The organism is Microvirga mediterraneensis (assembly GCF_013520865.1).
GTDB classification, from domain to species: Bacteria; Pseudomonadota; Alphaproteobacteria; order Rhizobiales; family Beijerinckiaceae; genus Microvirga; species Microvirga mediterraneensis.
On record NZ_JACDXJ010000001.1, the window covers coordinates 955,211 to 1,012,881 of the forward strand.

Sequence of the window (57,671 nt, forward strand, 5' to 3'; positions counted from 1 at the left end):
AGGGCGATCAGCTCGGCCTTCGCCCCGTCGGCACGGGTCCGTTCACGCTTCAGGCCTTCCAGCAGGGACAACAGCTCAATCTGTCGCGCAATGCCTCTTACTGGGGTCACAAGCCCGGGATCGATCAGATCATCATCCGTCCGGTCACCGATCCGACCGCGATGGCGATCGGGATGCAGACGGGACAGATCGACATCATTCCGAGTGCGAGTTCGCAGCAGGTCGCTCAGCTGAAAGTCGATCCGAGCTTGCAGGTTCAATATCCCGAGCCCGCCAACCAATATTTCGTGCGCCTCAACACCCGGTCGGAACTGACGAAGAACCCGCTGTTCCGCCAAGCGCTCAATCATGCGGTCAACCGCGACAGCCTGGCAGCGCTGCTCGATGGCCAGGTCACCCCTGCGATGGGGCCCGTACCCCTCGGCAACGAGTTGCCACGCGACCGGGCGGCCAATCCGTACCGTTACGATCCGACGAAAGCGAAGGAGCTCCTGGGCGCAGCCGGAGTCACGACTCCGGTCGTCCTCAAGCTCCTGGCGCCGAACAGCGGACCGGGCTTCGGACAGGCGGCCCAGATCATCGCGTTGCTGCAGCAGGACCTGAAAGCCGTCGGCATCGACCTGCAGCCGCAGTTCCTGGAATTCGCAACCCTCGTAACCACCGAGGGCCCGGGCTACAAGGACGATGTGCAGGGTTCCTTCAACGGATGGACTACTGGCGCCGATAGCACCTATTGGCTGGAGCGCATGTTCAGTGGCTCGCAACAACCACCGAGCGGCGTGAATCGCGGGTGGTACAGCAACCCCGACGTCGACAATCTCTTCGCATCGGCACGGGCGGAAACCGACGAGTCCAAGCGGAACGATCTCTACCGCCAGGCCGCGGATCTGATTGCGAAGGATGCTCCCTGGATCTTCCTCTATCAGGACAAGCTTCCGCGCATTCTTCGTGCCCGTGTCACGGGTGTCGTTCCGGCCCGCTCCGTCTTCTTCGATTACTCGAGGATCGGGGTGCGCTGACATCCCGACTGTCCAACGTTCTTTCCGTAATTCAAGAGAGGAGACTGTCACATGATGCTGGGTTGGCGCGCACGGATCGGCCAGATGAGGCCTGCCACCGCAATCGAAGGTGCCGAGGAGTGGCGTAGCGTTGCGCCTGTGGGAGTCGCGTTCGCCGATGCGCGGACGATCGTGCCGCGCGTGGACGACGAAGGCCTGAAGGTCATGATGAGCCAGGTGCTCGAAGCCGCACGCCAGCTCGCGACCGCCAAGGTCGATCTGATCGTTCAATGCGGCGCGCCGGGAACCTTCCTGCGCGGACCCGGCCACGACGAAGAGGTATGCGCTCAAATCCGGGATACCACCGGCATCCCCGCCATCACCATGATGGGCGCCCAGATGGACGCCCTGAAGGCGCTCGGCGCCAAGACCGTGGCCGTCGCGACCATCTATTCCGATGAGGTCAACCGGAAGATGGCGAACTACATGGAGGCCTATGGTTTCTCCGTGAAATCGATGATCGGACTCCAGATCACGGATCCGTTCGAAGCCAGCGTTCACGATGCCGACAGTGCCTACAGGCTCGGCAAGCAGGCGCTCAAGGAGGCAGGCCAAGCCGACGCGATTCTCATCTCCTGCGGCACCTATCGCACCTTCGCGACGCTGCCTTACCTGGAGATGGATACGCGCACCCCGGTGGTGTCGAGCAACCAGGCGACGCTCTGGCGCGCCTTGCGGGCCTGCGGGCTGCCCGACCAAATTCCCAATCTCGGGAAGCTTTGGACCGTAGCCTGACTTCGGCTCATCTGAGGGAACGAGCGATGACCGCGATCACGCAAGCAACTCCAGTCCCGAACCGCGCCGCCAGCGCGCTCTTGAAGCGCGTGTTGTCGAATGCCGCCCTGACTGTCGGTCTCGCCATCATTGCCATCATCATCGTTCTCGCCCTCTTTGCCAATTGGATCGCGCCATTCGATCCCCTCCATGTGGATCCGTTGGCGCGATACCAGCGTCCCTTCTCCGGGTGGCATATCCTGGGGACGGACGAGCTTGGTCGGGATATTCTCAGCCGCCTGATCTACGGCGCGCGCTTCGCGCTGCTTGTCGCTATCCTTCCAACCGTGATCGCTCTTCTGATCGGCGGCGCGATCGGGCTTTCCGCCGGTTATATCGGCGGAGCCTGGGATAGCGTGGTCATGCGCGTCTTCGACGTGATGTTTGCCTTTCCCGGCATTCTTCTCGCACTGGGGATCAGCGCTGCTCTCGGCCCTGGCCTCGGCTCGATGATCATTGCAATGGTCGTTGTCACGATTCCCGCCTTTGGGCGCATTGTCCGTGGCGTGGTGCTGGGGCTCAAGGAGGAGCTCTACGTCGAAGCGGCCCGCACACTCGGCTACAGTCATACGCGCATCGCCCTGCGCCACATCCTGCCCAACGTCCTCGGGCCGGCCGTCGTGTATGGAACGCTGCAAACCGGGCGCAACGTGATCCTCTCCGCCAGCTTGAGCTTTCTCGGTCTCGGCCCGCAGCCGCCGACGCCGGAATGGGGACAGATGCTCTCCAGCGGAAGAACCGCGATCGCGACGGCCGCGCATGTGGCGACAATCCCCGGTCTGGCGATCGTCTTCCTCGCCGTTGGCTTCAACCTGATCGGCGACGCGGCGCGGGACATGCTCGATCCCCGATTCAACAAGGATCGGAGCTGACCAATGGTCTCGTTCATCCTCAATCGCGCGCTTCAGATCATCCCTGTGATCATCGGGGTAACCCTGGCGACCTTCCTGCTGGCGCAGATCATTCCCGGCGATCCGGCCGATGTCCTGCTCGGAAGCATGGCATCGGAGGAGGCAAGGCAGCAGCTGCGCCTCGCCCTGGGGCTGAATGAGCCGATCTATGTTCAGTACGCGATCTATCTGAAGAACCTCCTCCAGGGCGATCTGGGGCAGTCCTTCACTTTCGCGCAGCCCGTCACGCAGGTCATCGTCGAACGGCTGTTCAACACTTCTCTGCTGGCGGTCGCGGCCATCCTTCTCGCATCTGTGGCTGGTGTCGCTGCCGGCACCTGGGCCGCACTGAAGCCGGGATCCCTCAGGGACCAGGGATTGTCCGTCGTCGTACTGTTCTTCAACAGCATGCCCTCCTTCTGGCTCGGCCTCGTCCTCATCCTGACCTTCGGCCTCCATCTGCGTCTTCTTCCCGTCGGTGGAATGCAGGACGCGACCGGCAGCAGCGGCCTGGGAAGCCTGATCGCTCACATGGTGCTGCCAACCATCACGCTGGCCGCATGGTCGCTCGCCGTCATCGCCCGCATGACACGGTCGGCCATTCTCGACGTGATCAACAGCGACTACATCCGCACGGCTCGGAGCAGAGGCGTTAGTGAGGCCCGGATCGTACTGCGCCATGCGCTTCCGAACGCCATGCCTTCCGTGATCACGGTCATCGGCATGCAGATGGGCTTTCTCCTGAGCGGCGCAGTTCTGACGGAGACGGTCTTCTCCTGGCCTGGGATCGGCCTTGCCATGTACCAGGCCATATCGACGCGCGACATTCCCCTGATTCAAGGAGGCATCCTCGTTCTCGCCGTCGCCTTCGTCCTGATCAATTTCGCGGTCGACATCCTCTACGCCTACTTCAACCCGAAGGTAAAGCTGGCATGACGATGTTCGCCAAATCACACCTGCCGCAGACGATGCGTCCCGACGACCCGGTTTTCGAGGTCAAGAACCTGGGCATCGCCTATGGTCGCGATGCGGCATCGATCCAGGTCGTCCATGACGTATCCCTGTCCGTCGGGCGCGGCGAGGCTCTGGGAGTCGTCGGCGAGTCGGGATGCGGCAAAAGCCAGACGATGCTTGCGGCTCTCGGTCTCCTGCCCCGCGGCGGACGCATCACCTCCGGCCAGGTCCTGCTGGAAGGGCGTAACCTGGTCGACCTTTCCCCTCGTGAGATGCGGGCGGTTCGCGGAGGCGGCATTGCCCTGATCTCCCAGGATGCCCTCACGTCCCTGAACCCCGCGATGACCATCGGCACGCAAATGGCGGAACCGATGATTCATTATGGCGGAATGTCCCGGACTGCAGCCCGGAGCCGCTGTATCGAGCTCCTGGATCTTGTCGGTATCCCTGGCGCAGCCACCCGGCTTGCGAGCTATCCTCATGAGCTCTCAGGCGGCATGCGGCAGCGTGCGCTCATTGCAATGGCGATCAGCGTCAATCCCAAGGTCCTCATTGCCGACGAGCCGACAACGGCCCTCGACGTAACCACCCAGTCCCAGATCCTGCGCCTGATCGACTCGCTGCGCAAGGAGCTGGGAATGGCGCTCGTCCTGATTACTCACGATCTTGGGGTGGTCGCCGGGGTCGCGGATCGCGTCGCCGTGCTCTATGCCGGCCGCGTCGTCGAGACCGCCTCGACGGAAACGCTCTTCGCAAGCCCTCGACACCCCTACACGAAGGCACTTCTCGACACGATCTCGCAGCTTGAGGATGAAGTCTCGGAACGATTGGGCCCGATCCCAGGTCTCCCGCCCGATCCGCGAAGCCCCGTCCAAGGATGTCCGTTCAATCCACGCTGCGACTATGTTCGCGACCTGTGCCGGACCGATCTGCCAGCTCTCGCGGACGGCATGGAGGGAGTGCTCCACCCAGTGCGGTGTCATGTCGATCCGTTTGCCGGGCCCGCTCTCACGATTGCCAGTGGAGGAGCACGATGAGCGCTCCAGCGATTCAGCTGAAGAACGTTTCCGTTCGCTTTCCGATCCGCAAGGGCATTCTTCGACGCGTTGCGGGCGAGGTCCACGCCGTCGATTCCGTTTCGTTCGACATCCCGCAAGGCGAGACCGTGGGTCTCGTGGGCGAGAGCGGGAGCGGCAAGAGCACGACAGGCCGTGCGCTGATCGGGCTTGCGCCGCTCGTCGATGGAACCGTCGAGTGTTTCGGCCGCGATCTCAGAACGCTGAGGCAGTCGCCAGGCGCTCTGCCTCGCATGTCCCAAATCGTGTTTCAGGACCCTTATGCGAGCCTCAATCCGCGCATGTCCGTCGGCGAGACCCTCAGGGAGGTGCTCGAGGTTCACGGTCTCGCCAAGGGGCGGGATGCCGACCAGAGGGTGGGGCGGCTCCTCGACGATGTGGGACTTCGACGCGATTTGGCCGAACGTTATCCGCACGCGCTTTCGGGCGGGCAGCGTCAGCGGGTCGCCATCGCGCGGGCGCTAGCCATCGAGCCGAAATTCATCGTGCTCGACGAGGTCGTCTCCGCACTTGACGTGAGCATTCAGGGCCAGATCGTCAATCTCCTTCAGGATCTGCAGCAGGAACGGGGCCTGACCTATCTCTTCATCACCCACGATCTGAGCATCGTGCGGCATGTCTCCCACAGCATCGTCGTCCTGTATGGCGGGCAGATCATGGAGAAGGGACCCCGAAAGAGCATCTTCTCCACGCCCCTCCATCCCTATACGTCGGCCCTCCTATCGGCGGTGCCGGTTCCCAACCCGGCAATCGAGCGCAAGCGCCCCCGGATCGATGTGCGCTCGGAACCGCCGGATCCCTCCGCGCCCCTGCCAGGATGCCGCTTTCAGAAATCCTGCCTGTTCGCCACTGGGATCTGCCGGAGCAGCCGACCGCAGCTTCGCTCCGTGGCCGATCGCCACCCTGACCATCTTGCCGCATGCCATCACATGCAAGAACCGCACGTGCGTGAGGCGCTCTCGCGTGCGGCAAAAGGAGCTTTGTCTTGAGTCCTTTCGAATCTCAATGCAACACGGCGTTCACATCCTTCGTCGACGGCCGGAGTCTGCCTGCCCAAGGCCAGTCAATCCCGCTTGTCGATCCCGCGACAGGCAAGATCTGGGCATATTCCCATGTCGATGAGAGTGCCGTCGAGCTTGCTGTCGGGAGCGCATCCGATGCCTATGCGAGCGCTGCATGGGCCGAACTGGCGCCCGCGGAGAGAGCGGCTCTTCTGCGCAAACTCGGCGACTTGATCGCCAGCCACGCGGAGGCCCTCGGGCCGCTCGAAAGTCTGGCCAATGGGAAAAGCCATGCGGCCACCGCCGCGGAAATGCGCGCCACGTCCCAATGGTATCATTTCTACGCCAGCGCGCTGGAAACCCACGACGACATCCTACGAACGGTGTCCCGCACCATGGAGGCGCAGGTCATCCGCGAGCCTCTCGGCGTCGTGGTCGCCATCACTCCGTTCAACGGGGCGCTCTCACTCGGTTCCTGGAAGCTCGCGCCAGCTCTGGCCATGGGAAACGCGGTCATCCTCAAGCCACCGGCCGAGGCGCCGGGATCCAGCATCATGCTTGCGGAGCTCGCGCTTCAAGCGGGATTCCCGAAGGGTATCGTCAATGTCGTCATCGGCGACGCGGTCGTCAGCGAGACGCTTGCGACGCATCCCAAGGTCGCCATGGTGAGCTTCACGGGCAGCACCGCGACGGCTCGCATCCTCGGCGCGAAGGTCGCCGGCGGAATGAAGCGGTTCGTCTGCGAGGCCGGCGGAAAGTCGGCGCATATCGTCTTTGAGGACGCCGACCTCGGTTCCGCCGTGATTGCTGCCACGCAAGGGGCCTTCTCGGCGACGGGACAGACCTGCGTGGCCGGCTCCCGCGTTCTCGTGCACGCCTCGCTGTACGATGCTTTCGTCGAGCGCTACATCGCCTCGGCGCGGCGCATCAGAATCGGACATCCTGCTTCCGCGAGAAGCCATATCGGCCCTGTCGCCTCGCGGCGCCAGTATGACCGGATCAATGCCTATATCGCAGAGGCCGTTGCCGCCGGCGGACGCGTCGTCCTCGGGGGCGCAGGCCCTTCGATGGACCCTGAGCTGGCGGAAGGCTTCTGGATCGAACCGACGATCATCGTGGATGTGACAAGTGATATGCGCGTCTGCCGCGAGGAGATTTTCGGCCCCGTCGTGACCGTGCAGAGCTTCCAGACCGAAGACGAAGCCATCGCCATCGCGAACGGGGTCGAATACGGCCTGGCTGCGGGTTTCTGGACGAAAGACCTTCGTCGCGCGCGCCGAGTCTCCAGGCGCCTCCAGGCCGGCACGGTGTGGGTCAATACGTATCGCGCCATCAACCTGCGCGTGCCGTTCGGTGGATTCAAGCAATCCGGCATCGGTCGCGAGAACGGCCTCGAGGCCCTGGACGAATTCTCCCAGATCAAGGCCGTCGTCACGGATTACGGCCCTGCTGCCGACCCGTTCGCTCATTGAGTTTCCAGGATCAAAGAAAGGAACAAGAATGTCTTATGCACTGGCACGCAAGCCGATCGTCGTCGACGCGCTGCAGTACAACAAGCCCGAGCGCGCCCGGTTCAAGGAATGGAGCGAGGGTGGCATCGGGTGTGTCCATGTCACGCTCGCCATCTGGGAGAATGCCCGCGAGACCCTGACGGCAATCGGCGAATGGAACCGGCTTCTCGAGCAGAACAGCGACCTGATCGCGCTGGCGACGACCGCCGAGGAGATCGAGCGGATTGCCGCCTCCGGCCGGACCGCCGTGGTCTATGGCTTCCAGGACACCTCGCCCTTCGAGGATGATATCGAACTTATCGAGATCTTCTACCAGCTCGGCGTTCGCATCGCTCAGCTGACGTACAACGTTCAGAACAGGGTTGCGTCCGGGTGCTGGGAGCCCGATGAGAACGGAGTGTCGAAGTTCTTCGGCCGTAATGTCATTGCCGAGATGAACCGCCTCGGTATGCTTGTGGATGTGTCGCACTGCACCGAGCGGACGTGTTTCGATGCCATCGAGTATTCATCACGCCCCATTGCGATCACGCATGCCAATCCATCAGAATTCGTCGGTACCGATATCGAGTTGAACCGCAGGAATAAATCGACGCCGCTGATCAAGCGCCTTGCCGAGACCGGCGGCGTCCTTGGCTTGAGCATGTATCCCAAGATCATGCGCGACGGCTCGAACTGCACTCTCGATACCTTTATCGACATGATATCTTGGACAGCCGATCTTGTCGGCGTCGATACGATCGGGTTCGGCACGGATTATTACGACGGATGGCCGGAATCCCAGATCAAGTGGTGGCGCGCCGGACGGTGGTCGCGAGAAAGCGCCATCCCGATCAAGGGCTTCTCCGCTTGGCCGACCTGGTTCAAGTCGTCGGTCGACTTCCCGAATATCCTGGAAGGAATGGAAAAGCGCGGCTTCTCCGGCGAGGAGATCGCAAAGATCGCCGGAGGCAACTGGGTCCGTCTGTTCAGGGACAGCTTCGTGCCGATCCAGATGCCGGCCGCTGCAAGCGCCGCTTGAAACTCTAACCGCTTGTTAATCGGATGTGACCCGTCGAAGATGGGTCACACACGCGATCACGGAGGATTTTATGGGACAGGCCGACAGCACCATTCCGATCTCTGTAACATCGGCACCGACATGGCGCAGGGTGCGGGCTTTCTATCCCGTGATATCACTCTTCGTGCTTCTTGGGGCGTGGCAGGCGGGGGTCATGCTGTTCCAGCCGGCACCCTACCTGCTGCCTCCTCCGATGGCCGTAGCCAATGTCATCGTCAGCCAATTTCCATCGTTGATCTATCACACGGGCATCACGGCGTTCGAAACGACCCTGGCCTTTGTCTTCAGCATCGTCGTGGCGATGCCGGTAGCGTTCCTCATCGCCCGATACCGCTGGTTTGAAGAGACGGTCTATCCACTGCTGGTGGTCAGCCAAGCCGTGCCGAAGGTCGCCCTCGCCCCGCTCATCCTGGTTTGGCTCGGCTTCGGCCTGAGCACCAAGGTGATGATCGGTATCCTTGTTGCATTCTTCCCCGTCATCATCAGCACCGTAGTGGGGCTGAAGAGTGTTCCCAAAGACATGGTTTATCTAGGGCGCTCCATGGGGCTCTCGGCGCAGGACATGTTCCGGAAAATCTATTTTCCTTTCGCGCTTCCGAGCATCTTCGGCGGCTTGAAGGTTTGCATCACCCTGGCGGTCGTGGGTGCCGTCGTCGGAGAATTCGTCGGTGCCGACAAGGGGCTCGGCTACCTGATCCTTCTGGCAAGCGGGCAGATGCAGACTGCCCTGATGTTCGCCGCCCTCATTTTCCTCGTCCTGATCGGCGTCGTGAGCTTCGCCCTCGTACAATGGGCGGAGGCGCGCCTCATGCCGTGGCATAGCTCCGTCCGTCAGGATGCAGGGCATTAAGGATTGGGGAGGAAATGATGGGTAAGCCAATTCGCATCGAGCACGTAACCAAGAGCTATAACGGCCTGGAAGCGCTCTCCTCCACTTCTCTCCATATTGAGGAAGGAGAGTTCGTATCGCTCGTCGGTCCAAGCGGCTGCGGCAAGAGCACGCTTCTGAGGATCGTGGCCGGCTTGGATACGCCGACAAACGGAAGGGTCTCCATCGCGGATCGGACCGTGACGAAGCCCGAAACCGATATCGGCATCGTCTTCCAAAGTCCGGTTCTTCTCGACTGGAGGAGCGTTCTCGACAATGTCCTGTTACAAGCGGAGGCGCGCAGGCTCCCTCATGACGTGTATGCCGCCCGCGCCCAGGACCTGCTAGCAGCCGCAGGTTTAAAAGGCTTCGAGAACGCCTATCCCTATCAGTTGTCGGGCGGCATGAGCCAGCGCGTCAGCGTGTGCCGGGCACTCGTTCACAATCCTTCGCTTCTGTTGATGGATGAACCCTTCGGTGCCCTCGACGCCCTGACCCGCGACCAGATGATGGTCGACCTCCAGAAACTGTGGCTTCGCTCGCGCCCGACGGTCATCTTTGTCACTCACAGCGTTCAGGAAGCGGTCTTTCTCTCCGACCGGATCATCGTGATGGCCCCGCGCCCGGGCCGCGTCGAGGCCGTTCTCGACGTTCCCCTCCCACGCTCCAGAAGGCTGTCCATGAGAGGGACGGCTGAGTTCAACGCAATCGTCGATGAGATCCTGCATCATTTCCAGCGGATGGGGGTGATCCGCGATGATGAGGGCGAAACCCCGGACAACACCACCATGGAGATGGCGCTATGAAGATCACATCGCGAATGGCCCTGATTGCGACGGTCGCGTCGGTTCTCGGCACGGGTGCCGTACAGGCCGCCGACAAGCTGAGCATACGCCTCGACTGGAGCTGGTGGCCGGGGCAGACTCCGATGCTCGTGGCCAAGGAGAAGGGCTTCTACAAGGATGCCGGGATCGATATCGAAATCCAGCAGGGGCAGGGATCGAAGACCACGACCCTCGTCGTCGGCGAGAACCGGGAGCCGATCGGGCATGCGAGCCTTTCGACGGCCGCGCAATCCATATCGGCCGGCGTTCCGATCACCGCTGTGGCAGGGTTTTGGCAGAAGGGTCCGATCTCGCTGATCTGCTCGGGCGAGGACGTGAAGAAGCCCACGGATGTGAAGGGCAAACGCGTCGGCTCCACTCCCACCGGCTCGGACGGACAGGTGCTGCCAGCCTTCCTGAGGGCCAACGGTCTCGATGTTAAGGACATCTCGCTCGTCAACATGCCGGGTGATGCCAAGTTTGCCGCCATCACGTCCGGACAATTGGATTGCATCAGCGGCGACGATTATTATTACGGTCCCCAGCTGATCGCGCAGGGCAAGAAGATCTCGATTCTTCGGTATGCCGACTGGGGCGTCACCAATCTCAGCTTTGGAATCATCGCCAATAATTCTTTCCTCAAGGAGAAGCCCGATGTCGTCCGTCGCTTCCTTGAGGCCACCCGGAAGGGCCTCGACTACACGCTGGCGAACAAGGACGAGGCTATCCAGATCTTTCTGAAGGTGACGGGCAATACGCAGCCTGCGAACTTCCACAAGAGCGTACTTGAAGCTTACGAGAGCTCGCTCCACACCGGTGCGACACAGGGGAAACCCGTCGGATGGATGGCGTCCGAGGACTGGGACGCAATGAACAAGACCCTTGAGCAGTATGGCGGCATGACCAGCCGTAAGGATCCCAGCACGTACTTCTCCAACGACTTCCTTCCCAAGTAGGTCGGATGCCGGGGCCGCCTCGGCAGCCTTCCTCACACAATGAAAGCACCGCGCACCTCCTGAAGGGTGATCGGTGACGCATGCCAGGACAAGAGAGATGCCAAACACGACGAATACGCCGACACACCGCTTCGATGCGATCGTGGTGGGCGGTGGTCATAACGGGCTGATCGCGGCCGCTTATCTCGGCCGGGCCGGGCTCAGGGTGGCTGTCCTCGAGGCCAGGGCCAGCCTCGGAGGCCCCTGCGGAACCTTCGAGTTCATGCCTGGATATCGCACGGCCTTCACCAACTCGCCGGGAAGCTTCGAGCCACGCTTTATTAACGAGCTGAATTTGGAGCAGTTCGGCCTGCGGTTCGTCCGAACCGATCCAACCGTCGTTCATCCTTTCCCCAGCAGATGCTTTCTGGGTTGGCGGGATCGCGAGAAGATCGCAGCACAACTGAATGCCTATGCGCCCGGCGAAGCGGAACGCTACTTCAATCTCCTGAATTCCCTTGAGGAGCTGGCCCGCCATCTGCGAACGACGCTCTTTCAACCCTCGCCCGACCTTCTGTCGATGGCCAGGACGCTGCCGAAGGAGCAGGAGCCCCTGTTCAACAGGGTCTTCTTCGGCAGCGTCCGCCAGCTGCTGGATGAGGAGTTGAGGTCCGAGGAGGCGAAGGCTCTTCTGGGGATGGTCGCGTTGAATGCGACGCTGACGCCTCCATCGGCACCCGGCACGGCTGTCGGATTGATGCTGAGGCCGCTGTCGCTGGCATCTTCCCCGGCCCTCGATCCAGACGATCCTCGCCGGGCTGCCCTGCGAGGATCGACGGGTCTTCCTGTCGGAGGCATGGGCGCGATCATCGACGCTCTCGAGGCCTGTTGTCGATCCTACGGGGCTGTGATCGAAACAGACACGCCCGTCGCGAACATTCTCCATCGGAACGGGCAGGTGGTCGGAGTCGCCGCCATGGACGGCGATGAATATCATGCGCCGGTCGTTATCTCGGCGATCAATCCGCGCAGCCTCTTCACCCGTCTTCTGGACGACGATGCTGTGGGAGCAGACCTTCGCAAGGCGGTTTCCGCCGTCCCGATGCGTGGATCGGCTTTCAAACTGGTCCTCGCCTTGGATGGCGTTCCCGATTATGCGGGGCTTCCCTCCGGCATGGATCCCAAGCAGCTTGCCGGGGTCCAGTTCCGCATCGCGCCTTCTCTTGCCTATATCGAACGCGCGGTTGCCGAGGGGCTGGCCGGCATCTCGGCCCGCGAGCCCATCATGTGGGGGCTCATGCCGACGGTGACCTCGCCTGACCTCGCCCCACCGGGGCGGCATCTCCTGAGCGTCAACGTCTGGCATGCGCCCTATGAGCTGCGTGACGGGACCTGGGAGACGGAAAAGGACGTGTTCGGCAATCGCTGCATCGACGTTCTGTCGGACCTCATGCCGGATCTTCGCAACCGCATCGTGGATCATCGCTTCATCGATCCCGTCGAAATGGAAGGCGAGCTCGGCCTCGTGCAATCGCATATCACGCACGGCGATATGCTCCCCGGCGCTCTGTTCGGCGCAAGGCCTCACCATTCCGTTCACAACTACCGAACCCCGCTGAAGGGCCTTTACCTGTCAGGAGCAGGCACGTGGCCAGGCGGATACGTCACGGGCATTCCCGGCTTCAATGCCAGCAATGCCGTACTCGAGGATCGCGCGCAGCTGCGTGCGAGTGCATAAGGAGACAACCATGGAATTCCTCGTCAACATCAAGCTTCGCTGGTCGGAGAACATGGATCCGAACCTGAAGGAAAGGGTCATCAGGGAAGAGCGTGCCCACGCTGCCGATCTGATCAAGCAGGGGCATCTGGTTCGGATGTGGCGCGTTCCATGCCGCTTCGAGAATTGGGGGATCTGGCGCGCGAAGGATGCAACCGAACTGCACGATATCATCACCGGGCTGCCTGCCAATCCATGGATGCACGATATCGTCGTTCACCCCCTGGCCAGGCACGCGGTCGATCCGGCCCCCTATCATGGGTGATCGCTCGGATCGAGAGCGCCGGCATTAGAGCGAGTGCGCGCCATGGACGGGTTGCCGCCGCCGCAACGTCGATGGGCCATGACGGCGGTGACAATCGCCATCGTCATGGCCGTGCTCGATGGAGCGCTGATCAATCTGGCCCTCCCGCTGATGGCACGGGATCTCGGCGCGAACCCATCCCTGGTCGTTTGGGTCGTCAGCTCCTATCAGCTCGTCATTACCATTTCCCTGTTTCCGTTCTCGGCTCTTGGGGATCGGATCGGCTATAGCAGGGTCTTCATCGGAGGGATGCTGCTCTTCACAGCCGCATCCCTGGCTTGTGCGCTGGCGTCGTCCGTTTCCTCGCTCATCGGAGCGCGCGTTCTGCAGGGCCTCGGCGCCTCTGCCCTGATGAGCGTGAACATTGCGCTCGTCCGCTACATCTACCCGAAGCACGCGCTCGGGCGTGGGATCGGCTACAACACGCTCATCGTCGCCCTCTCCGCCAGCGCGGGCCCTTCCATCGCGGCGGCAATTCTCGCCGTCGCGCCATGGCCGTGGCTGTTCGGGATCAATGTGCCCTTGGGTCTTGCAGCTTCGGCGATCGGAGTTCTCGCTCTGCCGAAAACGCCTCTTCACAATCAGGGCTTCGACCTGTCGGGCTCGATCCTGAGCGCGGTCACGATTGGGATCCTCGTCATCGCGGCCGATGGACTGGGTTACGACAGCGAAAACCGTTTCCCGGCGTCGGTTCAGGCTTTCGTGATCGTCGCGCTTCTCTTCTGGCTGTATCTCGATCAGCGCCGGAAATCGACCCCCGCCATTCCGCTCGATATCCTCCGCATCCCGAGCGTTGGCCTTTCGGCGCTTACCGCGACGCTCAGTTACGTCGTGCAGAGCCTCAGTTATGTCGGCCTGCCGTTTCTCTTTCATTCCATCATCGGCTTCTCGGTCCTGGAGACCGGTCTGCTGATGTCCGCGTGGCCGTTGGCGCTCGCCCTCGTCTCCCCCGTGGCAGGCCGCCTGTCCGACCGGTCCTCGGCGGGGATCCTCGGCACTCTCGGGTTGGCGCTTCTATGCCTGGGCCTCATCCTGCTCATCCTTGTGCCGGATCGGCCATCCGTCGCCGACGTCTTCTGGCGCATGGGATTGTGCGGGCTCGGCTTCGGACTGTTTCAGGCGCCCAACAGCAAGGCGATCATCGTGGGCAGCCCGCTTCACCGCACCGGGGCTGCAAGTGCGCTCCAATCGGCGGCTCGCCTCCTCGGGCAAACCCTGGGCGCCGCGCTCGTCGCCAATATGCTGAAGCAACCTCTGGAAACGGCCGGTCCCCGGATTCTCCTCGTGGCTCTCGGGTTCTCCATCGCCGGCAGTATCGCCAGCTTCCTGCGAATTGTTGTGAAGGATGAGCCTGCTTGATAAGGTCGATGCTTTAGGAAAAGGACTTATGCGTCTTCCTTCTTTAGCGGCTCTGCGGGCGTTCGAAGCTGTCGGCAGGACAGGAAGCATCCGTGCTGCTGGAGAAGAGCTCGCCATCAGCCCCACCGTTGTCTCGCGGCACATTCAGAACCTGCAGGCCGATCTTGGCGTGACGTTGATGGAGCACAAGGGCAGGGGGGTGATCCTGACCCAGGCGGGCGCGCAGTACCACGGGCAGGTCAGGCAAGCCTTCGATCTGCTGCGCCAGGCCACGCAGGGAACCAAGACGACAGGCCGGAAAAGTTTGACGATATGGTGCATTCCGGGCCTCGCGACGGTCAAACTCCTGGCGCGATTGCCGGAGCTCGAGGCGCAATTGGGGGGAGGAGACATCCCCCTGCAGCCCCCCTTGTCCCGCCCCGACTTTTCGAGAGGCGATGCGGATGCGGAAATCGTCTACCTGGACAATCCGCCTCGTCAGGGCGATCTTCGAGCGGAACGGCTGTCGCATCCTCGGGTCTTCCCCGTCGCGAGCCCGGCTCTGCTGGCCCGCTTCCCCGACATCACGTCGCCGCTCGATCTGCTGAGGCTTCCGCTGATCCACGAGGATTCGACGGACCAGTGGGAGTTCTGGCTCAGGCATGCGGGCGTCACGCATATTCCCATTCTTCAGGGACCGCGCCTCTGGCATGCTCATTTGGCAATCGAGGCGGCGAAGATCGGTCAAGGAATCGCTATCGCCAACGCCCTCCTCGTCGAGGACGACGTGAGGCTCGGGCGTCTGGTCGAGGTCCTGCCGTCCGAAGTCTATCTCGGATCCTATTACCTGGTCGCTCCGCGCAACAGGTGGAGCAGTCGGCCTATTCAGATGCTCTTCGACTGGCTCGTGCAGGTCTTGCAGCCGGGCAGAACCATGATTGCTGCATCCGGTGCAGCAATCATGACCAAAGAAGCTGATTGTTGAACAAGGCTCGAGATCGTTACCTCGTGTCCTGCACGCAAACGAGGCTTCCATGACGACAAATGCCGAACTTCTCACCCGCCGCAATGTCTCGGTCGCCCGCGGCATCGGGCATACGACGCCGGTTTCCGCCGCGCGGGCGCTGAATGCGGAGATCTGGGATGTCGAAGGGCGCCGCTATGTCGATTTTGCAGGCGGCATTGCCGTGCTGAACACCGGCCACCGCCATCCGAAGGTCGTGGCCGCGGTCAAGGAGCAGATGGAGCTGTTCACGCATACCTGTTTCCAGGTGTTGATGTACGAACCCTACATTGCCCTGGCCGAGCGCTTGAATGCCCTTGCTCCGATCGCCGGCCCTCTCAAGTCGGTCTTCTTCACCACGGGAGCCGAAGCCACGGAGAACGCGGTGAAGATCGCCCGAGCCGCGACCGGACGATCGGGGGTGATCGCCTTCACCGGCGGATTCCACGGCCGCACCGTTATGGCCTCGGCCCTGACCGGGAAGGTGGTTCCCTACAAGAAGGGACTTGGGCCGGCACTGCCGGAAGTCTGGCATGTTCCGTTTCCGACCGCGCAGAACGGTGTTAGCACCGACGATGCTCTGAAGTATCTGGATTTCATCTTTAAGGCGGATGTCGACCCCTCTCGGATCGCAGCCGTCATCGTCGAGCCTGTGCAAGGCGAGGGAGGGTTCCATCAGGTTCCTGCGGATCTCATGCGCTCACTGCGTGCCGTGTGCGACCAGCATGGCATCGTCCTCATCGCGGATGAGGTTCAGACGGGCTTCGGTCGCACCGGGAGGATGTTCGCGATGGAGCACTACGACGTGTCTCCGGATCTCATATGCGTGGCGAAGAGCCTGGCCGGCGGTTTTCCGCTCTCAGGTGTGATCGGCAAGGCTCCCATCATGGATGCGGCGGAGCCAGGCGGCCTCGGCGGCACTTATGCCGGCAATCCACTCGCCTGTGCCGCCGCCCTGGCCGTCCTCGATGTCTTTGAGGAGGAAAAGCTGCTGGAGCGCGCAGAAGCCATCGGGCAGCGGCTGCGGTCTTGGCTGGAGCGGGCACGGAGCCGCAATGATCTTCTGCCGATAGCGGACATCCGGGGACCTGGGGCCATGGTCGCCTTCGACATTGTAAAAGACCGCGGCAACCGCGATCCCGACGCCAATGCCACCAAGCGTGTCATCCAGCGGGCCTATGAAAGCGGCTTGATCCTTCTCTCCTGCGGAACGAATGCCAACACGGTCCGTATCCTGGTGCCTCTGACGGCAGAAGACGGGATCGTCGACGAGGGATTGGAAATCCTCGGGCAGGCCCTCGCGGCCTAAATCGGATCGGAGCCTTGGTATGACTGCGTATGCCCAACCTGCCGCCCGCACCATCCCGGACCTGAAGGACCCGTCGCTCTTGGTGGGACAGGCCTATGTGGCGGGGGCGTGGATCGATGCGCCGGACGGCCGGACCATTCCGGTCACCGACCCGTTCGACGGCGCCCTCATCTGCGACGTGCCCGATCTCGGCCCCGAGATGGCCCGGCGCGCCATCGATAAGGCGCACGCGGTCCAGAAGGACTGGGCCCGGCGCACCGCCAAGGAGCGCAGCGCCATCCTGCGCCGCTGGTACGACCTGATCGTCGCCAACGCCGACGACCTCGCCCTCATCCTCACCACCGAGCAGGGCAAGCCGCTGGCCGAAGCCAAGGCCGAGGTGATCTCGAACGCCGCCTATATCGAGTGGTTCGCCGAAGAGGCCAAGCGCATCGACGGCGACGTCATCCCCGGCGCCTCGCCGTCCCAGCGCATCGTGGTGCTCAAGCAGCCGGTGGGCGTGTGCGCGGCGATCACGCCCTGGAACTTCCCCAACGGCATGATCACCCGGAAAGTCGGCCCGGCGCTCGCCGCCGGCTGCACCATGGTGCTCAAGCCCGCCGCCCAGACCCCGCTCTCGGCCCTGGCGCTCGCCGTCCTGGCCGAGCGGGCCGGCGTCCCCAAGGGCGCGTTCTCGGTCGTCACCGGCGAGGCCCGGCCCATCGGCGAGGAGTTCTGCCGCAACCCGAAGGTGGCCAAGATCACCTTCACCGGCTCGACCGGCGTCGGCCGCTGGCTGATGAAGGAGGCCGCCGACGGCATCAAGCGGCTGTCGCTGGAGCTCGGCGGCAATGCGCCGTTCATCGTGTTCGACGATGCCGATCTCGATGCGGCGGTCGAGGGCGCGATGGCCTCGAAGTTCCGCAATGCCGGCCAGACCTGCGTGTGCGCCAATCGGATCTACGTGCAGGCGGGCGTGGCCGAGGCCTTTGCCGAGAAGCTCGCCGCCAGGGCGAAGGGGCTCAAGCTCGGCCGGGGCACGGAAGCCGGCGTGACCATGGGGCCGCTGATCGACGAGCGCGCCGTGGCCAAGATGGAGGAGCATGTCCGGGACGTGCTGGATAAGGGCGGCCAGCTCTTGGTGGGCGGTAGGCGCTCGGATCTCGGCGGCACGTTCTTCGAGCCGACGGTGATGACCGGCGTGACGCAGGGCATGAAGGTGACGAAGGAGGCGACGTTTGCGCCGCTGGCGCCGATCATCACGTTCACGGACGAGGCGGAGGTGATCGCGATGGCGAACGACTCGGAGTTCGGGCTGGCGTCGTATTTCTACGCCCGGGACATGGCCCGGGTCTGGCGGGTGGCGGAGGCGCTGGAGAGCGGCATGGTGGGGGTGAACACGCCGGCGCTCGCCAACGAGATGGCGCCGTTCGGCGGCGTGAAGCAGTCGGGGCTCGGCCGCGAGGGCTCCAAATACGGCATCGAGGGCTTCCTCGAAATCAAGTACATCAACATCGCAGGCCTGTAGGAATGAGCGAGGAAGCCTACCGGCAATGAGTCGTGAGCCTCAAACGCCGGCGCTCGCTTCCATCGGATGAAGCATGCACTAGATGAGGGGGGCGTCAGGCTCACGCGCTGACGTCGCGAAGCCCCACGGGATCGGCTGATCGGGGCCGCATCTAGAAAAAGCATTCAAACCTCTCTAGGGTGCGGCCGTCCTCATCCGACTTGGAACCAGCAAGAGACCAATCGATGTCCATCGATGCCGAAGCCATCGCCGACCGCCGCCGTCTGCGCCGCAAGCTCTCCTTCTGGCGCGTCGCGGGATTCCTGGGCCTCATCGCGGCCGTGGCCGCGCTGGGCTATGCGGCCGCCGACCGGGCGGGATACGGGGCCATTCAGAACCAGATCGCCCGCATCTCCGTCGACGGCGTGATCACCGGCAACCAGCGCCTCGCCGACCTGATGCAGCGGGTGGGCGATTCGAGCGCGGTCTCCGGCGTGGTGATCTCCATCAACAGCCCCGGCGGCACGACGACCGGCTCCGAGGAGCTCTACCGGAACATCCGCCGGCTCGCCGACAAGAAGCCCGTCGTCACCTTCGTCGACGGCACGGCCGCGTCGGGCGGCTACATCACGGCCATCGCGACCGATTACATCGTCGCCCGCGAGACCTCCATCGTGGGCTCCATCGGCGTGCTCTTCCAGTATCCCGACCTGTCGGGCCTCATGCGCCAGGTCGGCGTGAAGCTGGAGGAGGTGAAGTCCACGCCGCTCAAGGCGGAGCCCAGCCCCTTCAAGCCCACGTCGCCGGAGGCCCGCGCGGCCATGCAGTCGGTGGTCAACGACACCTATGACTGGTTCAAGACCCTGGTGCGCGAGCGCCGCCGCCTCAGCGAGAGCGAGCTGGCCGCCGCGTCCACCGGTCAGGTGTTCAGCGGCCGCCAGGGCGTGCCCATGAAGCTCGTCGACAGGATCGGCGCGGAGCGCGATGCGGTCGCCTGGCTGGAGCAGAACAAGGGCGTGGCCAAGGACCTGCCGATTCGCGACTGGAAGCCGAAGAGCGACCGTGACCTCTCCCTCTTCGCCATGGGTGCCACGGCGGCCGATCTCCTCGGCTTCGACCGGGTGGCGGACGGCTTGCGCCGCGCCTCGTCCCATGCGGAGATCGCGCAACTTGACGGCCTCCTGGCGGTCTGGCAACCTTCGGAAAAATAAAGCAACGTCAAAGATATAGCTATTCCATGATCAAATCCGAACTGGTGCTCAAGATCGCCGAGCAGAACCCGCATCTCTACCAGCGCGATGTGGAGAAGATCGTGAACGCGATTCTCGATACCATTGCCGATGCCCTCGCCAGGGGCGACCGGGTCGAGCTGCGCGGCTTCGGCGCCTTCTCGGTGAAGAAGCGGGACGCCCGCACGGGTCGCAACCCGCGCACGGGCGAAGCCGTTTCCATCTCCGAAAAGGTCGTTCCCGTCTTCAAGACGGGCAAGGAAATGCGTCAGCGGCTCAATGCTCCGGCTCCCAAGGTGCTCAAGGCCGCGGCCGCTCAGTGATTGCTTGAGAGGTGTTCGTGATTCGCTTTCTGAAGGCGCTCATTCTTCTGCCGGTCGCCATCCTGGTGGTTCTGCTCGCGGTGGCAAACCGCGCCCCGGTGACCCTGTCGCTCGATCCGTTCTCCCAGGACGCGCCGGAATTCGCCACCCGGCTGCCGCTCTTCGCCGTGATCTTCGCGGCCGTCATGCTCGGCGTGGTCATCGGCGGCACGGCGACCTGGCTCGCGCAGGGCAAGAACCGCAAGTCGCGCCGACAGCTGCGGCGCGAGACGCGCCAGCTGCGCTACGAGACCGAGCGCCTCAAGTCGCAGACTCCGGCGTCCACCACCCTGCCGGCCACGGTGTCCGCTTCTCCCAGCCCCAGGTTCTAAAGATTCTCCCATGCGTGTGGTGACATCTGCCGAGATCGACCGGGTCCTCACCTTTCCGGCCCTGATCGATGCCCTGGGCGAGGCCTTTCGCGGCGACATGGTTACGCCGGTGCGCCATCACCATGAGATCGAGCGCGCCGGCGCCCATGGCACGCTCCTGCTCATGCCGTCCTGGACCGGTCCCGCCGCGCGGGACGGCTTCGTGGGCGTCAAGGTCGTGTCCGTCTTCCCGGAGAACGGCGCCAGGGGCCTGCCCAGCGTGATGGGCTCCTACCTGCTGATGGACGGCGCCCCGGGCCAGCCCGTGGCGGTCCTCGACGGTACGCGCCGGACGGTCTGGCGCACGGCCGCCGCATCCGCCCTGGCGGCCCGGTATCTGGCGCGCGAGGATGCGAGCCGCATGGTGATGGTCGGCGCCGGATCCCTCGCGCCCTTCCTCATCCGCGCCCATATGAGCCAGCGGCCGATCCGCGAGGGGGCGCTCTGGAACCACAACGGCGCCAGGGCCGAGGCGCTCGCGGCCGAGCTGCGCCGGGAGGGCCTGCCGGTCACCGCCGTGACGGACCTCGAGGCGGCGGTGCGCGAGGCCGATCTCGTCTCCTGCGCGACCCTTTCGACGGCGCCCATCGTCAAGGGTGCATGGCTGAAGCCGGGTGCGCATCTCGACCTCGTCGGGGCCTTCAATCTCCGGATGCGCGAGGCGGACGACGAAGCTTTGCTGCGGGCCCGGGTCTATATCGACACGCCCGCCGCCAGGACGGAGGGTGGGGACGTGGCCGTGTCGCTCCAGAGCGGCGCGATGGCCGAGAGCCATATCCGAGGCACGCTCGCGGATCTGTGCCGGAGCGCGCCCGGCCGCGATGCGGCCTCCATCACGGTCTTCAAGTCGGTCGGTGCGGCATTGGAGGATTTGGCTGCGGCGATGCTGGTGTGGCGCTCGCTTGCAAAAGCGTAGTAAAGTAGCCCTTATGGATAACCTGATCAAAATCTGCGGGCTCTCGACGCCCGAGACCCTTGAGGTCGCCTTGGATGCAGGCGCGGACATGGTCGGCTTCACACGTATTCCCAGGAGCCCCCGTCACGTCAGTCTCGATCTCGCCCATCGACTCTCCCTGCAGGCCAGGGGGCGCACCCAACGCGTGGTTCTGCTGCTCAATCCGGGCGACGAGGACATCGCGCAGGCCGTCGAGGCGATCAACCCTGACCTGATCCAGTTGCATGGGAGCGAGACGCCCGAGCGCGTGGCCGAAATCCGCGCCATGGTCAAGCGCCCGGTCATGAAGGCACTGGGCATTGCGGAAGCCTCCGATCTGCAGGCACTTACCGCCTATGCTGGAGCCGATCGCATCCTGCTCGACGCCAAGCCGCCCCGCACGGCCGGCGCGCTCCCCGGCGGCAACGGGATCGCCTTCGACTGGCGTCTCCTGAACGGGCTTGACCCCCGCCTTTCCTTCATGCTGTCAGGAGGGCTCAACCCCGACAACGTGGCGGAGGCGATCCGGCTCACGAAGCCGCAGGCCGTCGACGTGTCGTCCGGGGTGGAAAGCGGGCCGGGCCTCAAGGATCCGGCACGGATCGAAGCCTTCATCAGGGCCGCCCGGACAGCATTCGCGGCTGCCCATCACTAAATTCAAGACGCGCGTCCTTCTCCCAGGGCGTGCCTTCAAGATCTTCAAGGCAGGACAGGCCGTGTCAGCTCAAGCTCAACCCAATTCCTTCCGCACCGGCCCCGACGAGCGCGGGCATTTCGGCCAGTTCGGCGGCCGCTTCGTCGCCGAGACCTTGATGCCGAACATTCTCGAGCTGGAAAAGGCCTACGAGGAGGCGAGGAACGATCCGGCCTTCCACGCCGACATGGAGTATTTCTCCAAGCATTATATCGGCCGTCCGAGTCCGCTCTATTTCGCCGAGCGCATGACCGAGCATCTCGGTGGGGCAAAAATCTACTTCAAGCGCGAAGAGCTGAACCATACCGGCGCGCACAAGGTGAACAACGTGCTGGGCCAGATCCTTCTCGCCCGCCGCATGGGCAAGAAGCGCATCATCGCCGAGACCGGCGCGGGCCAGCACGGGGTCGCCACCGCGACCCTCTGCGCGCGCTTCGGCCTCGACTGCGTGGTCTATATGGGCGCGGTCGACGTGGAGCGGCAGAAGCCCAACGTGTTCCGCATGAACATGCTCGGCGCCAAGGTCGTGCCGGTGCAGTCCGGCACGAAGACGCTCAAGGACGCCATGAACGAGGCCCTGCGCGACTGGGTCACCAACGTGTCCGACACCTTCTACTGCATCGGCACGGTCGCCGGTCCGCATCCCTATCCGGCCATGGTGCGCGACTTCCAGTGCGTGATCGGAACCGAGACCCGTGAGCAGATGATGGAGGCGGAAGGCCGCCTGCCGGATTCGCTCGTCGCCTGCATCGGCGGCGGCTCCAACGCCATCGGGCTGTTCCACCCCTTCCTCGACGACAAGGATGTCGAGATCTACGGTGTGGAGGCGGCGGGCCATGGCCTGTCCGGTCTCCATGCCGCATCCCTGACGGGCGGCCGTCCCGGCGTCCTTCACGGCAACCGCACCTATCTCCTGATGAACCAGGACGGGCAGATCGCCGACGCCCATTCCATCTCGGCCGGCCTCGATTATCCGGGCATCGGTCCCGAGCACGCTTGGCTGCACGAGATGGGCCGCGTGACCTACATCTCCGCCACCGACGAGGAGGCGCTCGAAGCCTTCCAGCTTTGCTCGCGGCTCGAGGGCATTCTGCCCGCGCTGGAACCGAGCCATGCCCTTGCCAAGGTGATCGAACTGGCCCCGCAGAAGCCCAAGGATCACCTGATGGTGGTCAATATCAGCGGCCGCGGCGACAAGGACCTGTTCCAGATCGCCGAGCACCTGGGTAACCAGATCGTTTGACATAGGGCGCAACCCAAGCCCTCCTCCCCTTGTGGGGAGGAGTTGGAAGTGGGGGTGCCGGCGCCAGACCTTGATAGGCGATCGCTCACACCCCCACCCCGACTGCTTCGCAGCCACCCCTCCCCACAAGGGGGAGGGGAAAAGCAGAGCATGCTATTGGTTTCGCCCCGCCTCCTTCTCATGCTAAAGACCCCGCCCATGACACAGCGCATCGAAGCCCGTTTCCAGAAGTGCCGCGCGGAAGGCCGCGCCGCTCTCGTCACCTATGTCATGGCCGGCGACCCGGATCCCGAGACCTCCCTGGAGATCCTCAGGAGCCTGCCGAAAGCCGGTGCGGATATCGTCGAGTTCGGCCTGCCCTTCACGGACCCGATGGCCGACGGACCGGCCATCCAGGCGGCGGGGCTGCGCGCCCTGAAGGTGGGCCAGGACACGGTCAAGACCCTCGACCTCATCCGCCGCTTCCGGGCCGATGACCAGGATACCCCCGTGATCCTCATGGGCTATTTCAACCCGATCTTCGTCTACGGCGTCGACCGCTTCCTGGCCGACGCTAGGCAAGCTGGCGTCGACGGCTTGATCGTGGTCGACCTGCCGCCCGAGGAGGACGACGAGCTGTGCCTCCCGGCCCTCAAGGCCGGTCTCGCCTTCATCCGGCTCGCCACCCCGACCACGGATGACAAGCGTCTGCCGGCGGTCCTCGCGAACACGGCGGGCTTCGTCTATTACGTGTCGATCACCGGCATCACCGGCGCGGCGACGCCCGATTTCGGCAAGGTCGCGACGGCGGTGGAGCGGATCAAGCGCCATACGCCCCTGCCGGTGGTGGTGGGCTTCGGCGTCAAGAGCGGTGCCCATGCGGCCGCGGTGGCTGAAGGAGCCGACGGCGTCGTGGTCGGCTCGGCCCTCATCGACGCCCTGAAGGGCACCCTCGATGCGGACGATCGCGCGACGGCAGGCTCTGTCGAGGCGGTCACGAAGCTGGTGAAGGAATTGAGCGAAGGCGTCCGCTCGGTGGCAAAACGCGCGGCGGCCTAATACATAAGGCAGGGCTCCTCGCATGAGGGGCTCGGTGCACAACTCTCTGGCCTCATCCTGAGGAGCCGCGAAGCGGCGTCTCGAAGGAGGCTCCAGAGAGCACTGGAGACGCCCTCGTCCTTCGAGACGGCCTGACGGCCTCCTCAGGATGAGGGCTCAAGAGTGTCCTGACACAGAGGGCGCTCCTGACAGGAAGGTAAAGCGATGAACTGGATTTCCGAAGTCGTCCGTCCGAAGATCAAGACGCTCTTCAAGCGCGAGACGCCGGACAATCTCTGGATCAAGTGCCCGGAGACCGGACAGGTCGTGTTCCACAAGGACGTGGAGGCGAACCAGTGGGTGATCCCCGGCTCCAACCACCACATGCGCATCTCGGCCACCCAGCGCCTCCAGCTCATGTTCGACGGCGCCACCTGGCTCGACGTGGCCCTGCCGGAAGTGGCCGTCGATCCGCTGAAGTTCCGTGACGAGAAGCGCTATATCGACCGCCTGAAGGACGCCCGCACCAAGACCGGCCAGCAGGACGCGTTCAAGGTCGGCTTCGGCCGGGTCGCGGACCTGCCGATGACCATCGCGGTGCAGGATTTCGGCTTCATGGGCGGCTCCCTCGGCATGGCGGCCGGCGAGGCCTTCATCAAGGGCGCCGAGACGGCGCTCGACAAGAAGACGCCCTACGTGCTCTTCGCCGGTTCCGGCGGCGCCCGCATGCAGGAGGGCATCCTGTCCCTCATGCAGATGCCCCGCACCACGGTGGCGATCCGCCGCCTGCGCGACGCGAAGCTGCCCTACATCGTCGTGCTCACCAACCCGACCACGGGCGGCGTGACGGCTTCCTATGCCATGCTCGGCGACGTGCATCTGGCCGAGCCCGGCGCCCTCATCGGCTTCGCCGGTCCGCGCGTCATCGAGCAGACCATCCGCGAGAAGCTCCCCGACGGCTTCCAGCGCTCCGAATACCTGAAGGAGCACGGCATGGTGGACGCGGTCGTGCATCGCCACGACCTGAAAGAGACGGTCGCCCGCCTGTCGCGCCTCTTCACCAAGGCCCCGGCCGTCAGCCCTGTCGCGGCTCCCGTGCCGGTGAATGCCGAGATCACGGCCGCGGCCGCCGAGTAAGAGAGAGTAAGGGCGATGGATTCCTCCGATGCGCTGATCGCGCGCTTTCTCGCCCTGCACCCGAAGACCATCGATCTTTCGCTCGGGCGCATCCAGCGGCTTCTGGCCCAGCTCGGCCATCCGGAGCGCCGCCTGCCGCCGGTCATCCATGTGGCCGGCACCAACGGCAAGGGTTCGACCATCGCGTTCATGCGGGCGATCCTGGAAAGCGCCGGGCTCTCGGTCCACGTCTATACCTCACCCCATCTCGTGCGCTTCCACGAGCGCATCCGTCTGGGCCGGCTCGGCGGCGGCGGCCGCTATGTGAGCGAGGAGCGGCTCGTCGAGGCCTTCCGCCGCTGCGAGGCGGTGAACGCGGGCGAGCCCATCACGGTGTTCGAGATCACGACCGCCGCGGCCCTGCTGATCTTCGCGGAAGAACCCGCCGACGTGCTCCTGCTCGAGGTCGGTCTCGGCGGCCGCTTCGATGCCACCAACGTCATCGACAGGCCCGCCGCCGCCGTCGTCACGCCCATCGGGCACGACCACGCGGAATATCTCGGCACGACCCTGCAGGCCATCGCCCGGGAGAAGGCCGGCATCTTCAAGCGCGGCTGCCCGGCGGTCATCGCCCCGCAGGATTACATGGAAGCGGATCAGACCCTGCGCGACGAGGCGGAGCGCATCGGCGCGTCGCCGCTCCTCGTCGGCCAGCAGGACTTCTCCGTGCACGAGGAGGGCGGACGCCTCGTCTACCAGGACGAGAAGGGCCTTCTCGACCTGCCGCGCCCCCGGCTGATCGGGCGGCACCAGTTCACCAATGCCGGCACGGCGATTGCCGCCCTGCGCGCAGCAGGCTTCGAGCAGTTCGAGACCTCGGCTTTCGAGGCAGGCCTCACCCGCGCCGAATGGCCGGGCCGCCTCCAGCGCCTCAACCGGGGCCGCCTGCCGGAGATCGCCCCGCAGGGCTGCGAGTTGTGGCTCGACGGCGGCCACAACCCCGATGGCGGCCGGGTGCTGGCCGCCGCCATGGCGGACCGGAGCGACCGCTCCGACGTGCCCCTCGTGCTGATCACCGGCATGCTCGGCACGAAGGACAGCCAAGCCTTTTTCAAGAACTTCTCGGGCCTCGCCCGCGAGGTGATCGCGGTGCCGATCGCCGGCCAGATCGCCGCGCGCCCGGCCGAGGAGGTCGCGGCCATCGCGTCGAGCGTCGGCCTCACCACCTCGACGGCCCCGAGCGTCGAATCGGCCCTCGCGTCGCTCCACAACTACGTCTGGGACCATCCGCCCCGCATCCTGATCTGCGGCTCGCTGTATCTGGCCGGGGAGGTGCTGGCGGCCAACGGGACACTGCCGGAATAGGACCGGAAAGCACATTCCAGACAGAGCCCGGTGAAGATCCGGGATCGTCCAAGCTCAATCCCGCTTCCCCTTTACGTCATCACCGGCCTTGTGCCGGCCATGACGGAGCAGTCAGAACCAATAGAAAAGGGGCCTTGCGGCCCCTCTCCAAAATTTCGGAATTCTTATCCGATCAGGCCGAGGCCTGGATCCAGCGGGACAGTTCGCCCTTGGGGGCGGCGCCGACCTTCTGGGCGACGACCTTGCCGTCCTTGAACATCATGAGCGCCGGGATCGACCGGATGCCGAGCTGGGAGGAGATCTGCGGGTTCTCGTCCACGTTGAGCTTGGCGATCTTCACCTTGCCGGCCATCTCGTCGGAGATCTCTTCAAGGGCCGGGCCGATCATGCGGCAGGGGCCGCACCACTCCGCCCAGAAATCGACCACGACGGGCTCGGAGGATTGCAGGACATCCTGCGCGAAGCTTGAGTCGGTCACCTTTACGGTCGCCATGCCATCACCTTTGACTTTGAACGCGACTCAATAACGAGCCGCTCGGCTATAGGGCCAAGGTAAGAACCCGGCCTGAGGGAATCAAGCAAGGGCTCCTTCCCTCACGCCGCTTTGATGAGGGTAAGTGCGGATTCCAGGTCGGGTTCCCGAAGCTCGTGGATCACGGGCCCGGAGGTCCAGATCAGGAAGGTGCGGATGCGCTTGTCCGGATAGATCTCGGCGAGCAGCGTCCGGTAGAGGGCGAGCTGCGCCACATAAGAGCGCGGGGGCGGCTGGCCCGGCTTAGGCGCGCGCGCAGTGGTCTTGAAATCGGCCACCAGCACCTCCGTGTCGAGCACGGCCAGCCGGTCGATCTGGCCCGACACCAGGATCTCGCCCTCGCCTGTCAGCACCTGCCCGGCGATAGGCGCTTCCGCCCGCGTGCCCTGGCCGAAGAGCGGCTTCAGGTCCGGGTGGTCGAGAACCCCGAGGGCGTTGGTCAGGATCGATTCGCGCAGGTCCTGGGGGAGACGCGGGGCGCGGGCCTTGATGTAGGCACGCGCCATGCTTTCCCGGTGCTCGGGCGCGAGCGCGGGCAGGCGCTCCAGGAGCGCATGGACCAGGGTGCCGCGTAAGCGGGCCTCGGGCGCATAGGGGCCGTCGCCCGGGCGCGTCATCCGGTCGGCGGCGCCGAGAGCGCTGGAGGGACGGATCGGCGGCAGGGGCTCGGGTTCCGGAGCCGCTCTCGTGGTCAGCCAGTCCGGAACAGCGATGGGATCGAGCGGCGCCACGTCGGATTCGGCCACCAGCGTGCGCGCCAGAGGCGAGCCGTCGCGCCAGACGGCGATCTCGCCATAGGGGGCCTTGTCCAGCTCCAGGCCGCCGGCCTTGGCGACGAGCCCGTGGCGGATCATCTCGCACCAGGCCTCCTGCTTGGTCTCGTTGCCGTTCGTCCGGTAGGGGGCGATCACCAGCCGGTCCTTGGCCCGGGTCATGGCGACGTAGAGCAGGCGGTTGTGCTCCTCGTAGCCCTTGGCGTGCAGGAGGTCGCGCGCCTGCGTCATCACGCTCGAATCGGAATTCTTGCCGGGCGACCATACCGGGACTCTGCCGCCGGTCGCGGTCTGCAGCTGCAGCAGCGGCGGATCTCTCCCCAGCACCTCGCAGCCGTCGATGAGCACCACGATGGGGGCTTCCAGGCCCTTCGCACCGTGCACGGTCATCACGCGCACTTCGTTGTTCACGGAATCGAGGTCGCGCTTGATCGTGTGCGAGGCGGATTCGAACCGGCTGAGGAAGACCGTGAGCGAGGGTGTCTCGGTCATCTCCGATTGATGGGCGAAGCACAGGAAGGCGTCGATGGCATCGCCCGCCTCGCTGCCCAGCCGCGCCACGAGCAGCGAGCGTCCGCCGCGCGGCCCGAGCAGGGTGGCGAAAAAGCCGAAGGGGCCGTGGATGCGGGCAAGCTCGCGCCATGCACTCAACGCCTCGCATCCGCGCTTCGCCTTCGCGTCGCCCGCATCCGCATGGCGCGTCAAAGCGGTGTGCAGCGATTCCTCGTCAGCCCGGTCGGCCGCGATGCGGATGAGGTCGTCGTCTGTCAGGCCGACAAGGGGCGATTTCAGCGCGGTCGCGAGGGTGAGATCGTCGTCCGGCAGAAGCGCCGCGCGTCCCGCGGCCACGAGATCGAGCACGGCGATGTGCTCGCCGATATTGAGCCGGTCCGCGCCGGCCACTGGCACGCCCGCTTCCTTCAGTGCGCGGATCACCGCCTCGAAGGCAGCGCCGCGCTTCCGCACCAGCACGAGCACGTCGCCGGCGGACCAGAGGCGGCCCGTCTCGTCGCCCTTGGTGGTCCAGCACTTCACGGCCTGCGCGATGCGGCGCGCGACGACGACGGGCGGCGAATGCTGCTCCGGCTCGTCGATGGGCAGCACCCAGGCCTCGGGCTCCTCCTCCTTGGCGGGCATCTCCAGGGGCCACATCTCCACGAGGCCGGGCGCGTGGGGGCGCGCGCTCTCATGCACGGTGCCGACCGCCTTGTCCTCGAAAGACAGGCCCTTGAAATTCGCCGCGACCGCGAAGGTGGCGTCAACGGCCGACAGCACGGCCTTGGCCGAACGGAACGACATGGTGAGCGACACGTCTTCGAAGTGAAGCTCGGCGTTCTTCACCTTCTGCGACCAGCTTCGGCGCGTCGTCTCGAATTCCTGCGGGGCAGCTCCCTGGAAGCCGTAGATCGACTGCTTGGGATCGCCCACGGCGAAGAGCGTGCGCACGCGTGAGGCCGCGGCGCCAGCGCCCGACGTGAAATCCTCGGTGATCCTGCGCAGGATCTCCCATTGCTCCGGGTTCGTGTCCTGTGCCTCGTCGATCAGCACGTGATCGATGCCGCGATCGAGCTTGTAGAGCACCCAGGCCGTGTCGCCGCGCGAGAGCAGCGCCAGCGTCTTGTCGATGAGGTCCTGGAAGTCGAGGGCGCCGAGGCGCATCTTCGCCTGCTCGACGCGGGCATGGATCTCGGCCGCCAGCGTGAATAGGGCATGGGTGCGCTCGGCGGCGCGCGCGGCCTTGCGCTTGTCGATGAGCGAGCACACGCGCTCCTGCTCGCGCAGCAGCCGGTCCTTCAGGCTCTCGCCCACATCCTTGGTCAGGAACGCCGATCCCTTGCGGGGCGTGCCGGTATCGGTGAGAAAGATCGAGAGATAGTTTTCAAGTTTGTCGAGGCGCTCCTTCGCCTCGGCGGCCGCGATGAAGGACGCCGCGCGCTTCTGGTCGGTCGCCTTGCCGGCGAGCAGTTCCTGGGCGACGGCGGGCCACTCGTCCGGCCCGATGCCGCCTTCGAGCATGGCGGTCTCAACGCTCTCGAGCGTGTCGTCTGCGCCGAGCCCCAGCTCCCGGCGAAGCCGCGCGGGGCCCGCCGCATCATGCAGGAACGCCTTGCACTTCAAGGCCGCGCTGATCGCGCCCGAGAGCGCGTCGCCGACCGCATCGACGCTGACGATGTCGAGCGCCTCCGCGAGTTCCGGAAAGTTGCCGCTCGCGGCGTCGGCCATCACGTTGGCGGTGGCCTGGGACAGCATCTCGTCGGTCTGGCTCTCGTCGAGCACGGCGAAGCGCGCGGGCACGTTGGCTTCGAACGGCACGAGGTGCAGGAGCCGCTCGCAGAAGGCGTGGATGGTGTCGATCTTCAGGCCGCCGGGCGTTTCCACCGCGCGGGCGAAGAGCGTGCGCGCGAGCTTCACCTGGGCGCGCGTCGGCTTCTCGCCTTCGAGCTCCGTCAATTCCCTGACGAGGCTCTCATCGTCGAGCGTGACCCAGCGGCCCAGGCGCTCGAATACGCGGATCGCCATGTTGGCGGCGGCCGCCTTGGTGAAGGTGAGGCAGAGAATGCGGCCGGGCAGCGAACCGGCAAGCAGGAGACGCACGACGCGATCGGTGAGCACCTTGGTCTTGCCCGCGCCCGCATTGGCCGACACCCAGGCGGAGGCGCGCGGGTTGGCGGCGCGGCGCTGCGCGTCCTTGGTGTATTCCGGGATGACGAGATCGGTGCTCATTCGGATCCCTCACCGCCGCCCGCGCTTGCCAGCGACCATTCCTTCACGCGCGCCAGATGGTCGTATTCGGAGAATTTGCGCGCATATTTCGGGAAGGGCCGCGAGACGTAAGCCGCTTCGCCCTTGGCGTAGCGCACGATCATGCCCTCGAACCGGCGGCGGTGCTCCTCGACGATCTCCGGCACGGAGCGTTCCTCGTCGCGTCCGGGCTTTATCTCGCGCGGCTTGATCGGCTCGCGCCCGCCGGTGGTGTGGATGTAGATCAGATCGGGCGTGTCCTTCGCCATCGGCAGCCCCTTGAAGGCGCCCTTCATCAGCATCATGGCTTCGAGAGTCAGCTGCGGCGAGAAGCCGGCATAGACCTCGCGCACGCCGGGAGGCTGGCCCGTCTTGAAATCGATGATGGCGAAGCGGCCGTCGCGGCGATGCTCGATGCGATCGGCGCGGGCACGCAAATTGAAGATCGTGCCGTCCGGCAGCGGGATCGACAGGCGGCCGGAGCGCTCCGCATGGACCTCGACGAGGTCGGGGCGGCGGGCCTGCTCCCACACGACGAATTCGGTGGCGAGCCTGGTGAAGCGCGGCCACCATTCCGCATAGAGCTCGGGATAGGCCTCGGCAATGTCCGCGAAGGCGTCGGCGCCGAGCGCCAGCAGGATCTCCTGCGCATGGGCCGGCAGGGCCTTCGGGTGTTGCTCGGCGAAGGTGCCCAGCACGTCGTGGATGATCGTGCCACGCTCGGCCGCGCTCGGCGTCACGGCGATCGCATCGAGCGCATCGAGCTTGAGGATGTGGCGCGCGAAGATCGAATAGGGATCGCGCACCAGCGTCTCGATTTCCGTGACGCTCAGGGAGCGCGGGAACAGGGCCGGATCGGGCTTCGGCCGCGGTCGCGGCAGCGGCGGCGCGGGCTCCGGCGTGTCGAGCGTGCGCGCGAGCCGGCGGTAATATTCGCCCGCCTTCGTCATGCGCTCCCATACGTCCTTGCCGGTGAAGGCCTTCAGGCGCTGGAGGAAGCGCGAGGGCACCATGGGCGAGCCGTCGCGCTTGTGCGCGCGGGTGATCACCACGTCGTGCGTGCCGAGCGCCTGCACGAAATCGTGCGCCGTCTGGCCGATGCGCCGTTCCGGCGGCATCAGGCCGACGCGCGTGCGCATGGGCCGGTTGAGGAAGGCGTCCGTCACCGTGCGCGGCGGCCAGGAGCCCTCGTCCAATCCGCCGAGCACCACGCGGTCGACGGAGAGAAGCCGCGCTTCGAGAAGGCCGAGGATCTTCAGGCGCCGGTGCGTGGCGCGGGGCGAAGGGCTCAAGGAGCGCTGCTTGGCAAGCGCCGTAAAAAAGGTCGGATAGTCGACGAAACGGCCCACGAGGGGATGGCCTTCCTCCGCGCGGATGTCGGAATGTTCGAGATCGTCGAACAAAGCCGCGAGCGCTTCCTTCGAGGAATCGTCGTCTTGCTCCGCCGGTTCGTCGTCGGGGCCGGTCCAGAGCAGCTCGACGGCGCGGCGGTGATGCTCCACGAGAGACATGAGGTCGAGCCGGCTCTCGCCGTGCACGGACGGCGTGAAGGTCTCGAAGGCGACGCCGAGGCGCTGGAGCAGGGCGTCGGCGAGGTCCCAATCGGTTTCCGTCAGGCGCTTGCGCGGGCGCGGTGTGCGATGATCGTTCCCGGCGCGGCGGCTGGCGAGCGCGGCGCGCATGCCTTCGATGCCGAGCGCGGGAGCGGGCCCGCGCAGCACGCCGATTTCGAGCACGCTCGCCGCATGCTCGACCGTCTCACGCGGCAGGCCGAGGCGCACCATCGGGGGGGCGAGCAGCGCCAGCAGGCGCACGGGCCGCAGATCGTCGGCCGCTGCTTCCGCGGCGATGCGCGCGAGACGTCCGGCGGGCGTATCGGAGAGCGGAACGCCGGCGGAATCCTCGACGCTCAGGCCCCAGCGGGCGAGCTCCGCCGTCACGCGGGTGGCGAGCGCGCGATCCGGCGTGACGAGGGCCGCGGTCTTGTGCGGATGCGCCATGGTTTCGCGCAGCGCGATGGCGATGGAAAGCGCCTCTTCGCGCTCGTCCGCCGCCTCGATGATGGAAAGCCCCTCGCAGCCGCGCGCGCTCAAGGCCACGCGATCCTCGGGGGCGATCAGCGACCAGCGGTCCGTGGTGTCGGCGGGCCGCAGGATCTCGGAGAGCAGGTGGTTGCGGGCCTGCGCGGCTTCGGGCACCGCGCCGAGAATTGTGACGGCGGAGCGGGGGATGCGCAGATGCCTGTCCAGGAGGCGGCGGAGCGACGCCTGCGGGTGCCCGTGCACGGGATCGGTCTCGTCGTCGCCGAAGCCCCCGATGGTGGACCAGCTCTCCTCGTCGAGAGCCGTGTCGAGCCCCGGCAGCACGACGGCGCCCCTGGGCAGGCGCGCGATGACGCCCATGAGGTTCGCGGTCGCCGGTACCGAGCCGGTCGAGCCCGCGACGATGATCGGATGGCCGGGCCGCTCGCGGGTGAGGCGCCGCGCCTCCGCGTCGAGCAGCGCGTTGCGCCGCTGCGCCGGATCGCTCGCCTGGCGCTCGGCCAGGATCCTGGGCCAGTTCTCGCTCGCGATCTGCACGAAATGGCGCGTGATCTCGAAATAGGTCGAGTAGTCGGAATCCACCGCCAGTTCCAGGGCATGCCAGTCGATGCCTTCCGTCGTGAAGGCGTCCATCAGGGTTTCGAGATCGCCCGCGAGGTTCACCGCGTCGGCCGGCGAGGCCGGCACCATGAAGGGCACTTCGGGGCCGAGCTGCAGCAGCGCGCGGTCCACCTCCGCCGACCAGCGCTGCACGAGCCGCGTGAGGATGAGGCGGCGCTCCAGGGGCGGGATCGGGGGCTTGAGGCTCGCGGCTTCCTGGAGCGGCGTGCCTTCGAGGCCCGTCAGCTCGAACTCGGCTTCGTCGGTTTCGCCCAAGGGGACGATCCGGGGCAGAAGCTGCGCCCGGCCTGCGCCGCGCTCGGCGAGCAGCGCGATCAGCGCCCGGGTGGCGCGCCGGTTGGGAACATAGATCGTGATGTCGGACAGGGCCGCCGGATCATCCGGCAGGGGGCCGACGAGATGGCCGTCGAACAGCGCGTCCACGAGGGCCGGCAGGAAGGCGCAACCCGGAGGAATCGAGAAGACGCGCGGCGAAGTCCGTGAGTCATGCATGACCGGGTCGGAAAACCGGTTCCCATTGTTCCGGGTCATGCTGGGCACTCGAAAACCTCATCGCTTGCCGGCGGCGAGGCATCGTTCGGCCTCGGTAATCGCCTGAGGCTCCCCAACATGCAGCCATTGCCCCTCCATGGGCAACCCGTAGAGGCGCTCCTTCGCGATGGCGCGGTCGTAGAAGGCGTTGGCCGAGAACGCTCCGTCGGGCGTTCCATGAACGAGTTCCGGCTTCACGATGGCGACGCCCGCGTAGGCGAAAGGGGCGCTCGCGTCCGTTCCACGGCGGCGGAGGCGGCCGCTGTCGTCCATGTGGAAATCGCCCCGGCCTTCGAAGCCGATGCTTGTGGATAACGGCGCCACGAGCATCAGGATGTCCATGCGCTCCGGGTCCCAGGCCGCCACGAGACGCTTCAGATTCGGCTCTTCTCCTTCGATCCAGAGCGAATCGGAGTTGAACGTGATGAAGGGTTCGCTGCCGAGAAGCGGGAGCGCCTTCTTCACGCCGCCGCCGGTTTCAAGGAGTTCGCCGCGCTCGTCCGATATGACGATGCGCGGGCGTTCACGCGTGCGCAAATGCGCTTCGAGCATGTCGGCGAAGTGGTGCACGTTCACCACCACCGTGTCGATGCCCGCCTCGTGCAGCCGGTCGAGGGCGAAGTCGACGAGGCTTTGTCCCGCCACCTTCACGAGGGGCTTCGGCATGGTGGCCGTGATCGGCAGCATGCGCTTGCCTAAGCCTGCGGCGAGGACGATGGCTTTGCGCGGCGCGCGCGGTGAGGTCTGGGACAAGGAGCTGGCTCAGGATTCGGGAGGGAGTTCATCCGCCTGCGGGATCAGCCTCGGCAGATAGTTTTCATACCAGACCTTGAGCTTGCCCAGGGCCGGATGGGCGAGGTTGCGGATGAGATAGGCTTCGATCCGCGGCAGATGCTTGAGGTAGTGGGGCTTGCCGTCGCGCCGGTCGAGGCGCGCGAAGATGCCGAGGATCTTGGTGGCGCGCTGGCCCGCCATGATCGCATAGGCGCGGGCGAAGGCCGACACGTCGAAAGCAGGATCGTGGGCCTTCCGGTCGCGGGCATAGAGGCCGATGAGCTTCAGTTCGAGCTCGGGCGGCACGGTCACGCGTGCATCCTGGAGGAGCGACGCGACATCGTAGGCGGGCGAGCCGAGCACCGCGTCCTGGAAGTCGATCATACCGACCCGCTGCAGGCCCTCGCGACGGGGGAGCCAGATCAGGTTGGGCGAGTGGTAGTCGCGCAGGGTCCAGGTGGCCGGGGCGGCTAGGACCTCGCCCAGGGTCTCGGTCCAGAGATTGACGAACTCCGCCCGCGCGGACCCGGAGAGCTGCGTGCCGATGATGTGGGGCACGTACCAGTCGAGCAGAAGCTCCACCTCGATGAGGAGCGCTTCGAGGTCGTAGGGCGGAATCGCGTGGTCGATGCCGTCCGCCACGGGGAGCACCTGCGGCAGGGTCTGGCCGTGGAGCTGCGCCAGAACCCTGGTCGCCTCCGCGTAGCGCTCCGGGACCGGCCCCCTGGCGTCGGTGAAGGGCTCGGAGCCGAGATCCTCGATGAGAAGAAGACCCGCATCGAGGTCCTCGCCGTAGATATAGGGCGCGCTGAAGCCGAGGGCGCGCAGGCCCTTGTCCATGGCCACGAAGGCATGCACCGTCTCGGCGAGCTTCGCGATGGTCGTGTAGGGTTTGCCGCGCCGCACGGCGGGTCCGACCGGACGCGGGGGCGAGATCATCAGGAGCGCGGTCGAGCCGTCGGGCTTCACCAGGCGCTCGTAGGAGCGGATCACGGAAGCGTCGCTCGGCATGGGCTGGCGCTTCGCATCGCCCCAGCCGCAGCGCTCGACGAGGGTGCGATAGGCCTTCATGCGCTGGAGCCGGGACGCGAAGGCGCCGGTTCCGGTGAGCATGGCGAGGCGGCCGCGGCCCTGGCTGCCGGGCGCGAAATCGAGGCGGATGTCGAGATGCTCGGGGTTGAGCGCGCCGTCGGCCCGTTCCGGCCACTCGACGAGCGAGACGGCGTTCTCCGTCATCTCGTCCCAGCCCAGCTCCGCGAGTTCGTAGCCGCCGGAGAGGCGGTAGAAATCCGCATGGACGATGGGGGACTTCTGCCCGTCATAGACCTGCATCAGGGTGAAGGTGGGGCTCGGAACCTCGAGTTCCGGATCGCCCGCGAGGGTCCGTACCAGAGCGCGGGCGAGCGTCGTCTTGCCGGCGCCGAGGCCGCCCGACAGGGTGACGAGATCGCCGGGCTTCAGTTCTTCGGCCAGGATCCTCGCGAAGCGCTCCGTCGACTGGTGGTCGGGAAGCGTCACGATCCATGCGGCTTGCAAAAGGTCCTGCTCGGGCATGAGGGCCAGTCCATTCACCATCGCTGTTCCTACTCGGCTGCGATTGGAGTTAGCGCGGATTGCGCGGATCGGCCATCGGACGGCGTCTCGTGCCGGTCATTGGGGAAGATGCACGTGACCGTGGTGCCGAGGCCGGGCGTGGACGACACCTCGATGCGTCCGCCATGCAGCTCCACGAAGGAACGCACGATGGAGAGCCCCAGGCCCACGCCGCGATGGCGCGTTCCCAGCGTGTGGCTTTCGAACCGCTCGAAGATGCGCGCCTTGATCTCGGCCGGAATGCCGCGTCCCTGGTCCTTCACGTCGAAGATCACCTCGCCGCCGCGCTTGCGCGCCGACACCTGGATGGTCTGGCCGGGCGACGAGAAGCCGACCGCGTTGGAGAGCAGGTTGAACAGGATCTGGCGAACGCGCTTGCCGTCGGCCACGAAGGTGCCGATGTCGTCCGGCGTGTCGATGACCAGGTTGAGGGAGGATTCGGCCAGCCGGTCCTCGAGGCCGCGCATGGCGGCCTCGATGGTGGAGCGGATGTCGACGATCTCCGGGGTCAGCTCTAGGGAGCCGGTATCGATGGAGGCGAGATCGAGAATGTCGTTGAGGATCGCGAGCAGCGATGCCGAGGACCGCATGATGTGGTCGGCGTAGTCGCGCTGGCGCGGGTTGAGGGCGCCCACCGTCTCGTCGCCGAGCAATTGCGTGAAGCCGATGATGTTGGTGAGCGGCGAGCGCAGCTCGTAGGACACGTGGTGCACGAACTCGTCGCGCAGCCGCGAGGCGCGTTCCAGCGCCTCGTTGCGCTCGGTGAGCGCGCGCTCCACGTTTACGCTCGCGGTCACGTCCGTGAAGCTCAGGAGCGTCGCGCCGTCCGGCAGCGGCTGCGCCGCGCAGTCGAGCGCCGTGCCGTCGAGGCGTTCAATGCGGCAGGTGAGGCCCATGCGCATGTCGGCGAGGCCCGCCACCGCGCCGCGGATGTCGATCCACGGCTCGTCCTGCGGCGCCAGCAGGCGGGCGGCCCGGATGATCGTGTCGATATGCGGGTTCTCCGCCGTCATCTCGGGCGACAGGTTCCACATGTCGGCGAAGGCGCGGTTGTGCAGCTTGAGGCGCCCGTCGGAGCCGAACACGGCCACGCCTTCCTTGAGCGTATCCAGGGTCTCGGACTGGACGCGGGTCAGCGAATGGACCTGAGAGGCCAGCTCGAAGCGCTCGCTCACATCGTCGAACAGGTACGTGACGCCGCCCTGCGGATTGGGGTTGATGACCACGCGCAGGGTGCGCCGGTCGGGCAGGTGCCACCAGGTCTCCTGCTGCTCGACCGAATGGTAGCCCTGCAGGAACTCGGTCTTCCAGGCGCGGAAATCCGCCTGCTCGGGAAGCTTGCGGCCTGCGCGCAGCTTGTCGAGCACCTCGCCGTCCGTGGGGCGCGAGGCCAGGAAGGCGGCGTCCAGGCCCCAGAGCTGCTGATAGGCGGCGTTGCTGAAGATGAGGGTCTGCGACCCGTCGAAGATCGCGACGGCGGTCGGCAGCTGGTCCAGGGTGCGCACATGGGCATCCATCTGGCGCTGCAGGTCGGTGCGCACCGCTTCGAGCTCGGACACGTCCACGGCGATGCCCGCGCTGCCGCCGGCGGTCGGACGCTCGATCACGTCGAGCACGGCGCGATGGCCCGCGACGACGGCCGTGACGCGCCCCGAGAAGGTGACGCCCGACAGGCGCTGGCGCCGCGCCTCGTCCCGGGTGGCCGTGCCGAGGAGCTCGAGGGAGCGGGCGATGGCATCGTCGAGGTCCCTGGCCTCGACGGAGCGCAGATAGGCCTGGTTCGCCCAGAGCAGCTTGTCGTCCGTATCGCGGATCCAGAGCGGATAGGCCACGTCGTCGAGCAGCATCGTCATGGAGCGCAGGTCGCTGCGCGCAACCGAGAGCTGGCCCTGGATCTTCATGAGCTCGGCCCGGTCGCCGGTCACGTCGCGCAGGCGCAGGAGCGCCCGCCCGCCGATGGTGCGGCCTTCCACGTCGACGAAGCGGCTGCCCGCGGTGCAGCGCCCCGTCAGGCGGAACGCCTGGCCGCGCTCTTTCAGCTGTTCGAGGGCGCCCTCGACCGCGGCGGCATCCGCCGGGGCGAGCCAGGCACCGAAGGCGAGTGCGCGCTGGGCCGAGGCGTTCTCGCCCACGATGGTCGGGTCGCCCTGGAACCGCGGTTCCCCGTCCCGCCCATGCCAACTCACGAGGAGCTGGCGCTCGGACCCCATGAGCAGGGTCGCGAGATCGTCCGAGCCGCGCAGGGCGTCGAGCTCGTTGCGCAGGCGCTGCTCCATCCGGGCGGCGCGCTTGCGCTCGTGCATCAGCAGCAGGGCGGTGGTGGTCGAGACGGCCACGAGACCCATGAAGAGGCCGAAATAGACCGCGTTGTGCAGGTCGAAGCCGTTCAGGAAGCCGAGGAGGTCCGTGGCCCCGTCCGTGATCGGGCGCAGCAGGTCGTTGGCGAGGGCCGCCTGTGAGGTGCCGGCCAGGAGCATCAGGGACAGGGGGACGCGGGCCGAACCGGCGAGGGAGCCTGTCCCATCGCTGTTGCCGCTATGACGCTCCCATTGCCCGGCCATGCCGTGCTGCCCTTCCTTGTTGGCGGCCGAAAAACGAAGGCCAAGTTGGATCGATCCCGGCCGCGCCTTGCGGCGCTGCAGAGGTCAACCGTCTACGCATGAACGGAACTGCCGGCGCAGGTTCGAAGCCACAGCACAGCCGGTCGATTCGGGTTCACTCTAGACTACCCCCGACTCCGCCAGGAAGAGGGTTAACACCGGCTTAAACTTCCTTTGGAGAACCTGTGTGCAATTCCTCGAACCATATTGCATTTGTGACACACACATGCCGGTGCGACAGTTTTGGTCGATTCGGATCCTGGCCGGACACGAAAAAGCCCGGCGCGAGGCCGGGCTTTCGAAGGCTGATGGATGAGCCGATCAGTAGCGGTAGTGATCCGGCTTGAACGGGCCCTGCTCGGACACGCCGATATAGGAGGCCTGGTCGGGGCGCAGCTTGGTGAGCTTCACGCCGATCTTCTCCAGGTGCAGAGCGGCGACCTTCTCGTCCAGGTGCTTGGGCAGGGTGTAGACCTTGCGCTCGTACTTGCCCTGGTTGGCGAAAAGCTCGATCTGGGCCAGCGTCTGGTTGGTGAAGGAGGCCGACATCACGAAGGATGGGTGACCCATGGCGTTGCCGAGGTTCACGAGGCGGCCTTCCGACAGCAGGATGATGCGGTGCCCGTCGGCGAACTCGATCTCGTCCACCTGCGGCTTGATGTTCGTCCACTTGAGGTTCTTGAGGCCAGCGACCTGGATCTCGTTGTCGAAGTGGCCGATGTTGCACACGATGGCGCGGTCCTTCATCGCGCGCATGTGATCGAGGGTGATCACGTCCTTGTTGCCGGTGGCGGTGACGAAGATGTCGGCGCGGGGAGCCGCGTCCTCCATGGTCGTGACCTCATAGCCTTCCATGGCGGCCTGGAGGGCGCAGATCGGGTCGACTTCCGACACCAGCACGCGGCAGCCGGCCTGACGGAGCGAAGCGGCCGAGCCCTTGCCCACGTCGCCGAAGCCCGCCACCATGGCGACCTTGCCGGCCATCATCACGTCCGTGCCGCGGCGGATGCCGTCGACGAGCGACTCGCGGCAGCCGTAGAGGTTGTCGAACTTCGACTTGGTGACCGAGTCGTTGACGTTGATCGCCGGGAAGAGGAGCTTGCCCTCCTTCTCCATGATGTAGAGGCGGTGAACGCCCGGGGTGGTCTCTTCCGACACGCCCTTGATCGAGGCGGCGAGCCCGGCGAACCAGCCCTTCGGCTTCTCGGACAGGAGGCGCTTGATGAGGGCGAAGAACACTTCCTCTTCCTCGGAGCCGGGCTTGTCGAGGAACGCGGTGTCGCCGTTCTCGGCGCGCAGGCCGAGATGGACCAGCATGGTAGCGTCGCCGCCGTCGTCGAGGATCATGTTGGGCATGCCGCCGTCGTGCCAGTCGAACAGCTTGGCGGTGTAGTCCCAGTACTCCGTCAGGGTCTCGCCCTTATAGGCGAAGACCGGAATGCCGGCGGCCGCGATGGCGGCGGCGGCGTGGTCCTGGGTGGAGTAGATGTTGCAGGACACCCAGCGGATGTCGGCGCCGAGAGCCTTGAGGGTCTCGATCAGCACCGCGGTCTGGATCGTCATGTGGAGCGAGCCGGCGATGCGGGCGCCCTTCAGGGGCTGCTTCGGGCCGTACTCGGCCCGGACGGCCATAAGGCCCGGCATCTCGGTCTCGGCGATGGAGATCTCCTTGCGGCCGAAATCGGCAAGGCTGATGTCTTTGACGATGTAATCCTGCGCCATGATGGCCTCTCTCCTGCACCTGATCGGTTGAATTGGCGCTGTCTCTACCAGAGACCCGGAAGCGAGGCAATCAAGATATAAAGATGTCTTTATATGTCACTTGAGATGAAAGGTCCTGCCAGCGGCATGCCAAGCAGGCAGGCTCCTACTCGTCCTCGCCGAACCTGTTGGCGAGAAGGTCGTCGATGGCCTGGAGGCAGGCCTGGGCGTCCTCGCCCTTGGCCGTGACCGTGATGGAGGTACCCTGGGCGGCCGCGAGGGTCAAAAGGCCCATGATCGAGCGTCCGCCCACGGTCTCGCCGCAGCGGGTCACCGTCACGTCGGAATTGAAGCGCTCGACGGTCTGGACGAACTTGGCCGAGGCGCGGGCGTGCAGGCCCCGGCGGTTGATGATGGGAAGCTCCCGGACCTCGGCTCCGTCCGGCACTGGCGCCGGGGGGCAATCCTCGTCGCTGAGCCTTTGCATGACGGTCACTTTCCGGAGAGAACGCGCGAGGCGATGTTGATGTATTTGCGTCCCGCCTCCTGAGCATGGGAAACGGCGTCGGACAGGGTTTCCTCGTCGCGGACGGAGGCCAGCTTGATGAGCATGGGCAGGTTGATTCCGGCCACGACCTCGACGGAGCCGTTCATGCAGGACAGGGCCAGATTCGAGGGCGTGCCGCCGAACATGTCCGTCAGGACCACGACCCCCTGGCCCGAATTGACCCGGCAGACGGCGGCCATGATGTCCTTGCGCCGAGTCTCCATGTCGTCGTCGGGGCCGATCGTGATCGTTTCAAGCTGCTCCTGAGGACCCACGACATGCTCGAGCGCCGCTTTGAATTCCGTCGCGAGCTGCCCGTGGGTGACGAGCACCATTCCAATCATAATGTTACAAGTCCGAACGCTCCGAGAGCGGAGCCGCTATTTTGTGCACTGCGAAGCCAAGCGCAAGAGCAATGAGAGGAAAAGTTCATCACAGTGTCACGACCGTGTCGCAAACACCACTCAGGCAGGCAAGAGCGACATCCGCCGAGCTTGCCCCGGCCTGCATCCGGATGCGAGGGATCATGACGCCGCAGAGCTCGACCTGCCTGTCCTCCTCTTCGGGGTAGCGGACGGGATCGTCGGAGAGGTCGGCCACCAGGCGCACCACGGCGGCCTTTTCGAAGGGCTGGCGGATTATGCCGAGGCCGAACACCTCGATGCGGCCGCCGAGGGGCTCCACCGGACGGGCCAGGAGGCGGCCGTGATGCGCTTCGAGGCGGGTACGGGCGTCGCTGACCAGCCGCCCGAAGCGGCCCGCCCTGAGGGCGAGCGCCACCACCTCGCGGGCCAGCGTCGACTTGCCCGATCCCGACGCGCCCCGGATCAGGAGGCCCGCCTCGCCGACGAGCACGCAGCCGGCATGGATCGTCTCGCCGCCGCTCAAGGGGCTTTCTTCCCGGCGTCGCGCCTCGCCTTGTCCTTGGCCTTGTCCCGATCCTTCTTCTCCTGCTCCTTCTTGGCCTTCGCCCCCTCGACGGGCAGGCGGATGACGAAGCGGGCACCGAGGCGGATGGACTCGCCGTCCTCGTCGGGAGAGCCAAGCCGGTTCTCGGCCCGGATCGTGCCGCGATGGGCCTCGATGATCTGGCGGGAGATGGAGAGGCCGAGGCCGGAATTCTGACCGAAGCCCTGTTCGGGCCTGTCCGTGTAGAAGCGCTCGAAGATCCGGTCGAGGGCGTCCGGCTCGATGCCGGGCCCGCTGTCCTCCACCAGGATCTCCACCTGATTCTTGCGGCGGCGCATGGCGACGCTGACGGTTTCGTCGGGCGGCGAGAAGGAGCGGGCGTTGTCGATCAGGTTGTTGAAGACCTGCCCCAGGCGGCTGTCATGGCCGAGGACCAGGAAGGCGTCGCGGCCCTGGGCCTGCCTTTCGATGCTGAGCGTGATGAGCGGGTCGCCGTCCTGGCGGCGTTCGTTGGCGACCGACACCACCGCGTCGAGCAGTTGCACCATGTCCACCGGTTCCGCGTCGGCACGGGCGAGCTCCGCGTCGAGCCGCGACGCATCCGAAATGTCGCTGATCAGCCGGTCGAGGCGCTTCACGTCGTGCTGGATGATCGACAGGAGGCGCTCCCGGGACTCGTCGCTGCGGGCGAGCGGGAGGGTCTCGACGGCGCTGCGCAGGGAGGTCAGCGGGTTCTTCAGCTCGTGCGCCACGTCCGCCGCGAAGCTCTCGATGGCGTCGATGCGGTTGTAGAGCGCCCGGGTCATGTCGCGCAGGGCGCCCGACAGGTGGCCGATCTCGTCGGACCGCTTCGTGAAATCGGGAATTTCCTGACGGGACTTCGTGCCCCAGCGCACCCGCTCCGCCGCCTCGGCCAGCCGCCGCACCGGGCCCGCGATGGCGCCGGCGAGGAAGAGCGACAGGACGATCATGACCACGGCCGCCACCAGGAAGACCTGGAGCAGGGCGAACCGTTCGGACGCGATGATCGCGTCGATGTCGCCTTCCTGGGTCGACAGCAGGAGAGCGCCCTGGACCGTGCGGAAGCGCTGGACCGGCACGGCCACCGACACGATGGTCTCGCCGCGGTTGTTGATGCGCACCACGCTCGATTGCTGGCCGGCGAAGGCCTGCTGCACCTCCGGCAGGGACTTGCCGTTGGCCGGGCCGACCTCCTCCTGCACCGGGCGCCTGGTGCGACGGAACATCTTGCGGATGCTGTTCCATGTGCGCTCGATGAAGCTCGTCGTGTCCTCGACATTGGCGACCGGCGGCAGCTCCATGCGCAGGATGTCGCCGCGGGAATAGAACGACCTGGAATCGAGCAGCAGGGTGCCTTCCCGGTCGAAGATCCGGGCGCGGGTCTTGGTCGGCGTCACCAGCCGGCGCAGCAGGGGAGCGACGCGTTCGGGATTGATGGAGAACTCGAGCGACGAGAAGGATTCGTCGTTGAACCGCTCGGTCTCCCCCGCCTGCATCTGCAGGAGCTGGTCCGGATCGATCGTGATGGTGTTGGTCTCGACCGTGGCGGAGCTCGCGATCGCGCCCGCGATGATCTCGCCCTGGGTGAGCAGGCTCTGCACCCGGGCCTCGATGAGGCCCTCGCGGAACTGGTTGAGGTAGAGGAAGCCGACGAGCAGGGCCACGAGGCCGGCCAGGTTGAGCACCACGATCCGCCGCGTCAGGCTCGACGAGCCGCGCTGCACGATCATGCGGCCGAAATGCTTCAGCCGCGCCAGGATGCCCTGAGGGGCCGGCGGATCGTCGAACGCCGCCTCGGCGTGGATAGGGTCAGCCTTCATGCCACTTGTTCAAGCCCGATCCGGTTTCCTCGTCCCGGACCATGGCCGCCGTTCCGGGTTGCCCGCCAGGGTGCTTGCGCCACCAAAGCGTCAGGCTTCCTTGAAACGGTAGCCCACGCCGTAGAGGGTCTCGATCATTTCGAAACTCTGGTCAACCGACTTGAACTTCTTGCGCAGGCGCTTGATGTGGCTGTCGATGGTGCGGTCGTCCACATAGACCTGGTCGTCATAGGCCGCGTCCATCAGGGCGTTGCGGCTTTTCACCACCCCGGGGCGCGTGGCGAGGGCCTGCAGGATCAGGAATTCCGTCACGGTGAGGGTCACCGGCTCGCCCTTCCAGGTGCAGGCGTGGCGCTCCGGGTCCATCTTGAGCTGGCCGCGCTCCAGGGCCTTCGGATCGGCCTCCTTGGGGGCGGTCTGATCCTTGGGCGCGAAACGCCGCAGGACGGCTTTCACGCGCTCGACGAGAAGGCGCTGGGAGAACGGCTTCCGGATGAAGTCGTCGGCGCCCATCTTGAGCCCGAACAGCTCGTCGATCTCCTCGTCCTTGGAGGTCAGGAAGATCACCGGCAGGTCCGATTTCTGCCGCAGGCGGCGCAGGAGCTCCATGCCGTCCATGCGGGGCATCTTGATGTCGAAGATCGCCAGATCCGGAGGAGCATGCTTGAGACCGTCCAGAGCCGAGGCCCCATCCGTATAGGTCTGGATGCGGTAGCCCTCCGCTTCGAGGGCGATGGAAACAGAGGTCAGGATGTTGCGATCGTCATCGACTAGGGCGATCGTTGGCATGAACTCTTCCTTGGTTTGGCACAAACTATGTCAGACATTCGTATCGCCTGACAACGCAGGAGGCCCTAAAACGTCCCCAACTGCGCCTTTCTCGTGGCATAAATATGGTTTCCCCCGGCCATGGCCAGGGGTGGCCCTGATAGTGGTGTCTAACGGACGCCCATTCAACCGCCGATGAACGATCCATGATCGCCCGGACAGGACATGCCCCGGTATATTCCTTGACGTCATGTATCGGATTTCCAGCTGAAACGGCTGGTCAATCATACGAAAGAATGCGGAAAATACCTTGAAATTCGAGGGATTGAGCCTGTCAGAGGTCTGGCTCTCGAAAAAATAGAATGCGATGAAATGACCTGAGTTGACGACACCGTCAGCTGGCCTAAAGAAGGTTCCATGTTCAAGCGAGACGGCAAAGTCTTGCCCGAATTGTTTGACCTTACCCATGTGACGGTCCTCGGACGGCGGCCGATCCGGCTGCGCGGCGACCGCCAATCAGGAGAAGTCTTCCGTGGAAAATATCGGCGTCTTCAACAGCGCACAGGGCGCTGAGGCCTCCGGCCTCCGCAATCTCAAACGGGTCTACTGGAACCTCGAGGCGCCTGCTCTCTACGAGCAGTCCCTGACCCGGGGCGAGACCAAGCTCGTGCAGGGCGGTGCACTTCTGGCCGATACCGGCGTGCACACGGGCCGTTCGCCCAAGGACAAGTTCGTGGTGCACGACGAGACCACGGAGAACACGGTCTGGTGGGACAACAACGGTGCCATCACGCCCGGCCATTTCGACACCCTGCTGGCCGACTTCCTGGCCCATGCCGAGGGCAAGGAGCTGTTCGCCCAGGATCTCTACGGCGGTGCCGATCCGGCCTACCGGGTCAAGGCGCGTGTCTTTACGGAATACGCCTGGCACTCGCTCTTCATCCGCAACCTGCTGATCCGTCCCGACCGGGGCGAGCTCGCGGATTACGCGCCCGGCCTGACCATCATCGACCTGCCGTCCTTCAAGGCCGACCCGGCCCGGCACGGCTGCCGTACGGAGACGGTCATCGCCTGCGACTTCAAGCGCAAGATCGTGCTCATCGGCGGCACGTCCTATGCGGGCGAGATGAAGAAGTCGGTCTTCACCTATCTCAACTACGTGCTGCCCGCCCAGAAGGTCATGCCCATGCATTGCTCCGCCAATGTGGGCGACCAGGGCGACGTGGCGGTGTTCTTCGGCCTCTCCGGCACCGGTAAGACCACACTCTCGGCCGATCCGAACCGGGTCCTGCTCGGCGACGACGAGCATGGCTGGGGCCCGAACGGCGTGTTCAACTTCGAGGGCGGCTGCTACGCCAAGACCATCCGGCTCTCCCGCGAGGCCGAGCCCGAGATCTTCGCCACCACCGAGCGCTTCGGCACGGTGCTGGAGAACGTCACCATCGATCCCATCACGCGCATCCCCGATTTCGACGACGCCTCGAAGACGGAGAACACGCGCTGCGCCTATCCGCTCGACTTCATTCCTAATGCGAGCTCGACGGGCCGCGCGGGCATTCCGAAGAACATCGTGATGCTCACCTGCGATGCCTTCGGTGTGCTGCCCCCCATCGCGAAGCTGACGCCCGCCGAGGCCATGTACCATTTCCTCTCCGGCTACACGGCGAAGGTCGCGGGCACGGAGAAGGGCGTAAAGGATCCGGAGGCCACCTTCTCCACCTGCTTCGGCGCGCCCTTCATGCCGCGTCACCCGTCCGAATACGGCAACCTGCTGCGCGATCTCATCGCCAAGCACTCGGTGGATTGCTGGCTCGTCAACACGGGCTGGACGGGCGGCAAGTACGGCGTCGGCCGGCGCATGCCGATCCGCGTCACCCGCCGCCTGCTGACCGCGGCGCTCGACGGCTCGCTGTCCCGCGCCGATTTCCGCCGCGACCCGTATTTCGGCTTCGCGGTGCCGACCTCGGTGCCCGGCGTCGAGCCGCACATCCTGTATCCGGTGAAGACCTGGCAGAACAAGGCGGAGTTCGCCGAGACCGCCAAGCGCCTGATCGACATGTTCAACGAGAACTTCAAGCGCTTCGAGGGCCATGTGGACGCCGATGTCCGCTCGGCCGCGCCGCAGACGTCGATCGCGGCATAACGACGATCTCGATTCTCTTCCAACGGAAGGCGGCCCAAGGGCCGCCTTTTTTGTTTGTCCGTCCCACGAGCAGCGCTCCCCACCCATGCGCTGCGGGAATTCCGACTGACCGAAAAGAATGTATGATGACAGGCAAATAAGATGGGGCCGAAAGCCTCATGAGCCAGGTGGGATACGCCCGTGACCCGATTGACAGGTGTCCTTTTTGCGATTGCCGCAAACGGGCTTTTCGCGACCAGCGACACCCTGGTGAAGCTCCTCTCCCTGCATTATCCCATCTTCCAGATCATCGCCATGCAGGCGAGCGTCGCCTGTGTCGTGGTAGGCATCGTCATCTGGCGCGACAAGGCCTACAGGCTCTCGGCGGTGCGCAATCCGAAGATGCTGATCGGGCGCGGCTTTCTCGCCGGCGTGGGGACGGTCTCCGGGTTCTATGCCTTCTCGCTCCTGCCGCTTGCGGATGTCTATGCGATCACCTTCGGCTCGCCGCTCGTCGTCACGGTCGCGGCCGCGTGGCTCCTCGGCGAACGAACGGGGCCGGCCCGATGGGTCGCGATCCTCGTCGGCTTCTCCGGCATCCTGGTCATGGTCCAGCCGGGCTATGCGGCTTTGTCGCCCGGGCATCTGGCGGCGTTCCTCAACGTCTTCGTCGGAGCGAGCGTTATCCTGATCATGCGCACCATCGGATCGCAGGAAAACCGCGCCATCATGGTTGCGGCCGTGATGGCCGGCCAGCTGACCGCAAGCCTGCCCGGCCTGTCCCTGAGCCATGCGCCAGAGTGGAGCGATGTCGGGCTCGTGATCGTCTCCGGCCTCGTGATGGTGTCGGCGCAGTTCCTGATGATCGAGTCTCTCCGTCGCGCGCCGGCATCGAGCGTCGCGCCCATGCAATACACCAAACTCATCTGGGCCCTTCCGGTCGGGCTGTTCATGTTCGGCGACGAGCCGAAGCTGCACGTTCTCGCCGGAGCCGTCGTGGTGATCGGGTCGGTCCTGTATCTCCTCGATCATCAGCGGAGGGCGGACAACAGGGTGGCCCGCCACGAAAGGATCACGTCCAAATGTCCGGAGCCGTCACCACAGCAGGAATGAGAGCTCAGACGAGCATGTCCTGAACAACGAAGAACGGGATGTGCATCACATGCCGGTACGTTTCGCCTGGACGCAGCACGGCGGAGGGGAAATGCGGGACGTTCGGCGCATTCGGATAATTCTGCGTCTCGAGCGCGAAACCGGCATGCCTGTCATAGACGGCGCCGTCCTTGCCGGTGGCCGGAACCTTGCCGAAATGGTTGGCCGTGTAGAATTGAACACCCGGCTGGTTGGTCCAGATCTCCAACCCCCGGCGTGAGACGGGATCGACGGCCCGCGCGGCGCGTCGCAGAGGCCGTCCGTTGTCGTTGAGACAGAAATTGTGATCGTAGCCGGCCTCCGGGAGCTGCGCCGTGTCGTCGATCATCGCACCGATGGGCCGTGCCATCCTGAAATCGAAGGCCGTGCCGGCGACGGGCGCCACCTCGCCGGTCGGAATCTTTCCGGGGCCGACGGGCGTGTAATGGTCGGCGTCGATCAGGAGATGCTGTTCGCGGACATGTCCGGACCCGTGTCCGGCGAGATTCCAGTAACCGTGATAGGCAAGGTTCACGATGGTCGGGCGATCCGTCGTCGCTTCCATGACGATTTCGAGCGCCGGTTGGTCCGTCAGCCTGTACGTGACCGCCGTGGTGACGGCCCCGGGATAGCCCTCGTCGCCGTCGGGCCGTTTCAGGATCAGCCGAACGGCCTTGTTCGCCGTATCGGCCTCGCCGGTCCAGATCCTCTTGCTGAAGCCGCGAAAGCCGCCGTGAATGTGGTTCGGCGGCTCATTCGGCGAGAGGGTATAAGTCTCGCCGTCGAGGGTGAAGCGTGCATCGGCGATGCGGTTGGCGTAGCGGCCGCAGATTGCGCCCGCCGAGCCGCGATTCTGAACGTAGGACGCAGGGTCGTCATAGCCGAGGACGATGTCGGCCTGCCGCCCGTCGCCGTCGGGGACGAACAGGCGGTTCAAGGCGGCCGCATAGGTGATGATCGTGGCGCGGGCTCGTCCCGCCTCGATGTCGAAGGCTTCGACCGGCTCGCCGTCGATGGCGCCGAAGGCGTATTTCTGGATGCTCATGGGCTGACGCGAAAATGCCGGCGGCGCCGCGATGCGGCGGCACGGCCGGCCAGGGGAGGATCAGTGGATCTCGGGCTCCGGCACGCCGCCGGATCCTTCGAGGAAGTCGAAGTCGCAGCCCTCGTCGGCCTGCCGGATGTGCTGGGCGAAGAGCTTGTTGTAGCCGCGCGGATAATCGCGCGGCGGCGGCGACCATGTGCGCAGGCGATCCGTGATCTGCTCGTCGCTCACATGCAGATGGATCGAGCGGTTCGGCACGTCGACCGTGATGAGGTCTCCCGTCCGCACCGCGGCCAGCGGTCCGCCGATATGCGCTTCCGGCGAGACGTGCAGGATGCAGGCGCCGTAACTGGTGCCGCTCATGCGCGCATCGGAGATGCGCAGCATGTCGCGCACGCCCTGTCGCAGCAGCTTCTTCGGGATCGGCAGCATGCCCCATTCCGGCATGCCCGGCCCGCCGATGGGGCCGGCATTGCGCAGCACCATGATGTGATCGGGCGTGACGTCGAGGTCCAGGTCGTTCACGGCCTTCGTCATCTCGTCATAGGTGTCGAAAACGATGGCCGGTCCCGTGTGCTGCAGCAGGCGCGGTTCCGCCGCGGGCGGCTTGATCACGCAGCCCTTCGGAGCCAGGTTGCCGCGCAGGATGGCGGTGCCGCCGGAAGCCGCGATCGGCTTGTCGAGCGGGCGGATCACGTCGTCGTTGTAGACCGCCGCGCCTTCCAGTGCGTCGCGCAGGGTGCCGGTGACGGTGCGCTCGTCGAGATGCAGCATCGATGCGAGGCGAGACAGAAGGCCACGGATGCCGCCGGCGATATGGAAGTCCTCCATCAGCCATTGGCCCGAGGGCCGCACGTTGGCGATCACCGGGACCTTTTGGGCGAAATCGTCGAAATCCTGCAGCGAAACCTCGATGCCGGCGCGCCCTGCCATGGCCACGAGATGGATCATCGCGTTGGTCGAGCCGGCGAGCGCGTTGTGAACCATCAGGGCGTTCTCGAACGAGCGCCGCGTGAGGATGTCGCTGGGTTTCAGATCGTCCCAGACCATCTCGACGATCTTCCGCCCGGTGAGGCTCGCCATGCGCGGATGAGCGGCGTCGACGGCCGGGATGGAGGCGGCGCCGGGCAGGCTCAGGCCCAGCGTCTCGACGATGGACGTCATGGTCGAGGCCGTGCCCATGGTCATGCAGGTACCGGGCGAGCGCGCGATGCCGGCCTCCATGTCGTTCCATTGCTGGTTCGTGATGGTGCCGGCTTCCTTCTCGGCCCAGTACTTCCAGATGTCCGATCCGGAGCCCAGGATCGTGCCGGCATGATGACCGCGGATCATGGGACCGGCCGGCATGAAGATCATCGGCAGGTTCATGCTAATCGCGCCCATGACGGTGGCGGGCGTGGTCTTATCGCAGCCGCCCATGAGCACCGCGCCGTCGACCGGATGGGAGCGAAGGAGTTCCTCTACCTCCAGGGCGAGCAGGTTGCGGTAGAGCATCGTGGTCGGCTTGACGAAGTTCTCCGACAACGACAGTGCCGGCAGTTCGATGGGGAACCCGCCCGCCTGCCAGACGCCGCGCTTCACATCCTCGACGCGCGCACGGAAATGCGAATGGCAGGGATTGATGTCGCTCCAGGTGTTGATGATCGCGATCACCGGCTTGCCCATGAAGTCTTCACGGGCATAGCCCATCTGAAGCGTCCGGGAGCGATGCCCGAAGGAGCGCAGATCGGTGACGCCAAACCAGCGGTAGCTTCTCAACTGTTCGGGCGATCGCTTGGCCATTCTCGTTTCACTCCCCGCGCCTGACGGCGCAAAAGCCATATGTCATACAACTTTAAAAATTCGTCGTCGTTTTGAGGCCGGCTGTCAAGTGCAGCCATCCCTTTTGTACGGCTTGCCGGGTCAGGCTTTGGCGGCGGAGCGGATTTTGACGGCCTTGGGGGCGGACGCGTCGGATGCCTGCAGAATCCGCGCCGAATAACGGTTGCGGCTGTTGGCCAGATGCGCGCGCATCATGGCGGCGGCGAGGTTCGAGTCGCCCATGGCGATGGCGTCCCGGATCGCCCTGTGCTCGCGCTCGATCACGCTGAGATAGTCGCGCTGGCGCTGGTCCGTTCCCACGGGGTCCAGCTGGCCGGAGCGGCGGGGGACGGCGAATTCTCCGAGGAAGTCCAGGAAGCGTGCGAAGTAGGGGTTCTTGGTGGCGCCCGCGAGGATGCGGTGGAACTCGAGATCGGCCGCAATGCCGTAATCCTCGCCCTTGGTGATGTTCTCCAGGGCCCGGTCGAGCGCCGCCATTTCCTCGTCTGTGCGGCGCACGGCGGCCAGCGACGCGGCCTCCACCTCCACGGCGAGGCGCAGTTCCAGCATGGCCAGGATGTCGTCCACCTCGCCGTTGCTGAGAGATGCGAAGAAATCCGATTTCGGCGGGGGCGGGAGCACGAAGGCGCCGGCGCCCTGCCGGGTCTGGACGAGCTTGGCCGCCTTCAGGGCCGCCACGGCCTCGCGCACGACGGTCCGGCTGACGCCGGCGGCGGCCGCGAGTTCGGCTTCGGTCGGCAACCGGTCGCCCGCCTGCAGCCGTCCTTCGGCGATCTCGCGGGAGATCGCTTCCGCCAGATCGCTCACGAGATTGCGCTTGCGGGCGACGGTGTTGAGGGACAGGTCGGAAAGGAAGGAGCGTTCGTTCATGGGGCCGTTGATGCCTCTTGCAAGGCGCTGAGAAAGAAAGATGTCTGGATGCTGCTTCCAACTGGTTCGGAAGCGATCCGCCAAGCCCGCGCCGGGTTCCGGAGCTTCGACCGGCCGCGCGGGCGATGTGCCCGATCCGGCCGGCCAACTTGTCGTATGTCCCACTAGCTTGCCGGCGTCTCCCAAGTCAAAAGAAATTGTTATTACAGCAGCTTTCCCTGGTGGAAATCCGTCTTTGGAGCACAAGTGTGCACGGATGCGGGCCGCTTGTCAAAATTTGTATGTTGCCATACAAGATATGCCGCAAGTCCAGCGCCTAAGCTCGACAAAGGGAATCAGGGAGAGAACGCATGAAGACATGGCTCGCCGCGATAGGCCTTTCGCTTCTCGGCGCAGGGGCTGGATTCGCCTCCGCGCAGGCGCAGGGATCGGACTGGCCGCAGAAGCAGGTTACGATCGTCGTGCCCTTCGGCCCGGGCGGCACGACCGACCTCTTCGCCCGCCTCGTGGCCGAGCAGCTCCATGCGAAATACGGCAAGCCCTTCATCATCGAGAACCGTCCCGGCGCCGGCGGCAATATCGGCACGACGGCGGTCGCCAAGGCCGCGCCCGACGGCCACACCCTGCTCGTCGGCACGGTGAGCACGCACGCGATCAACCCGTTCCTCTACAAGAACCTGCCCCATGATGCCGAGAAGGACTTCGTGCCGATCACGGGCTTGGCCAAGCTTCCCAATCTTCTGGTGGTGAGCCCCAAGATTCCGGTGAAGACGTTTACGGAATTCGTCGACTACGCAAAGCAAAATCCCGGCAAGCTGAACTACGGCTCGTCCGGGGCCGGAACGTCGCAGCACCTCGCGGCCGAGCTGTTCCAGCTCAAGACCGGCGCCAAGATGACCCATGTGCCGTTCCGCTCGTCCCAGGACATCGTCAACGGGCTGATCGGCGGACATATCGATCTGGCCTTCGACAACATGACCATCGCCTGGCCTCAGGCGCAGGGCGGAACCGTGCGGGCGCTCGCCGTCACCAGCCCCGACCGCAGCCAGCAGGCGCCCGAGATCCCGACCGTCGCCGAGACGCTGACCGGGTTCGATGCGACCTCCTGGAACGGATTGTGGGCGCCGGCCGGCACGCCGCAGGCCATCGTCGATACGATCGCGGCCGATGTGAAGACCATTCTCGAGAAGCCCGAGATCCAGAAGAAGGCGGCCGAAATGGCCTCGGTCACCGCGGCGATGACCCCGAAGCAGTTCGCCGAATACATCCAGAGCGAGCGGCAGAAATGGTCCGAGGTCGTCAAGACCGTCGGCATCCAGATCGGCCAGTGAGCGCCTACCCTTGAAGAATGCGGCCGGGCAGGCCCTGGCCGCTGCAGAACTGCCCTGAAACCAGCGAGACAATCTCCATGCTGACGACCATCGACACCTCTCACCTCGCCCGTTCCGTTCTGGCGGTTCCGCCATTCGCCCTGACGGGCGATTTCGAGATCAACCGGGAGGCCAATGCGAAGCTGATCCGCCATCTCGAGGCCGGCGGCGTGTCGACCCTGCTCTATGGCGGCAACGCCAATGTCCATAACTGGCCGGTGTCGAAATTCGCCGCATGGCTCGACAGCCTCGAGGAAGCGGTGGCCGAGGATACGTGGCTGATCCCCTCGGTCGGGCCCGACTGGGGCAAGCTCGTCGACGAGGCGGCGATCCTGAAGTCGCGCCGCTATCCCGTCGCGATGGCGCTGCCGATGATCGCCCCGCAGACCCCCGAGGGCGTGGTGCGTGGGCTGCAGGATTTCGTGGATCGCTCAGGCGTGCCGCTGATCGTCTACATCAAGACCGATCAATACGTGCCCGCCGAGGCGATGGGGCGGCTCGTGGAGCAGGGCGCCGTCTTCGGCATCAAGTATGCGGTTCCGCGCGCCGACCTGACGCAGGATTCCTATCTGCAGGAGCTGATCGACGCGGTCGGCGCCGAGCGCATCGTCAGCGGCTTCGGCGAGCCTCCGGCGCTGCCGCATCTCACGCATTTCAAGCTCGCCGGTTTCACCGCAGGCTGCGTCTGCATCGCGCCGCACCTATCCATGACTTTCCTCCATGCGCTGAAGCGCGGCGACGAGGCCGAGGCGCGGCGCCAGCTGGAGGTCTTCATGCCGCTCGAGGCCCTGCGCGAGCGCCACAACGCGATCCGGGTCCTTCACACCGCCGTGTCTCTCTCGGGCGTGGCCGATATGGGGCCGATCCTGCCGCTCCTCACCGAGGCCGATCCGGCAGTTCATGGCGACATCCGGGAGGCCGCCCGGGCGCTTCTCGCGGCCGAAATGACCGCTCGACAGAAGGCCGCGGCTGCGTAATCTGGCGGGCATCATCGGTCGGCCGGCCCCGTGCCGGCAGCATGCAAGGCGTCTGTGATCTCTATGCCGGAACTCCACTCCGATCTCCTGGGCGCGCTCTCCGCGCGCCTGGGAGCCAAGCACGTCATCGCCGATCCCGCCGGGATGGAGAGCTATCTCGTCGAGGAGCGGAAGCTCTATCGCGGCACCGCCCTGGCGGTGGTCCGGCCCGGCAGCACGGAAGAAGTCGCCTTCGTGGTGCGGGAATGCGCCAGGGCGAAGGTCGCCGTGGTGCCGCAGGGGGGCAATACCGGGCTCGTCGGGGGAGGTGTGCCGCACACGGGCATCGTCCTGTCTCTGGCTAGGCTCGACCGCATCCGCGAGGTCAATCCCTTCAACGCCACCATGATCGTCGAGGCCGGTTGCATCCTGAGGAATGTTCAGGATGCGGCGGAAAAGGTCGACTGCATCTTCCCGCTGTCGCTCGCCTCGGAAGGATCCTGCCGGATCGGCGGCAACATCTCGACCAATGCCGGCGGCGTGAACGTTCTGCGCTACGGCAACACCCGCGAACTCGTGCTCGGGCTCGAAGTCGTCCTCGCCGACGGCCGGATCTGGAACGGGTTGAAGAGCCTGCGCAAGGACAATACCGGTTACGACCTGAAGAACCTCTTCATCGGTTCGGAAGGAACCCTCGGCATCGTCACGGCCGCGGTGCTGAAGCTCTTTCCGAAACCGAAGACACGCGTGACGGCCTTCATCGGCTGCGCCTCGCCCCATGCCGCGCTCGACCTTTTCGAAGGTCTGCGCCAGACCATGGGCGACGAGCTCACGGCCTTCGAGTTCATGCCGCATTTCGCCCTGGATATCGTGCTCAGGCACGCGCCCGGCGCGGTTCGCCCCTTGAGCGGCGACCATGCCGCCTATGCGCTGATCGAAGTCGCGTCGCCGGATCCCGATCTCGATCTGCGCGAGCTTCTGGAGAAAGCCCTGGGTGCCGCCTTCGAGAACGGCACCGTCGAGGACGCGGCCATCGCCGCGAGTGAGGCTCAGAACGCGGCTCTCTGGCACCTGCGCGAAAGCCTCTCCGACGTGCAGGGTCTCGAAGGAGGCTCGATCAAGCACGACGTTTCCGTGCCGGTCTCCGATGTCGCCGATTTCATCGTCACGGCGAGCCGGGCCTGCGAGGAGGCGTTGCCCGGGATCCGCGTCTGCGCCTTCGGCCATTTCGGGGACGGCAACATCCACTTCAACCTGACCCAGCCGGTCGACATGGAAAAGCCGCTCTTTCTGGCCCAATGGGAGCGCTTCAACCGGATCGTCCACGACATCGTCCACGCCATGAACGGATCGATTTCCGCCGAGCACGGGGTCGGCCTGATCAAGCGCGACGAGTTGGCACGCTACAAGGATCCGGTGGCGCTCGACCTGATGAAGACCCTGAAACGGGCGCTCGATCCGCAGAACATCCTCAATCCCGGAAAGGTCGTCGCCCTGGAGGGCGATCTTCCGCCGGCGCTGCCTATGGGGAAGAAGGGATGATGAGTGGCTTCGAAGAAGAGATCGGCCGATCAAACTCTCACCTCATCCTGAGGAGCCTGCGGAGCAGGCATCTCGAAGGAGGATCCAGAGAGCATCGGAGACGCCCTGATCCTTCGAGACGGAGCTAAAGCTCCTCCTCAGGATGAGGGCTAAGGGAAAGTCAAAGTCGTGCGCCGAAACCGGAGATCAACAAGCCGCATTCCCACCGCCCGTTTCGTTTCGGCGCCGATTGAGGTAACAACATCAAACCTGCAAGGTTGGCCGGCCGCCGTCGGTCCGTAAAATCTGGAGCTTCATGAGCGTCCCCGCCGTCAGCAAGCAAGCCGTTCGAGATGCCGAAGCGACCAAGCGGCGGATCCTCGATGCGGCGACGGCCGAGTTCGCAGGCCACGGCTATGGCGGGGCGCGGGTGGACCAGATCGCGGAAGCCGCCCGCACCAACAAGCGCATGCTCTATTATTATTACGGGAGCAAGGAGGCGCTGTTTCTCGCAACCCTCGAAGCGGCCTATGACCATATCCGCGCCGCCGAGCGCGAGCTGCACCTGGAAGAGCTTTCGCCCCTGCAGGCGCTCGAGGAGCTCGTGCGGTTCACGTGGAACTATTTCGTCCAGTATCCCGAGTTCATGATGCTGCTCAACGCGGAGAACCAGCATCACGCCAAGCACCTGAAGAAATCCACCCGGGTGCACACCATGAACTCCCCGGTCATCGAGACGATCGGGGTCATCCTCAAGCGGGGCGAGAAGGCCAGGACCATCCGTCCCGGCATCGACCCGGTCCAGCTTTACGTCTCCATTGCCGGGCTCTGCTACTTCTACCTGTCGAACGTCTACACCCTGTCCGTGGCCTTCGGCCGCGAGCTTCTGTCCCCGCCGGCCATGAAGGAGCGCATCGACCACGTGGTCGATTTCGTCCTGGCGGGCGTGCGCGCCTGAATTTTCCAAACAGCGCTTGACATGTCCGACAACCGGGCATCTAATTAACCAGGTAGTTACATAGAGCGGCTGAAGCCGCCTGCCCATGCCCTTTGGAAACGCCCTGGAGCATCGTGCGAAGAAGTGGGAACCGGTTCTTCGCGAAGAACGATGCTCCTCGAAGAAATAGAGCAAGCACTCTGATCCCGTCGGAATGCCTGCTCTAGAGGAAGACGCTGCATGACGTCGAAGCTCGCGCGCGCCAGTCAAAACCTGCTGAATTCCGCCTGGATCAAGCCGTTCGGGCTTCTCGTCCTCACGGTCGTGCTCTGGGACCTCACGGTCCGGATCTTCGCGATCCCGGCCTATCTGGTCCCGCCGCCGAAGGACGTGGCCGTGGCCTTCTGGAACGAGGGCGGCATGCTGCTCCGGGAGGCCGTCCCGACCACGACGGCCACGCTCGGCGGCTTCCTCCTGTCCGCCCTGTTCGGCATCCCGATCGCCATGCTCATCGCGGGGTCGCGAACGGTCGAATCTTACGTCTATCCGCTGCTCGTCTTCTCGCAGTCGATCCCCAAGGTCGCGGTAGCACCGCTCTTCGTGGTGTGGTTCGGCTTCGGCATGGCCCCGAAGGTGATCTCCGCGTTCCTGCTCGGGTTCTTCCCCGTGGTCGTCGCCGGCGTGCAGGGCTTCAAATCGCTCGATCCCGAAATGCGCGACCTCGTGCGCTCCATGAAGGCGTCGCGCCTGCAAGCCTTCACCATGGTCAACCTGCCGCACGCGCTGCCGGCGATCTTCTCCGGCCTGAAGGTCTCCGTCACGCTGGCCGTCGTCGGTGCTGTCGTGGGAGAATTCGTCGGCGCCAATTCGGGCATCGGCTTCGTGCTGCAGCGGTCCATCGGCAATTTCGAGCTGCCGACCATGTTCGCGGCCCTCGTCATCCTGGCGCTGATCAGCGTCATCCTCTTCTGGATCATCGATCTCGTCGAGCGTTTCACCGTGCCGTGGCACGCCAGCCAGCGGCACGACTTTGCAGCAACCGCCTAAAACAAAAAGGCGGAGCCCATAACACCATCGGAGGAAGTCCATGAAGAAACGTACGTTCCTGAAAGCTACCCTCTTTGCCGCCACCGCTCTCATGCCCTTCGTGTCGCTGCCGGCGCAGGCCGCCGACAAGGTCGTGCTGATGCTCAACTGGTATGTCTATGGCGAGCATGCGCCGTTCTACTACGGCAAGGAGAAGGGGCTTTACGCCGCCGAGGGAATCGATCTCGAAATCCAGGAGGGGCGCGGCTCGGCAGTCACCGTGCAGGCGGTGGCCGCGAAGACCGTCGACTTCGCCTATGCGGACGTTCCGACCATGATCCGCGCGGCGGTCAAGGGCGCGCCCGTCATGTCTCCCGGCGTGCTGCTGCAGAAGAACCCCAT

The 57,671-nt window shown here is 65.3% G+C and carries 50 protein-coding genes (2 of these 50 running past the window's edge); 34 read left to right on the top strand and 16 right to left on the bottom strand.

The genetic code is table 11. The features are described from left to right. From H0S73_RS04540 to H0S73_RS04665, 26 genes are all read left to right on the top strand, one after another. Window positions 1-1,019 carry the 3' portion of an ABC transporter substrate-binding protein gene (locus H0S73_RS04540; protein ID WP_181051043.1) on the top strand. The gene continues 574 nt to the left of window position 1, outside the view, so only the last 1,019 of its 1,593 coding nucleotides appear in the window; the start codon falls outside the window, past its left edge; it ends in the stop codon at window positions 1,017-1,019. 51 nt (window positions 1,020-1,070) lie between these two features. Next, on the top strand, window positions 1,071-1,793 hold the full coding sequence (locus H0S73_RS04545; protein WP_181051044.1) for a maleate cis-trans isomerase family protein: 723 nt from the start codon (window positions 1,071-1,073) through the stop codon (window positions 1,791-1,793). Between the two features lie 26 nt (window positions 1,794-1,819). Continuing rightward, window positions 1,820-2,704 (top strand): ABC transporter permease, encoded by an 885-nt coding sequence (locus tag H0S73_RS04550; protein ID WP_181051045.1) that lies wholly within the window; start codon window positions 1,820-1,822, stop codon window positions 2,702-2,704. Window positions 2,705-2,707: 3 nt separating this feature from the next. Beyond that, window positions 2,708-3,658: an ABC transporter permease gene (locus H0S73_RS04555; protein ID WP_181051046.1), complete on the top strand. Its 951-nt coding sequence runs from the start codon at window positions 2,708-2,710 to the stop codon at window positions 3,656-3,658. After that, window positions 3,655-4,713: an ABC transporter ATP-binding protein gene (locus H0S73_RS04560; protein WP_246388722.1), complete on the top strand. Its 1,059-nt coding sequence runs from the start codon at window positions 3,655-3,657 to the stop codon at window positions 4,711-4,713. The genes H0S73_RS04555 and H0S73_RS04560 overlap by 4 nt, the downstream gene beginning before the upstream one ends. Beyond that, window positions 4,710-5,741, top strand: coding sequence for an ABC transporter ATP-binding protein (locus H0S73_RS04565; RefSeq protein ID WP_181051047.1), 1,032 nt, complete (start codon window positions 4,710-4,712; stop codon window positions 5,739-5,741). Before H0S73_RS04560 ends, H0S73_RS04565 begins: the two co-directional genes overlap by 4 nt. Continuing rightward, entirely contained in the window at window positions 5,738-7,225 is a 1,488-nt protein-coding gene (locus H0S73_RS04570; RefSeq protein WP_181051048.1) for an aldehyde dehydrogenase family protein, read from the top strand. Before H0S73_RS04565 ends, H0S73_RS04570 begins: the two co-directional genes overlap by 4 nt. Window positions 7,226-7,253: 28 nt before the next feature. Then, window positions 7,254-8,282, top strand: a complete 1,029-nt coding sequence (locus H0S73_RS04575; protein ID WP_181051049.1) for a dipeptidase — start codon at window positions 7,254-7,256, stop codon at window positions 8,280-8,282. A 193-nt stretch (window positions 8,283-8,475) separates the two neighbouring features. Further along, window positions 8,476-9,171 carry an ABC transporter permease gene (locus H0S73_RS04580; RefSeq protein ID WP_181051050.1) on the top strand — a complete coding sequence of 232 codons (696 nt, stop codon included), beginning with the start codon at window positions 8,476-8,478 and terminating at the stop codon, window positions 9,169-9,171. Between the two features lie 17 nt (window positions 9,172-9,188). Then, entirely contained in the window at window positions 9,189-9,995 is an 807-nt protein-coding gene (locus tag H0S73_RS04585; protein ID WP_202049772.1) for an ABC transporter ATP-binding protein, read from the top strand. Continuing rightward, window positions 9,992-10,969 (top strand): ABC transporter substrate-binding protein, encoded by a 978-nt coding sequence (locus H0S73_RS04590; protein WP_181051052.1) that lies wholly within the window; start codon window positions 9,992-9,994, stop codon window positions 10,967-10,969. The genes H0S73_RS04585 and H0S73_RS04590 overlap by 4 nt, the downstream gene beginning before the upstream one ends. Window positions 10,970-11,066: 97 nt before the next feature. After that, window positions 11,067-12,686 carry a phytoene desaturase family protein gene (locus tag H0S73_RS04595; RefSeq protein WP_181051053.1) on the top strand — a complete coding sequence of 540 codons (1,620 nt, stop codon included), beginning with the start codon at window positions 11,067-11,069 and terminating at the stop codon, window positions 12,684-12,686. Between the two features lie 10 nt (window positions 12,687-12,696). After that, window positions 12,697-12,990, top strand: coding sequence for a muconolactone Delta-isomerase (locus H0S73_RS04600; RefSeq protein ID WP_181051054.1), 294 nt, complete (start codon window positions 12,697-12,699; stop codon window positions 12,988-12,990). Between the two features lie 78 nt (window positions 12,991-13,068). Next, entirely contained in the window at window positions 13,069-14,388 is a 1,320-nt protein-coding gene (locus H0S73_RS04605; RefSeq protein ID WP_246388724.1) for an MFS transporter, read from the top strand. A gap of 28 nt (window positions 14,389-14,416) precedes the next feature. After that, window positions 14,417-15,352 carry a LysR substrate-binding domain-containing protein gene (locus H0S73_RS04610; protein ID WP_181051056.1) on the top strand — a complete coding sequence of 312 codons (936 nt, stop codon included), beginning with the start codon at window positions 14,417-14,419 and terminating at the stop codon, window positions 15,350-15,352. Window positions 15,353-15,401: 49 nt separating this feature from the next. Next, window positions 15,402-16,679 (top strand): 4-aminobutyrate--2-oxoglutarate transaminase, encoded by a 1,278-nt coding sequence (gabT, locus tag H0S73_RS04615; RefSeq protein ID WP_181051057.1) that lies wholly within the window; start codon window positions 15,402-15,404, stop codon window positions 16,677-16,679. A gap of 19 nt (window positions 16,680-16,698) precedes the next feature. Continuing rightward, window positions 16,699-18,186: an NAD-dependent succinate-semialdehyde dehydrogenase gene (locus H0S73_RS04620; RefSeq protein ID WP_181051058.1), complete on the top strand. Its 1,488-nt coding sequence runs from the start codon at window positions 16,699-16,701 to the stop codon at window positions 18,184-18,186. Window positions 18,187-18,410: 224 nt separating this feature from the next. Continuing rightward, window positions 18,411-19,376, top strand: coding sequence for a signal peptide peptidase SppA (gene sppA / locus H0S73_RS04625; protein WP_181051059.1), 966 nt, complete (start codon window positions 18,411-18,413; stop codon window positions 19,374-19,376). Window positions 19,377-19,402: 26 nt separating this feature from the next. Then, window positions 19,403-19,717 carry an integration host factor subunit beta gene (ihfB, locus tag H0S73_RS04630; protein WP_181051060.1) on the top strand — a complete coding sequence of 105 codons (315 nt, stop codon included), beginning with the start codon at window positions 19,403-19,405 and terminating at the stop codon, window positions 19,715-19,717. A gap of 17 nt (window positions 19,718-19,734) precedes the next feature. Next, a complete protein-coding gene (locus H0S73_RS04635) occupies window positions 19,735-20,088 on the top strand; it encodes a lipopolysaccharide assembly protein LapA domain-containing protein (RefSeq protein ID WP_181051061.1) in 354 nt (117 codons plus the stop codon). A gap of 10 nt (window positions 20,089-20,098) precedes the next feature. Next, window positions 20,099-21,043, top strand: coding sequence for a bifunctional Delta(1)-pyrroline-2-carboxylate/Delta(1)-piperideine-2-carboxylate reductase (gene lhpI / locus H0S73_RS04640; RefSeq protein WP_181051062.1), 945 nt, complete (start codon window positions 20,099-20,101; stop codon window positions 21,041-21,043). 13 nt (window positions 21,044-21,056) lie between these two features. Beyond that, window positions 21,057-21,716 carry a phosphoribosylanthranilate isomerase gene (locus H0S73_RS04645; protein ID WP_181051063.1) on the top strand — a complete coding sequence of 220 codons (660 nt, stop codon included), beginning with the start codon at window positions 21,057-21,059 and terminating at the stop codon, window positions 21,714-21,716. Between the two features lie 61 nt (window positions 21,717-21,777). After that, window positions 21,778-22,998: a tryptophan synthase subunit beta gene (gene trpB, locus H0S73_RS04650; RefSeq protein ID WP_181051064.1), complete on the top strand. Its 1,221-nt coding sequence runs from the start codon at window positions 21,778-21,780 to the stop codon at window positions 22,996-22,998. A gap of 198 nt (window positions 22,999-23,196) precedes the next feature. After that, window positions 23,197-24,036 (top strand): tryptophan synthase subunit alpha, encoded by an 840-nt coding sequence (gene trpA / locus H0S73_RS04655; RefSeq protein WP_181051065.1) that lies wholly within the window; start codon window positions 23,197-23,199, stop codon window positions 24,034-24,036. A gap of 204 nt (window positions 24,037-24,240) precedes the next feature. Continuing rightward, window positions 24,241-25,152: an acetyl-CoA carboxylase, carboxyltransferase subunit beta gene (accD, locus tag H0S73_RS04660; protein WP_181051066.1), complete on the top strand. Its 912-nt coding sequence runs from the start codon at window positions 24,241-24,243 to the stop codon at window positions 25,150-25,152. 15 nt (window positions 25,153-25,167) lie between these two features. Beyond that, complete coding sequence (locus H0S73_RS04665) at window positions 25,168-26,496, top strand: bifunctional folylpolyglutamate synthase/dihydrofolate synthase (RefSeq protein WP_181051067.1); 1,329 nt, start codon at window positions 25,168-25,170, stop codon at window positions 26,494-26,496. Window positions 26,497-26,668: 172 nt separating this feature from the next. On the opposite strand, the gene trxA is transcribed toward H0S73_RS04665, so the two are convergent. The 13 genes from trxA to H0S73_RS04730 all read right to left on the bottom strand — a co-directional run bounded on the left by trxA (window position 26,669) and on the right by H0S73_RS04730 (window position 44,938). Next, the gene (trxA, locus tag H0S73_RS04670; protein ID WP_036360939.1) at window positions 26,669-26,989 is read right to left on the bottom strand and encodes a thioredoxin; all 321 of its coding nucleotides are present in this window, start codon (window positions 26,987-26,989) and stop codon (window positions 26,669-26,671) included. A 101-nt stretch (window positions 26,990-27,090) separates the two neighbouring features. After that, window positions 27,091-30,525 carry a double-strand break repair helicase AddA gene (addA, locus tag H0S73_RS04675; protein WP_181051068.1) on the bottom strand — a complete coding sequence of 1,145 codons (3,435 nt, stop codon included), beginning with the start codon at window positions 30,523-30,525 and terminating at the stop codon, window positions 27,091-27,093. Then, window positions 30,522-33,737 (bottom strand): double-strand break repair protein AddB, encoded by a 3,216-nt coding sequence (addB, locus tag H0S73_RS04680; protein WP_246388729.1) that lies wholly within the window; start codon window positions 33,735-33,737, stop codon window positions 30,522-30,524. Before addB ends, addA begins: the two co-directional genes overlap by 4 nt. A gap of 18 nt (window positions 33,738-33,755) precedes the next feature. Next, a complete protein-coding gene (locus H0S73_RS04685; RefSeq protein ID WP_181051069.1) occupies window positions 33,756-34,490 on the bottom strand; it encodes a nucleotidyltransferase family protein in 735 nt (244 codons plus the stop codon). Window positions 34,491-34,499: 9 nt separating this feature from the next. Then, a complete protein-coding gene (gene tsaE / locus H0S73_RS04690) occupies window positions 34,500-36,086 on the bottom strand; it encodes a tRNA (adenosine(37)-N6)-threonylcarbamoyltransferase complex ATPase subunit type 1 TsaE (protein ID WP_181051070.1) in 1,587 nt (528 codons plus the stop codon). A gap of 8 nt (window positions 36,087-36,094) precedes the next feature. After that, window positions 36,095-38,665, bottom strand: a complete 2,571-nt coding sequence (locus H0S73_RS04695) for a PAS domain-containing sensor histidine kinase (protein ID WP_181051071.1) — start codon at window positions 38,663-38,665, stop codon at window positions 36,095-36,097. Between the two features lie 360 nt (window positions 38,666-39,025). Beyond that, window positions 39,026-40,426: an adenosylhomocysteinase gene (ahcY, locus tag H0S73_RS04700; protein WP_181051072.1), complete on the bottom strand. Its 1,401-nt coding sequence runs from the start codon at window positions 40,424-40,426 to the stop codon at window positions 39,026-39,028. Between the two features lie 145 nt (window positions 40,427-40,571). Further along, entirely contained in the window at window positions 40,572-40,892 is a 321-nt protein-coding gene (locus H0S73_RS04705) for an HPr family phosphocarrier protein (RefSeq protein WP_181051073.1), read from the bottom strand. 5 nt (window positions 40,893-40,897) lie between these two features. Next, window positions 40,898-41,296 (bottom strand): PTS sugar transporter subunit IIA, encoded by a 399-nt coding sequence (locus H0S73_RS04710; RefSeq protein ID WP_181051074.1) that lies wholly within the window; start codon window positions 41,294-41,296, stop codon window positions 40,898-40,900. Between the two features lie 88 nt (window positions 41,297-41,384). Further along, complete coding sequence (locus H0S73_RS04715) at window positions 41,385-41,840, bottom strand: HPr kinase/phosphorylase (RefSeq protein ID WP_181051075.1); 456 nt, start codon at window positions 41,838-41,840, stop codon at window positions 41,385-41,387. Beyond that, a complete protein-coding gene (locus tag H0S73_RS04720) occupies window positions 41,837-43,702 on the bottom strand; it encodes a sensor histidine kinase (protein WP_181051076.1) in 1,866 nt (621 codons plus the stop codon). Before H0S73_RS04720 ends, H0S73_RS04715 begins: the two co-directional genes overlap by 4 nt. A gap of 90 nt (window positions 43,703-43,792) precedes the next feature. Next, the gene (locus tag H0S73_RS04725) at window positions 43,793-44,491 is read right to left on the bottom strand and encodes a response regulator transcription factor (protein ID WP_099509738.1); all 699 of its coding nucleotides are present in this window, start codon (window positions 44,489-44,491) and stop codon (window positions 43,793-43,795) included. Window positions 44,492-44,521: 30 nt separating this feature from the next. Beyond that, window positions 44,522-44,938, bottom strand: coding sequence for a hypothetical protein (locus tag H0S73_RS04730; RefSeq protein ID WP_181051077.1), 417 nt, complete (start codon window positions 44,936-44,938; stop codon window positions 44,522-44,524). A 64-nt stretch (window positions 44,939-45,002) separates the two neighbouring features. Here H0S73_RS04730 and H0S73_RS04735 point away from each other — a divergent pair, with 64 nt between their 5' ends. Beyond that, a complete protein-coding gene (locus tag H0S73_RS04735; protein WP_181051078.1) occupies window positions 45,003-46,613 on the top strand; it encodes a phosphoenolpyruvate carboxykinase in 1,611 nt (536 codons plus the stop codon). A 180-nt stretch (window positions 46,614-46,793) separates the two neighbouring features. After that, complete coding sequence (locus H0S73_RS04740) at window positions 46,794-47,705, top strand: EamA family transporter (RefSeq protein WP_181051079.1); 912 nt, start codon at window positions 46,794-46,796, stop codon at window positions 47,703-47,705. Between the two features lie 4 nt (window positions 47,706-47,709). Here H0S73_RS04740 and H0S73_RS04745 read toward each other — a convergent pair whose 3' ends face one another. From H0S73_RS04745 to H0S73_RS04755, 3 genes are all read right to left on the bottom strand, one after another. Then, window positions 47,710-48,768, bottom strand: a complete 1,059-nt coding sequence (locus tag H0S73_RS04745) for an aldose epimerase family protein (RefSeq protein WP_181051080.1) — start codon at window positions 48,766-48,768, stop codon at window positions 47,710-47,712. A 60-nt stretch (window positions 48,769-48,828) separates the two neighbouring features. Next, complete coding sequence (araD, locus tag H0S73_RS04750; protein WP_181051081.1) at window positions 48,829-50,550, bottom strand: L-arabinonate dehydratase; 1,722 nt, start codon at window positions 50,548-50,550, stop codon at window positions 48,829-48,831. Between the two features lie 120 nt (window positions 50,551-50,670). Next, complete coding sequence (locus H0S73_RS04755; RefSeq protein ID WP_181051082.1) at window positions 50,671-51,459, bottom strand: FadR/GntR family transcriptional regulator; 789 nt, start codon at window positions 51,457-51,459, stop codon at window positions 50,671-50,673. A gap of 350 nt (window positions 51,460-51,809) precedes the next feature. On the opposite strand from H0S73_RS04755, the gene H0S73_RS04760 reads away from it, so the two are divergent. From H0S73_RS04760 to H0S73_RS04785, 6 genes are all read left to right on the top strand, one after another. Next, window positions 51,810-52,790 (top strand): Bug family tripartite tricarboxylate transporter substrate binding protein, encoded by a 981-nt coding sequence (locus H0S73_RS04760; RefSeq protein ID WP_181051083.1) that lies wholly within the window; start codon window positions 51,810-51,812, stop codon window positions 52,788-52,790. A gap of 77 nt (window positions 52,791-52,867) precedes the next feature. After that, entirely contained in the window at window positions 52,868-53,806 is a 939-nt protein-coding gene (locus H0S73_RS04765) for a dihydrodipicolinate synthase family protein (RefSeq protein ID WP_181051084.1), read from the top strand. 63 nt (window positions 53,807-53,869) lie between these two features. Next, the gene (locus H0S73_RS04770; RefSeq protein ID WP_181051085.1) at window positions 53,870-55,327 is read left to right on the top strand and encodes an FAD-binding oxidoreductase; all 1,458 of its coding nucleotides are present in this window, start codon (window positions 53,870-53,872) and stop codon (window positions 55,325-55,327) included. Window positions 55,328-55,622: 295 nt separating this feature from the next. Further along, window positions 55,623-56,264, top strand: coding sequence for a TetR family transcriptional regulator (locus tag H0S73_RS04775; protein WP_181051086.1), 642 nt, complete (start codon window positions 55,623-55,625; stop codon window positions 56,262-56,264). Window positions 56,265-56,483: 219 nt separating this feature from the next. Further along, window positions 56,484-57,290, top strand: coding sequence for an ABC transporter permease (locus tag H0S73_RS04780; protein ID WP_181051087.1), 807 nt, complete (start codon window positions 56,484-56,486; stop codon window positions 57,288-57,290). Between the two features lie 40 nt (window positions 57,291-57,330). Continuing rightward, on the top strand, window positions 57,331-57,671 hold the start of the coding sequence (locus H0S73_RS04785) for an ABC transporter substrate-binding protein (RefSeq protein ID WP_181051088.1). It continues 667 nt past the right edge of the window; the window shows 341 of its 1,008 coding nt (coding positions 1-341); it begins with the start codon at window positions 57,331-57,333; its stop codon lies beyond the right edge, outside the window.

Excerpts from the sequence above, each read along its gene's own strand:
- H0S73_RS04545 (WP_181051044.1), top strand. The coding sequence starts at position 1,071 with ATGATGCTGGGTTGGCGCGCACGGATCGGCCAGATGAGGCCTGCCACC.
- H0S73_RS04550 (WP_181051045.1), top strand. The coding sequence starts at position 1,820 with ATGACCGCGATCACGCAAGCAACTCCAGTCCCGAACCGCGCCGCCAGC.
- H0S73_RS04555 (WP_181051046.1), top strand. The coding sequence starts at position 2,708 with ATGGTCTCGTTCATCCTCAATCGCGCGCTTCAGATCATCCCTGTGATC.
- H0S73_RS04560 (WP_246388722.1), top strand. The coding sequence starts at position 3,655 with ATGACGATGTTCGCCAAATCACACCTGCCGCAGACGATGCGTCCCGAC.
- H0S73_RS04565 (WP_181051047.1), top strand. The coding sequence starts at position 4,710 with ATGAGCGCTCCAGCGATTCAGCTGAAGAACGTTTCCGTTCGCTTTCCG.
- H0S73_RS04575 (WP_181051049.1), top strand. The coding sequence starts at position 7,254 with ATGTCTTATGCACTGGCACGCAAGCCGATCGTCGTCGACGCGCTGCAG.
- H0S73_RS04580 (WP_181051050.1), top strand. The coding sequence starts at position 8,476 with ATGCTGTTCCAGCCGGCACCCTACCTGCTGCCTCCTCCGATGGCCGTA.
- H0S73_RS04585 (WP_202049772.1), top strand. The coding sequence starts at position 9,189 with ATGGGTAAGCCAATTCGCATCGAGCACGTAACCAAGAGCTATAACGGC.
- H0S73_RS04590 (WP_181051052.1), top strand. The coding sequence starts at position 9,992 with ATGAAGATCACATCGCGAATGGCCCTGATTGCGACGGTCGCGTCGGTT.
- H0S73_RS04595 (WP_181051053.1), top strand. The coding sequence starts at position 11,067 with ATGCCAAACACGACGAATACGCCGACACACCGCTTCGATGCGATCGTG.
- H0S73_RS04600 (WP_181051054.1), top strand. The coding sequence starts at position 12,697 with ATGGAATTCCTCGTCAACATCAAGCTTCGCTGGTCGGAGAACATGGAT.
- H0S73_RS04605 (WP_246388724.1), top strand. The coding sequence starts at position 13,069 with ATGACGGCGGTGACAATCGCCATCGTCATGGCCGTGCTCGATGGAGCG.
- H0S73_RS04610 (WP_181051056.1), top strand. The coding sequence starts at position 14,417 with ATGCGTCTTCCTTCTTTAGCGGCTCTGCGGGCGTTCGAAGCTGTCGGC.
- gabT (WP_181051057.1), top strand. The coding sequence starts at position 15,402 with ATGACGACAAATGCCGAACTTCTCACCCGCCGCAATGTCTCGGTCGCC.
- H0S73_RS04620 (WP_181051058.1), top strand. The coding sequence starts at position 16,699 with ATGACTGCGTATGCCCAACCTGCCGCCCGCACCATCCCGGACCTGAAG.
- sppA (WP_181051059.1), top strand. The coding sequence starts at position 18,411 with ATGTCCATCGATGCCGAAGCCATCGCCGACCGCCGCCGTCTGCGCCGC.
- ihfB (WP_181051060.1), top strand. The coding sequence starts at position 19,403 with ATGATCAAATCCGAACTGGTGCTCAAGATCGCCGAGCAGAACCCGCAT.
- lhpI (WP_181051062.1), top strand. The coding sequence starts at position 20,099 with ATGCGTGTGGTGACATCTGCCGAGATCGACCGGGTCCTCACCTTTCCG.
- H0S73_RS04645 (WP_181051063.1), top strand. The coding sequence starts at position 21,057 with ATGGATAACCTGATCAAAATCTGCGGGCTCTCGACGCCCGAGACCCTT.
- trpA (WP_181051065.1), top strand. The coding sequence starts at position 23,197 with ATGACACAGCGCATCGAAGCCCGTTTCCAGAAGTGCCGCGCGGAAGGC.
- accD (WP_181051066.1), top strand. The coding sequence starts at position 24,241 with ATGAACTGGATTTCCGAAGTCGTCCGTCCGAAGATCAAGACGCTCTTC.
- H0S73_RS04665 (WP_181051067.1), top strand. The coding sequence starts at position 25,168 with ATGGATTCCTCCGATGCGCTGATCGCGCGCTTTCTCGCCCTGCACCCG.
- trxA (WP_036360939.1), bottom strand. The coding sequence starts at position 26,989 with ATGGCGACCGTAAAGGTGACCGACTCAAGCTTCGCGCAGGATGTCCTG.
- addA (WP_181051068.1), bottom strand. The coding sequence starts at position 30,525 with ATGAGCACCGATCTCGTCATCCCGGAATACACCAAGGACGCGCAGCGC.
- addB (WP_246388729.1), bottom strand. The coding sequence starts at position 33,737 with ATGACCCGGAACAATGGGAACCGGTTTTCCGACCCGGTCATGCATGAC.
- tsaE (WP_181051070.1), bottom strand. The coding sequence starts at position 36,086 with ATGGTGAATGGACTGGCCCTCATGCCCGAGCAGGACCTTTTGCAAGCC.
- H0S73_RS04695 (WP_181051071.1), bottom strand. The coding sequence starts at position 38,665 with ATGGCCGGGCAATGGGAGCGTCATAGCGGCAACAGCGATGGGACAGGC.
- ahcY (WP_181051072.1), bottom strand. The coding sequence starts at position 40,426 with ATGGCGCAGGATTACATCGTCAAAGACATCAGCCTTGCCGATTTCGGC.
- H0S73_RS04705 (WP_181051073.1), bottom strand. The coding sequence starts at position 40,892 with ATGCAAAGGCTCAGCGACGAGGATTGCCCCCCGGCGCCAGTGCCGGAC.
- H0S73_RS04710 (WP_181051074.1), bottom strand. The coding sequence starts at position 41,296 with ATGATTGGAATGGTGCTCGTCACCCACGGGCAGCTCGCGACGGAATTC.
- H0S73_RS04720 (WP_181051076.1), bottom strand. The coding sequence starts at position 43,702 with ATGAAGGCTGACCCTATCCACGCCGAGGCGGCGTTCGACGATCCGCCG.
- H0S73_RS04725 (WP_099509738.1), bottom strand. The coding sequence starts at position 44,491 with ATGCCAACGATCGCCCTAGTCGATGACGATCGCAACATCCTGACCTCT.
- H0S73_RS04730 (WP_181051077.1), bottom strand. The coding sequence starts at position 44,938 with ATGGGTAAGGTCAAACAATTCGGGCAAGACTTTGCCGTCTCGCTTGAA.
- H0S73_RS04745 (WP_181051080.1), bottom strand. The coding sequence starts at position 48,768 with ATGAGCATCCAGAAATACGCCTTCGGCGCCATCGACGGCGAGCCGGTC.
- araD (WP_181051081.1), bottom strand. The coding sequence starts at position 50,550 with ATGGCCAAGCGATCGCCCGAACAGTTGAGAAGCTACCGCTGGTTTGGC.
- H0S73_RS04755 (WP_181051082.1), bottom strand. The coding sequence starts at position 51,459 with ATGAACGAACGCTCCTTCCTTTCCGACCTGTCCCTCAACACCGTCGCC.
- H0S73_RS04760 (WP_181051083.1), top strand. The coding sequence starts at position 51,810 with ATGAAGACATGGCTCGCCGCGATAGGCCTTTCGCTTCTCGGCGCAGGG.
- H0S73_RS04765 (WP_181051084.1), top strand. The coding sequence starts at position 52,868 with ATGCTGACGACCATCGACACCTCTCACCTCGCCCGTTCCGTTCTGGCG.
- H0S73_RS04770 (WP_181051085.1), top strand. The coding sequence starts at position 53,870 with ATGCCGGAACTCCACTCCGATCTCCTGGGCGCGCTCTCCGCGCGCCTG.
- H0S73_RS04775 (WP_181051086.1), top strand. The coding sequence starts at position 55,623 with ATGAGCGTCCCCGCCGTCAGCAAGCAAGCCGTTCGAGATGCCGAAGCG.
- H0S73_RS04780 (WP_181051087.1), top strand. The coding sequence starts at position 56,484 with ATGACGTCGAAGCTCGCGCGCGCCAGTCAAAACCTGCTGAATTCCGCC.